The sequence below is a fragment of the Modestobacter altitudinis genome, from assembly GCF_005930475.1.
In the GTDB taxonomy this organism is placed as follows: Bacteria; Actinomycetota; Actinomycetes; order Mycobacteriales; family Geodermatophilaceae; genus Modestobacter; species Modestobacter altitudinis.
Window position 1 is genome coordinate 1 of sequence record NZ_SJEW01000036.1, and the last position, 47,249, is coordinate 47,249.

The 47,249-nt window shown below is 72.6% G+C and carries 38 protein-coding genes; 27 read left to right on the forward strand and 11 right to left on the reverse strand.

Going from position 1 to position 47,249, the window contains the following annotated elements; genetic code table 11:
- Positions 1-76: 76 nt before the first annotated feature.
- The gene (gene aceA / locus FHL79_RS14260; protein ID WP_138759252.1) at positions 77-1,384 is read right to left on the reverse strand and encodes an isocitrate lyase; all 1,308 of its coding nucleotides are present in this window, start codon (positions 1,382-1,384) and stop codon (positions 77-79) included.
- 124 nt (positions 1,385-1,508) lie between these two features.
- On the opposite strand from aceA, the gene FHL79_RS14265 reads away from it, so the two are divergent.
- On the forward strand, positions 1,509-2,996 hold the full coding sequence (locus FHL79_RS14265) for a helix-turn-helix transcriptional regulator (protein ID WP_138759253.1): 1,488 nt from the start codon (positions 1,509-1,511) through the stop codon (positions 2,994-2,996).
- 37 nt (positions 2,997-3,033) lie between these two features.
- Here the strand turns inward: FHL79_RS14265 and FHL79_RS14270 are convergent, their stop codons facing one another.
- A complete protein-coding gene (locus FHL79_RS14270) occupies positions 3,034-4,878 on the reverse strand; it encodes a phosphoenolpyruvate carboxykinase (GTP) (RefSeq protein WP_138759254.1) in 1,845 nt (614 codons plus the stop codon).
- A gap of 309 nt (positions 4,879-5,187) precedes the next feature.
- Here FHL79_RS14270 and FHL79_RS14275 point away from each other — a divergent pair, with 309 nt between their 5' ends.
- Complete coding sequence (locus tag FHL79_RS14275) at positions 5,188-5,733, forward strand: HU family DNA-binding protein (protein WP_138759255.1); 546 nt, start codon at positions 5,188-5,190, stop codon at positions 5,731-5,733.
- Between the two features lie 44 nt (positions 5,734-5,777).
- Here the strand turns inward: FHL79_RS14275 and FHL79_RS14280 are convergent, their stop codons facing one another.
- Positions 5,778-6,506, reverse strand: a complete 729-nt coding sequence (locus FHL79_RS14280) for an enoyl-CoA hydratase/isomerase family protein (protein ID WP_138759256.1) — start codon at positions 6,504-6,506, stop codon at positions 5,778-5,780.
- Positions 6,507-6,698: 192 nt separating this feature from the next.
- Between FHL79_RS14280 and FHL79_RS14285 the strand changes: the two genes are divergently transcribed.
- A complete protein-coding gene (locus FHL79_RS14285) occupies positions 6,699-8,171 on the forward strand; it encodes an MFS transporter (protein ID WP_218938470.1) in 1,473 nt (490 codons plus the stop codon).
- Positions 8,172-8,208: 37 nt separating this feature from the next.
- On the opposite strand, the gene FHL79_RS14290 is transcribed toward FHL79_RS14285, so the two are convergent.
- Positions 8,209-9,030 (reverse strand): IclR family transcriptional regulator domain-containing protein, encoded by an 822-nt coding sequence (locus FHL79_RS14290; RefSeq protein ID WP_138759257.1) that lies wholly within the window; start codon positions 9,028-9,030, stop codon positions 8,209-8,211.
- 92 nt (positions 9,031-9,122) lie between these two features.
- On the opposite strand from FHL79_RS14290, the gene FHL79_RS14295 reads away from it, so the two are divergent.
- From FHL79_RS14295 to FHL79_RS14355, 13 genes are all read left to right on the forward strand, one after another.
- Positions 9,123-11,147 carry an acetoacetate--CoA ligase gene (locus tag FHL79_RS14295; RefSeq protein WP_138759258.1) on the forward strand — a complete coding sequence of 675 codons (2,025 nt, stop codon included), beginning with the start codon at positions 9,123-9,125 and terminating at the stop codon, positions 11,145-11,147.
- Positions 11,148-11,173: 26 nt separating this feature from the next.
- A complete protein-coding gene (locus FHL79_RS14300) occupies positions 11,174-12,982 on the forward strand; it encodes a PEP-utilizing enzyme (RefSeq protein WP_138759259.1) in 1,809 nt (602 codons plus the stop codon).
- A 16-nt stretch (positions 12,983-12,998) separates the two neighbouring features.
- Positions 12,999-14,069: a PEP/pyruvate-binding domain-containing protein gene (locus FHL79_RS14305; protein ID WP_246080792.1), complete on the forward strand. Its 1,071-nt coding sequence runs from the start codon at positions 12,999-13,001 to the stop codon at positions 14,067-14,069.
- A 1-nt stretch (position 14,070) separates the two neighbouring features.
- A complete protein-coding gene (locus tag FHL79_RS14310) occupies positions 14,071-14,556 on the forward strand; it encodes an acetyl-CoA carboxylase biotin carboxyl carrier protein (protein ID WP_138759261.1) in 486 nt (161 codons plus the stop codon).
- Positions 14,553-15,920 carry an acetyl-CoA carboxylase biotin carboxylase subunit gene (locus FHL79_RS14315; protein ID WP_138759262.1) on the forward strand — a complete coding sequence of 456 codons (1,368 nt, stop codon included), beginning with the start codon at positions 14,553-14,555 and terminating at the stop codon, positions 15,918-15,920. Before FHL79_RS14310 ends, FHL79_RS14315 begins: the two co-directional genes overlap by 4 nt.
- A complete protein-coding gene (locus tag FHL79_RS14320; RefSeq protein WP_138759263.1) occupies positions 15,920-17,401 on the forward strand; it encodes a biotin carboxyl carrier protein in 1,482 nt (493 codons plus the stop codon). Before FHL79_RS14315 ends, FHL79_RS14320 begins: the two co-directional genes overlap by 1 nt.
- Positions 17,394-18,242, forward strand: coding sequence for an HAD-IIA family hydrolase (locus FHL79_RS14325; protein WP_246080794.1), 849 nt, complete (start codon positions 17,394-17,396; stop codon positions 18,240-18,242). The genes FHL79_RS14320 and FHL79_RS14325 overlap by 8 nt, the downstream gene beginning before the upstream one ends.
- Before the next feature lie 141 nt (positions 18,243-18,383).
- Complete coding sequence (locus FHL79_RS14330) at positions 18,384-19,046, forward strand: GntR family transcriptional regulator (RefSeq protein ID WP_171058168.1); 663 nt, start codon at positions 18,384-18,386, stop codon at positions 19,044-19,046.
- 239 nt (positions 19,047-19,285) lie between these two features.
- Positions 19,286-20,719 (forward strand): MFS transporter, encoded by a 1,434-nt coding sequence (locus FHL79_RS14335; protein ID WP_138759264.1) that lies wholly within the window; start codon positions 19,286-19,288, stop codon positions 20,717-20,719.
- A gap of 25 nt (positions 20,720-20,744) precedes the next feature.
- A complete protein-coding gene (locus FHL79_RS14340; RefSeq protein ID WP_138759265.1) occupies positions 20,745-21,620 on the forward strand; it encodes a transketolase in 876 nt (291 codons plus the stop codon).
- Positions 21,617-22,669, forward strand: a complete 1,053-nt coding sequence (locus FHL79_RS14345) for a transketolase family protein (RefSeq protein ID WP_138759266.1) — start codon at positions 21,617-21,619, stop codon at positions 22,667-22,669. The genes FHL79_RS14340 and FHL79_RS14345 overlap by 4 nt, the downstream gene beginning before the upstream one ends.
- Positions 22,670-22,718: 49 nt before the next feature.
- Complete coding sequence (locus FHL79_RS14350; RefSeq protein ID WP_138759267.1) at positions 22,719-23,480, forward strand: SDR family NAD(P)-dependent oxidoreductase; 762 nt, start codon at positions 22,719-22,721, stop codon at positions 23,478-23,480.
- Positions 23,481-23,814: 334 nt separating this feature from the next.
- A complete protein-coding gene (locus tag FHL79_RS14355) occupies positions 23,815-25,209 on the forward strand; it encodes an aspartate aminotransferase family protein (protein WP_138759268.1) in 1,395 nt (464 codons plus the stop codon).
- A 63-nt stretch (positions 25,210-25,272) separates the two neighbouring features.
- On the opposite strand, the gene FHL79_RS14360 is transcribed toward FHL79_RS14355, so the two are convergent.
- Both FHL79_RS14360 and FHL79_RS14365 read right to left on the reverse strand, forming a co-directional pair.
- A complete protein-coding gene (locus tag FHL79_RS14360; RefSeq protein WP_138759269.1) occupies positions 25,273-26,163 on the reverse strand; it encodes a universal stress protein in 891 nt (296 codons plus the stop codon).
- Between the two features lie 30 nt (positions 26,164-26,193).
- The gene (locus FHL79_RS14365) at positions 26,194-28,014 is read right to left on the reverse strand and encodes an amino acid permease (protein ID WP_138759270.1); all 1,821 of its coding nucleotides are present in this window, start codon (positions 28,012-28,014) and stop codon (positions 26,194-26,196) included.
- A 232-nt stretch (positions 28,015-28,246) separates the two neighbouring features.
- Here FHL79_RS14365 and FHL79_RS14370 point away from each other — a divergent pair, with 232 nt between their 5' ends.
- A complete protein-coding gene (locus FHL79_RS14370) occupies positions 28,247-29,530 on the forward strand; it encodes a hypothetical protein (protein ID WP_218938471.1) in 1,284 nt (427 codons plus the stop codon).
- Positions 29,531-29,545: 15 nt separating this feature from the next.
- Here FHL79_RS14370 and FHL79_RS14375 read toward each other — a convergent pair whose 3' ends face one another.
- Positions 29,546-30,391: a CmcJ/NvfI family oxidoreductase gene (locus FHL79_RS14375; RefSeq protein ID WP_138759271.1), complete on the reverse strand. Its 846-nt coding sequence runs from the start codon at positions 30,389-30,391 to the stop codon at positions 29,546-29,548.
- A 352-nt stretch (positions 30,392-30,743) separates the two neighbouring features.
- Here FHL79_RS14375 and FHL79_RS14380 point away from each other — a divergent pair, with 352 nt between their 5' ends.
- The 6 genes from FHL79_RS14380 (at position 30,744) to FHL79_RS14405 (ending at position 40,215) form a co-directional block, all read left to right on the forward strand.
- Positions 30,744-32,552: a BCCT family transporter gene (locus tag FHL79_RS14380; RefSeq protein WP_246080796.1), complete on the forward strand. Its 1,809-nt coding sequence runs from the start codon at positions 30,744-30,746 to the stop codon at positions 32,550-32,552.
- Between the two features lie 219 nt (positions 32,553-32,771).
- A complete protein-coding gene (locus FHL79_RS14385; protein WP_138759273.1) occupies positions 32,772-34,004 on the forward strand; it encodes a sarcosine oxidase subunit beta family protein in 1,233 nt (410 codons plus the stop codon).
- A gap of 14 nt (positions 34,005-34,018) precedes the next feature.
- Positions 34,019-34,297: a sarcosine oxidase subunit delta gene (locus FHL79_RS14390; protein WP_138759274.1), complete on the forward strand. Its 279-nt coding sequence runs from the start codon at positions 34,019-34,021 to the stop codon at positions 34,295-34,297.
- Positions 34,294-37,164 carry a 2Fe-2S iron-sulfur cluster-binding protein gene (locus FHL79_RS14395; RefSeq protein WP_138759275.1) on the forward strand — a complete coding sequence of 957 codons (2,871 nt, stop codon included), beginning with the start codon at positions 34,294-34,296 and terminating at the stop codon, positions 37,162-37,164. The genes FHL79_RS14390 and FHL79_RS14395 overlap by 4 nt, the downstream gene beginning before the upstream one ends.
- Positions 37,157-37,738: a sarcosine oxidase subunit gamma gene (locus tag FHL79_RS14400; protein WP_138759276.1), complete on the forward strand. Its 582-nt coding sequence runs from the start codon at positions 37,157-37,159 to the stop codon at positions 37,736-37,738. The genes FHL79_RS14395 and FHL79_RS14400 overlap by 8 nt, the downstream gene beginning before the upstream one ends.
- A gap of 11 nt (positions 37,739-37,749) precedes the next feature.
- Entirely contained in the window at positions 37,750-40,215 is a 2,466-nt protein-coding gene (locus FHL79_RS14405; protein WP_138759277.1) for a GcvT family protein, read from the forward strand.
- A gap of 5 nt (positions 40,216-40,220) precedes the next feature.
- Here the strand turns inward: FHL79_RS14405 and FHL79_RS14410 are convergent, their stop codons facing one another.
- On the reverse strand, positions 40,221-40,889 hold the full coding sequence (locus tag FHL79_RS14410) for a GntR family transcriptional regulator (RefSeq protein WP_138759278.1): 669 nt from the start codon (positions 40,887-40,889) through the stop codon (positions 40,221-40,223).
- A 123-nt stretch (positions 40,890-41,012) separates the two neighbouring features.
- Between FHL79_RS14410 and FHL79_RS14415 the strand changes: the two genes are divergently transcribed.
- Both FHL79_RS14415 and purU read left to right on the forward strand, forming a co-directional pair.
- The gene (locus tag FHL79_RS14415) at positions 41,013-42,386 is read left to right on the forward strand and encodes an L-serine ammonia-lyase (protein WP_138759279.1); all 1,374 of its coding nucleotides are present in this window, start codon (positions 41,013-41,015) and stop codon (positions 42,384-42,386) included.
- Positions 42,387-42,396: 10 nt separating this feature from the next.
- On the forward strand, positions 42,397-43,245 hold the full coding sequence (gene purU / locus FHL79_RS14420) for a formyltetrahydrofolate deformylase (protein WP_138759280.1): 849 nt from the start codon (positions 42,397-42,399) through the stop codon (positions 43,243-43,245).
- A 50-nt stretch (positions 43,246-43,295) separates the two neighbouring features.
- Here the strand turns inward: purU and FHL79_RS14425 are convergent, their stop codons facing one another.
- Positions 43,296-44,465, reverse strand: coding sequence for an NAD(P)/FAD-dependent oxidoreductase (locus FHL79_RS14425; RefSeq protein ID WP_138759281.1), 1,170 nt, complete (start codon positions 44,463-44,465; stop codon positions 43,296-43,298).
- On the reverse strand, positions 44,462-44,782 hold the full coding sequence (locus FHL79_RS14430) for a bifunctional 3-phenylpropionate/cinnamic acid dioxygenase ferredoxin subunit (protein ID WP_138759282.1): 321 nt from the start codon (positions 44,780-44,782) through the stop codon (positions 44,462-44,464). The genes FHL79_RS14425 and FHL79_RS14430 overlap by 4 nt, the downstream gene beginning before the upstream one ends.
- A 131-nt stretch (positions 44,783-44,913) precedes the next feature.
- Here FHL79_RS14430 and FHL79_RS14435 point away from each other — a divergent pair, with 131 nt between their 5' ends.
- Entirely contained in the window at positions 44,914-45,705 is a 792-nt protein-coding gene (locus tag FHL79_RS14435; RefSeq protein ID WP_138759283.1) for an IclR family transcriptional regulator, read from the forward strand.
- A 152-nt stretch (positions 45,706-45,857) separates the two neighbouring features.
- The gene (locus tag FHL79_RS14440) at positions 45,858-46,979 is read left to right on the forward strand and encodes an aromatic ring-hydroxylating oxygenase subunit alpha (RefSeq protein ID WP_138759284.1); all 1,122 of its coding nucleotides are present in this window, start codon (positions 45,858-45,860) and stop codon (positions 46,977-46,979) included.
- Positions 46,980-47,006: 27 nt separating this feature from the next.
- Here FHL79_RS14440 and FHL79_RS25540 read toward each other — a convergent pair.
- The coding region (locus tag FHL79_RS25540; protein ID WP_218938472.1) for a hypothetical protein at positions 47,007-47,249 on the reverse strand (243 nt) is incomplete at its 5' end.

The following is a 47,249-nucleotide window of genomic DNA, read 5'->3' on the forward strand; positions in this document are numbered from 1 at the left end:
CGGTGGTGGACGGGCGGGGCCGGGGCGTGCAGTGCGGTCATCGCGGTTCTCCTGGGCGAGGCGTGGGGCGAGCGGGTCAGTGGAACTGCTCGGACTCGGTGGACCCGATGAGGGCGAGGGTCGAGCTGGCCGGGTTCAGGGCGGTGGCGATCCGGTCGAAGTAGCCGGTGCCGACCTCCCGCTGGTGGCGGGTGGCGGTGTAGCCGGTGGCCTCGGAGGCGAACTCGGCCTCCTGCAACTCGACGTAGGCGCTCATCTGCCGCTCGGCGTAGCCCTGGGCGAGGGTGAACATCGAGTGGTTGAGGGAGTGGAAGCCGGCCAGGGTGATGAACTGGAAGGCATAGCCCATGGCGGCCAGCTCGCGCTGGAAGGAGGCGATCTGGTCGTCGTCCAGGTGGCTCTTCCAGTTGAACGACGGCGAGCAGTTGTAGGCCAGCTTCTGGTCGGGGAACTCGGCGTGCACCGCCTCGGCGAAGCGCCGGGCGAGCTCCAGGTCGGGTGTGGCGGACTCGACCCAGATCAGGTCGGCGTAGGGGGCGTACGCCAGGCCGCGGGCGATGACGGGGTCCAGGCCGTTGCGGACGGTGTAGAAGCCCTCCGCAGTCCGCTCCCCGGTGAGGAAGGGGCGGTCCCGCTCGTCGTGGTCGCTGGTCAGCAGCGTCGCGGCGAGGGCGTCGGTGCGGGCGATGACCATCGAGGGGACCCCGGCAACGTCGGCGGCGAGCCGGGCGGCGTTCAGCGTCCGGATGTGCTGGCCGGTCGGCACCAGGACCTTGCCGCCCATGTGGCCGCACTTCTTCTCCGAGGCCAGCTGGTCCTCCCAGTGCACACCGGCTGCGCCGGCCGTGATCATCGAGCGCATGAGCTCGTAGGCGTTCAGCGGTCCGCCGAAGCCGGCCTCGGCGTCGGCGACGATGGGCACCATCCAGTTCCGCCGGTCGCCGCCCTCGGACGCCTCGACCTGCCCGGCGCGCAGCAGTGCGTTGTTGATCCGGCGGACGACCGAGGGCACGGAGTCGACCGGGTAGAGGCTCTGGTCGGGGTAGGTCTGCCCGGCCGTGTTGGCGTCCGCGGCGACCTGCCAGCCGGACAGGTAGATGGCCTTCAGGCCGGCCCGGACCTGCTGCACGGCCTGGTTGCCGGTGAGCGCACCGAGCGCGGACACCCACTCGTGGCCGTCGCTGGCCTGGACCAGCTCGAACAGCCGCTCGGCACCGCGGCGGGCCAGCGTGTGCTCCTCCACCACCGGACCCCGCAGGGCCACGACGTCCTCTGCGGTGTGGTCGCGGCGGATGCCGGCCCAGCGGGGGTCGGTCTGCCAGGCGAACGCGAGGTCGGTGGCGGTCTCGACGGCGTCGCCGGAGCGGGTGGGGTGCTGGCTCATCTCGGGGCTCCTCGTTCTGTGGGATCGACGTGCTGGGACGAGCCTGCGGGCCGACCGACCCTCCCGAGAAGGCCCTGTCGGGGAGAAGTTGACGTGTTCTTCCCGATCGAGGAACATCCGGCGGATGACGGAGGAGTACGACCCGCTGGTGGTCGGACGGCGGATCCGCGAGCTGCGCGCCGCGGCGGGACTGACCCTGGGGGAGCTCGCCGCCCGGCTGGGGCGGGCACCCTCGCACCTGTCGATGGTCGAGAACGGCAAGCGCGAGCTCCGGGTGGGCGAGCTGCACGCGCTGGCCGCGGCGCTCGGCACCGACCTCGCCGACCTGCTGTCCCAGGCGCCGCGGTCGCGGCGCGCCCAGCTGGAGATCGCTCTGGAACGGGCGCAGCGCAGCCCGCTGTTCAGCTCCCTCGGGCTGGCTCCGCTGGCGGTGCGCAAGGCGCTGCCCGACCAGGCCATCGAGACGGTCCTCGCCCTGCTCAGCGAGCTGGAGAAGGTCCACGAGCAGCGCGCGGCGACGCCCGAGCAGGCGCGCCGGGCGAACACCGCGCTGCGGGCGCAGATGCGGCGGCACGGCAACCACCTGGTCGAGCTGGAGGCGACCGCCGCCACCCTGCTCGAGGCGGTCGGGCACACCGGCGGCCCGCTGTCCCAGCGGGTCGTGGCCGACCTCGCGGGACACCTCGGGTTCACCATCCACCACGTCGGCGACCTGCCCGCCTCCACGCGCAGCCTGACCGACCTGGAAGGCCGGCGCATCTACCTGCCGCGTCAGTCAGAAGCCGGGCGCGACCCCCGGTCGACCCTCCTGCAGGCGCTGGCGGGCGCCGTTCTGGAGCACAGCCCGCCGGAAGACTACGAGTCCTTCCTCCGTCAGCGGGTGGAGAGCAACTACCTCGCCGGCGCCCTGCTCGTGCCGCAGGCGAGCGCGGTGCCGCTGTTGAAGGCCGCCAAGGAACGCCGGGAGCTGTCGGTGGAGGACCTGCGCGACGCCTACGCCGTCACCTACGAGACCGCGGCCCACCGGTTCACCAACCTGGCCACCGAGCACCTGGGCATCCCGGTGCACTTCCTGAAGGTGCACGAGTCCGGCACCATCGCCAAGGCCTACGAGAACGACGACGTGCAGTTCCCCAGCGACCCCCTCGGCACCGTCGAGGGTCAGGTGGTGTGCCGCTGGTGGGCCGCCCGGCGGGTGTTCGCCGTGGAGGACCGGTTCAGCCCGTACCACCAGCTCACCGACAAGCCCGGCGGCACCTTCTGGTGCACCTCCAGCATCCAGACCACCGGGCGCGGTGCGTTCTCCCTGTCGGTGGGCACGTCCTTCGCGCACGCCAAGTGGTTCCGCGGCATGGACGCCGACCAGCGGTTCACCTCGACCTGCCCCGACGAGAGCTGCTGCCGCACGCCCCCGCCGGCGCTCGCCCAGCGCTGGGCCGGCCGGGCCCTGCCGACACCGCGGCTGAACGCCTCGCTGTTCGCCACGCTGCCGACCGCGTCCAGCCTGACCGCCACCGGGTCGTCGACCTCCCCGGGCGTCGACACCACCGAGGCGTACCGCTTCCTCGAACGGCACTCGCGGGTCGACCGGGATCGGGCGGCCTCCCGCTGACGCCGTGCGCGGAGGCCGCCTGCGCCGACCCCACGACTCACTGCGGCCGGGGCGGGAGGGCCTCCGTGACGCGGCGGTGTGCTGCCCAGATCTCCTCCGGCAGCCCCTCGAAGAGGTCGAGGTGCTCCTCCCGGTGGGTCATCTCCTGCTGCCAGCGGGCCGTGTCGATCGTCAGCAGCCGCTCGAGGTCGCCCGGAGGGAGGTCCATCCCGCGCAGGTCCAGCTCGTCGGGGGCGGGCACGATGCCGACCGGGGTGCTGGTGCCGGTCACCTCGCCCGCCTTCAGCTGCATGAGCCAGAGCAGGGCCCGCAGGTTGTCCCGGTAGCCGGGCCACAGGAAGTGCCCGTCCTCGGGGTCGCGCTGGAACCAGTTGACGTGGGCGAACAGCGGCTGCTGGGCGGCGGAGCCGATGATCTTCAGCCAGAGGGCGGCGTAGCGACCCTCGGGGACGGCCATGAACGGCCGCATGGACATCGGGTCGTAGCGCAGCACGCCCTCGGTGCCCTCGGCGGCGAAGGTGGCCTCGGCGCCCAGGGTCAGGCCGTCGTAGACGCCCTCCGCGAGGTCGGTGATGGCGCGGACCAGCGGCTCGCGGTCACGCGTGCGCCCGCCGAAGATGATCGCGTCGATCGGCACGCCCTCGGGCCGCTCGTAGTCCGACGCGATGTTGGGCACGTTGGCCAGGGTCGTGGTGAACCGGCTGTTCGGGTGGGCCCACGGGGAGTTCTCGGTGCCGTCGGCGCGATCGGAGACCAGCGCACCGGTCCAGTCCCGCCAGCCGGTGACGTCGGCCGGTGGCTCCGGCGTCTTCCCCTCCCACCACACGTCCTGGGTGTCGGCGTTGTAGGCGACGTTGGTGAAGATCGTGCCGGTACCGGCGGCGATCGCCGCGACCGCGGTGGGGTTGGTGTCCTCGTTGGTGTCCTTGGCGACCCCGAACACGCCGAACTCGGGGTTGATCGCGTAGATGCGGCCGTCGGCCGGGTCGACCCGGAGCCAGGCGATGTCGTCGCCGTAGAAGTCGACGCGGTACCGGTCGCCGAGGGCGTCAGGGGCCAGCGTCATCGCCAGGTTCGTCTTGCCCGAAGCACTCGGCATCCCGCCGCAGACGTGGTACGTGCGGCCGGTCTGCTTGTCGGTGATGCCCAGCAGCAGGAACTGCTCGGCGAGGAACTGCCCCGAACGCCAGCCGTCGTAGGCCGCCTGGCGCAGGCCGTGCGCGATCTTGCCCAGCAGCGCGTTGCCGCCGTAGGAGGAGCCGTAGTGCAAGATCGTCCGCTCGTCGGCGACGGTGACGAAGTAGCGCTGGTCCGCCGGCGTCCCCTGGCCCAGCTTCTCCAGGTCCCCGGTGACGTGGACGCCGCGGACGAAGCTGTCCGGGTCGGCGAGGTCGTTGACGTGCTCCACGCCGACCCGGCCCATCCGGATCATGTGCAGCACGACGGTCCGGGCGTCGGTGAGCTCCACGCCGGTGGCGAAGCCCGCCAGCGGCGAGCCGGGCGGCGCCATCAGGTAGGGGACGACGTACATGGTCTTGCCGGCCGAGGCGCCCCGCATCCGCTCCTCGAGCAGCGGCTTCATCTCCGAGGACGGGCGCCAGTTGTTGTAGACGCCGGCGTCGGCCGGGTCGGCGGTGGCGACCACGGTGCGCTCCTCCGAGCGCGCGGTGTCCTTCGGGTGGCTGCGGGAGTAGTAGCGGCCCTCGCCGGCGGGGAAGAGCTCGCCCGCGGCCAGGGCCTCCTCGATGAGCCGTCCGTCATCGGCGGCGTTGACCACCTCGAGCCGCTCGGCGCCGGTCAGCTCGAACCAGTACCGCACGTGCTCCCGGACCTTGCTGTTGGTCAGTCCCGCTTGATCGAGAACGGCGTCCACGGCGATCACGACCTCACCTGCTTCTCTCGGAGGAGATGGAACGTCGGGCGGCGCACGGTACGGCCCGTCGAACGGAACGTATCGGTGCGGCGCCGTCCATGCCGTGTCGACGTACCCATGGGGCAGGTCGGTGTCGGCGTCGCGTCGAGGCGGTGAAGGGCTCGAGGGTCATCGGGAGGGGGCGGAGGCGGCGACGTCGTGGCCGACGGCCGCAATGGTGTCGGCTCTGGTTGTGCCCGGCGGGCGCAGCCGGTTGGGTGTCACGGTGTTCACTCCTCGCGGGGTGATCGGTCGCCGGTGACACGGAGGAGCGCCCCTGTGAACAAGTCCGAACTGATCACCAGGATGGCCGAGCGGCTCGACGGGGACCGCGCGGCGGCCGCGGCCGCGGTCAACGGTGTCCTGGACGAGATCGAGGGCAGCGTCGCGCGGGGTGAGCGGGTGTCGCTGACCGGGTTCGGGACCTTCGACCGCCGCGAGCGGGCGTCCCGCGCCCGCCGCAACCCGCGGACCGGTGAGGCGATCCAGGTGGGCCCGTCCGTGGTCGCGGTCTTCCGCCCCGGGACCGGGTTCAAGAACCTGCTCGCCTCGGCCGACGGCGTCGCGGTGACGACGCCGTCCGCCGCCGCCGGGAACGGCGTTCCGCGGGTCGAGGGCGGGAAGCCGACAGCCGCCGTGGCGGACGCCGCTGCCGGCGAGGTGGAGGCGGCCAGCCCTGGCAAGGAGGCCGGCAAGAAGGCGAGCAAGAAGGGGAGCAAGAAGGCCGGCGGGAAGGCCGGCGGCAAGGCGGGCAAGAAGGCCGGCGGGAAGGCGAGCCGGGTGTCCGGGGAGAAGCGGGGGAAGAAGGCGGCGGGCGCCCGCTGACCTCGACGCAGCCGGCCGTGCCGATCGGTGCGAGCCGGACCCGGCTACCGCCGCTTCAGCGCCGCGAGCGCAGTCTCGATCCGCCCGCGGGTGTCGTCGGAGGTCCAGCCGGCGAGGACGGCTGCGTCGCCTTCCTGGGTCGCCTCGATGGCCGCGTTCGCCGGTCGGTGCAGCTGGACCTTCGCCATCCGGTAGGACTCCGGCGACCATGCGGCCAGCTGCCCGGCCAGCGCGACCGCCCGCGGGAGCAGCTCGCCGGGTTCGGTGAGCTCGTCGACCATGCCCAGGGCCAGCGCTCGCTCGCGGTCCACGGACTGGGCGCCGAGCAGCACCTGGCCGGCACGTGGGCCGAGTGCGTGCCGGACGACCTCCAGGGCGGCCGTCGGGAAGGGCACGCCGACCGTCAGCTCGGCCAGCCCCATCCGTCCGCCCGACATCAACCGCAGGTCGCACGCCAGAGCCAGCACGCAGCCACCGGCGATCGCGTGCCCGTTGACCGCCGCCACCGTCGGCCGCGGGTGGTCGAAGACCACGCGGAACAGCCGCGACAGCGCGGCCAGGAGCTGCTCGGTGTACGGGCGGCCCCCGTCGAGGACCTGGCGCAGGTCCACACCGGCGGAGAACGCCGAGCCGCTGCCGGTGATGACCAGCGCCCGGTCGGACGCGCTGACGGCCTCGGCCAGAGCGGTCAGCAGCTCCACGTCGAGGGCGCCGACACGGCCGTGCTCGATGCGCAGGACAGCGACGTCATCCCGGTGCTCCGTGGTCAGCATCGGGTCATCCTCCCCGCACCTCGGCAGGCTCGGGACGACCGGAGTCCCGGCGGGGGAGCCAGGTCCGTCGCCGGCGTCGGTCAGCGGGGACGTCGGCGGACCCGGACCCCGTCCGGTGCGGGGTGGACAGGGAGTCCCGGCCGCCCTGGCAGGGTGGGTCCGATCAGCGGCCGGGAGCGGGGGGAGGTCGGCATGGGTGCGGAGCGGGAGGCGGAGGAGACCGTGGCCGAGCGCCCGGGCGAGCTCCGCCGTGGGCTGGCGCTGCTCGTGGCCGGCGCGTCGTTCATGGAGTTCCTGGACGGCACCGTCATCGCCCCGGCCGCGCCGCACATCGCCGACGACCTCGGTGTGCCCGCGGTCGCGGTCAACGTGGCGATCACCGCGTACGTGCTGACCCTCGCCGTGCTGATCCCGATCAGCGGCTGGCTCGCCGACCGGTTCGGCACCCGGCGGGTGTTCACGGCCGCGATCGCGGGCTTCACGATCGCCTCGCTCGGCTGCGCCGCGGCCACCAGCCTGCCGCTGCTCGTCGCCGCCCGGGTCGTGCAGGGGGCGGCCGGGGCGATGATGGTGCCCGTCGGGCGGCTGGTCGTGCTGCGCACCACGGCGAAGTCCGACCTGGTCCGGGCGATCGCCTACCTGACCTGGCCGGCGCTGGCGGCGCCGGTCGTCGCACCGGCGCTGGGCGGGGTGCTGGCCACCTACGCCTCCTGGCGCTGGATCTTCCTGGTCAACCTGCCGCTGGGCGTGGCCGCTCTGGTGCTGGCCCGCCGGCTGGTCCCCGACGACCGGGCGGCGCAGCCCGCGGGGTTGGACTGGCGCGGTTTCCTGCTCACCGCCGGAGGCGTCGCGGCGCTGGTGGTCGGCATGGAGGCCCTCGGGTCCGCCCGGCCGGACGCCGCCGTCGTCGCCCTCGGCCTGGGTGGCGGCGCGGTCGGACTCACCGCGGCCGTCCGCCACCTGCGGCGTGCCCGCCGGCCGCTGCTGGACCTGCAGGCGCTGTGGATCGAGACCTTCCGGGTCGCGGCGCTCGGCGGGTCCGGCTTCCGGGCGGTGATGACCGCCGTCCCGTTCCTGCTGGCGCTGTTCTTCCAGCTCGGTCTGGGCTGGACCGCCGCCCGCGCGGGTGCGGTCGTGATCGCGCTGTTCGTGGGCAACGTGGCCGTCAAGCCCGTGACCACCCGGCTCATGCGGTGGCTGGGCATCCGGTCGGTGATGCTGGTGGCGATCGCCGGCTCGGCGGTCTGCCTGCTCGCGATGGTCCTGCTCCAGGCGTCGACCCCGCTGCCACTGCTCCTCGGCCTGCTGGTCGCCAGCGGGGTGTTCCGCTCGATCGGCCTCACCGCGTACAACAGCACGGCGTTCGCTGATGTTGCACCGGACCGGATGAGCGCGGCCAACCCGCTGATGTCCACCCTGACCGAACTCGGCGCCGGGCTCGGGGTGGCCGTGGGTGCGCTGCTGGTCCGCCTCGGCGGGTCCGTGGCCACCGGTGAGGGGCCCGACGACGCCTTCCGCATCGCGTTCGTCCTGCTCACCGTCCTGCTGGTGCTGCCCCTCGTCGAGGCGCTGCTGCTCTCCCGGACGGCGGGGGACGCCGTCACCGGGCACCGGCCGCGGGCAGCAGGGCGGCGACGGCTGCCGGCCGGGACCCCCTCCGGGTGAGGGGAGGGCGTCCCCTCGCGCACCCGGGCGGCCTGCGTCAGCTCGTGCGGTCGAACCCGGCCGCCCCGGCGCGCTCCTCGACCGCGTGCACGGCGGCCTTCAGGTCCCCGAGGTGGCGCTGCACCATCCCGGTCAGGGACAGCACCTGACGCCGCCAGGTCAGGTTGATCGCCGCGACGACGCGGCCGTCCAGCCGCACCGGCATCGCGATGGACGACCGGCCGTCGTCGGTCTCCGCACGCGGGCGGTGGTAGTCGCCACCGAAGTCGGGCGCGCGCACGCCGTAGCCTCGCTCGCGCGTCGTCGCCACCAGCGTGCGCAGTGCGTCGTCGTCGGAGGCGAGCCGGTGGGCCGGGACGTCCTTCTGCCGGAGCCGGGCGATCACCGCGTCGAACTCCTGGTCGCTGCAGAACGCGAGGTAGGCGCGACCCGACGCCGAGCCGAGCATGTTGACCCGGAAGCCGCGGGGCCGGCGGGGCAGCTCGTCGAAGTAGGTGCGCGAGCTGTTGGTCTCCAGGGTCTCCATGTGGTCCAGCCGCGGGACCGACAGCACCGAGGGCCACTGCAGCCGCTGCGACAGCTCCTCCAGTACGGGGGAGGCGATCTCGACGAGCCACTCGTCGTTGTCCGGCTCGCCCCGGCGCTGGGTGTGGCTGGGCAGGAACGCGCCGTCGACCATCCGCTGCCAGACCAGCCCGTGCAGGTGGGCGGTGTAGAGGATGCGCGTCAGCGTCGGCTTCGGGATGCCGGTGGCCAGGTGCAGGTCGTGCAGGCTGGCCGCCCGCATCCCCTGCAGGACCGCGAGCACCTGCAGGCCCCGGCCGAGCGACTCGATCGGCTTGACCCGGTACTCCCGCACGTCGACCCTCCCGCCCGGCTGCTGCGTTTCGCACGGTGAAAAGCAGCCGGATCAGTGTTGCCCGTCACACCGGCCTGCGCCACTGTCTGGCCATGCCGGTTCCCCCCGCACCGACCGAGGTCCCGCGGAGCGACCTGCCGCCGGCCCCGCCGCAGGAGGGGGACCTCCTCTGGGCGCCGTCGGCCGCGCGGGTCGAGGACGCCCGCCTCACCGGGTTCACCCGTTTCGCCGAGGCTCGCACCGGTCGCCGGTTCACCGACTACGCGGCCCTGTACGAGTGGTCGACCACCGAGCTCGAGGAGTTCTGGCAGGCGATCTGGGACTTCTTCGACATCCGGTCCTCGGCGCCGCACACCGCCGTCCTGGAGGACCGCTCCATGCCCGGCGCCCGCTGGTTCCCCGGGGCTCGGCTGAACTTCGCCGAGCACGTGCTCCGGTCGGAGCGCCCCGGCGAGGCGGCCCTGCTGTACGCCGACGAGACGCACCCCCCGCGCGAGCTGCCGTGGGAGGAGTTCACCCGGCAGGTGCACGCGGTCGCCACCCATCTGCGTGCCCGGGGGATCGGGGAGGGCGACCGGGTGGTCGCCTACCTCCCCAACGTCCCGCAGGCGATGGTCGCGATGTTGGCGACGGCGAGCATCGGCGCGATCTGGGCGAGCGTCTCACCCGACTTCGGCGCGCGGGGCGCGCTCGACCGGCTCGGCCAGCTCGACCCCGCCGTGCTGTTCTGCTCCGACGGCTACCGCTACGGCGGCCGGGACTTCGACCGGCGTGCCGAGGTCGCCGAGCTCGTCGGCGGGCTGCCGGGGCTGCGCGAGGTCGTGCAGGTGCCCGTCCTCGGGCTCGACCAGCCCGGCACTCCCTGGGACGACGCCGTCTCCGGTCCGGCCCCGACCGAGACGTTCGAGTTCGCCCAGGTGCCGTTCGACCAGCCGCTGTGGGTGCTCTTCTCCTCCGGCACCACCGGGCTGCCCAAGGCGATCGTGCACGGGCACGGCGGCATCCTGGTCGAGCACCTCAAGCTGCACGTGCTGCACCACGACATGCGGCCCGGCGACCGGGCGTTCTTCTTCACGACCACCGGCTGGATGATGTGGAACTTCCTGGTCAGCATGCCGCTGGCCGGGGTGGTGCCGGTGCTCTACGACGGCAACCCGAGCCATCCCGACGTCGACGTGCTCTGGCGGGTCGCGCAGGACAGCCGGGCCCGTCTCTTCGGCGCCAGCCCGACGTTCGTCGAGCTCATGCAGAAGGCCGGCGTGGTCCCGCGGGAGCGCTTCGACCTCGCGGCGCTCGACGTCGTGATGCCGGCCGGCTCCCCGGTCGCCCCGGCGATCACCGCGTGGTTCTACCGCGACGTCAAGGACGACCTCTCGATCGCCACCGGCAGCGGCGGCACGGACTGCTGCACCGGCTTCGTCGGCGGCGTGCCCACGCTGCCCGTGTACGCGGGCGAGATCCAGGCGCGCTCGCTCGGCGTCGCCGCCCAGGCGTGGGACGACGAGGGGCGCAGCGTCGTCGGCCGGGTCGGCGAGCTCGTCATCACCGAGCCGATGCCGTCGATGCCGCTGTTCTTCTGGGGTGACGACGACGGCGCCCGGTACCGCGCCAGCTACTTCGACACCTTCCCCGGCGTCTGGCGGCACGGTGACTTCTTCGAGGTCAACGAGCGCGGCGGCTGCTTCGTGCGCGGTCGGTCCGACGCCGTCCTCAACCGGCAGGGCGTGCGGATCGGGACCGCCGAGATCTACCGCGTGGTCGAGGACGACCCCGCCGTCCGCACCTCCCTCGTGGTCAACCTCGACCTCCCGGGCGGCGGCTTCTTCATGCCCCTGTTCGTGGTGCTGTCCCCCGGCCAGGAGCTGGACGCCGACCTGCGCGACCGGCTGCGCCGCAGCCTGCGGGCCGAGTACACGCCGCGGCACGTGCCCGACGCGATCATCGCGGTCGACGCCATCCCGCTGACCCGCAGCGGCAAGAAGATGGAGATCCCGGTGCGCCGGCTGCTCCTGGGCGCCGCCGCGGCCGACGTCGCCGACCCGAACGCGATGGCCGACCCGAACGGGTTCGCCGGCATCGCCGAGTACGTCCGCACCCAGTCCGACTACACCCTCTGACCCCCACCTCACCGCCGAGGAGCCCCATGACCGAGCGCTCGTTCCCCCTGCCCTCACAGCTCGAGGCCGTGCCCGGAGCCGAGGGGTGGGAGGCGATGTACCCGTACTTCTCGCGCTTTCAGCCCGAGGACGACCAGCGCTTCTGGTTCTACAACTCGATGCACTTCCCCGAGGTGGTCCCGGCGTTCGACGGCATCACCTCGGAGATCCCCTACACCGCGATCGGCGCGAACACCGCCCGGCTGTTCTCCTTCCCGACGACCATGGGCATCGAGTACCGGATCGTCAACGGGCGGGTCTACATCACCGCCAACCCGGTGCTCGACGAGGCGGAGCAGGGCCGGCGGCTGGCCGACTTCCAGGAGCGGGCCGGCCACTACTACGCGAACTGGGACCGGCTCTACGTCGGGTGGCAGCAGCGGATCGAGGCGCTGATCGCCGACATCGAGGCCGTCGAGGTGCCCGAGCTCGGCGAGCTGGACCCGATCGAGGTGGTCACCAGCGGCCGCGGCTTCGCCTCCAACCACCTCCTCCGCGAGGAGTTCCACCGCTGCATCGACCTGTACTCGAAGATGTGGCACCACCACACCGAGTTCCTGATGCTCGGCTACGGGGCCTACGTCGTCTTCTTCGAGTTCTGCAAGCAGGTCTTCCCGGAGATGGGCGACCAGATGGTCGCCCGGATGGTCGCCGGCATGGACGTCACCATGTACCGCCCGGACGACGAGCTGAAGAAGCTGGCCGCGCTGGCCGTCGACCTCGACCTGGCCGACCTGTTCGTCGAGGGCTCAGACCCGGCGAAGGTGCTCGCGGCGCTGGGCGAGCGCGGCGACGCAGGGGCCCGCTGGCTGGCCGCGCTCGAGGCCGCCAAGGACCCGTGGTTCAACGTCTCGGTCGGTGACGGCTTCTACCACCACCACCTCTCCTGGGCCGACGACCTGACCGTGCCGTTCGCCGCCCTGCCGCGCTACGTCGAGCAGATCGCCGCCGGGCAGGACCTCACCCGCCCGACCGAGCGGCTGGCGCAGGAGCGGGACCGGATCGCGGCCGAGTACCGGGAGCTGCTCGACTCGGCCGACGAGCAGACGGCCTTCGACCAGATGCTGGGCCTGTGCCGGCAGGTGTTCCCCTACATCGAGAGCCACAAGTTCTACTGCGAGCACTGGTTCACCACCCGCTTCTTCCAGAAGGTCCGGGCCTTCGGGCAGCTGCTCGCCGACCGTGGGGTGCTGCTCGCCGCCGACGACGTCTTCCACCTGCGGCACGTCGAGGTGGAGGACGCCCTGGCCGACGTCATGCTCGCCTGGGCATCGGGCGGCACCGAGCTCGGCGGCCGCCACTGGCAGCCGATCGTGGCCGAGCGCAAGCGCATCGTCGAGGCGCTGTCCACCTGGTCGGCACCGCCGGCGCTGGGTGCGGTCCCCGAGGCGCTCAACGACCCGGCCGTGAAGATGCTCTGGGGCATCACCCAGGAGACGGTGGAGGCCTGGCTCGGCGCGGAGGACGACGACGGCTCGACCGTCCGCGGCTACGCAGCCTCGCCCGGCGTCGTCGAGGGCGTGGCCCGGGTGCTCCTCAACGTCAACGACATCGGTCAGATCCGCGAGGGCGAGATCCTGGTCTGCCCGGTCACCGCGCCCAGCTGGGGCCCGGTGTTCGGCAAGATCGCGGCGGCCGTGTCCGACATCGGCGGCACCATGTCGCACGCTGCGATCGTCGCCCGCGAGTACGGGATGCCCGCCGTCGTCGGCACCGGCACCGCCACCGCCCGCATCTCGACCGGCGACCGGTTGCGGGTCGACGGCGACCGCGGCGTCGTCACCGTCCTCGCCTGACCCGATGGGACTCCTGATGACCTCGATCGCACCCGTGCTCCACCTCCGCGAGGTGGGGCTGGGCGACGTCCCGACCGTGGGCGGCAAGGGCGCCAGCCTCGGCGAGCTGCTGCGCGCCGGGATCCGGGTGCCGACCGGCTTCGCGGTGACGACGGCGGCCTTCGGCCGGGCCGTCGAGCAGCTGACCGTGGACGGCGTCCCGATCCCGGCCCGGGTGGCCGGGCTCGACCCGGCCGACGCACCCGCCCTGGCCGCCGCGTGTGCGCAGCTGCGGGCCGCCGTCGAGGCCGCGCCACTTCCGGGCGAGGTGGCCGCGGCGGTGTCCACCGCGTACGCGGCGATGTGCGAGGAGGGCGCGGACGCCTCGCTGCCGGTCGCCGTCCGGTCCAGCGCCACCAGCGAGGACAGCGCGGAGGCGAGCTTCGCCGGCCTGCAGGACACCTACCTGTGGGTGCGCGGCGCCGACCCGGTCCTCGAGCACGTACGCCGCTGCTGGGCCAGCCTCTACAGCGTCGAGTCGGTGACCTACCGGCTGCGCCGCGGCATCCCCGAGACCGACCTGGGCATGGCCGTCGTCGTCCAGCGGATGGTCGGCGCCCGCAGCTCCGGTGTCCTGTTCACCCGCAGCCCGCTGTCGGGCGACAGGTCCGTCGTCGCCATCGACGCCAGCTGGGGCCTCGGCTCGGCCGTGGTCAGCGGCGACGTCACGCCCGACTCGTTCGTCGTCAGCAAGGTGACCGGTGAGGTCAAGCGGAACGTGGCCACCAAGACCCGCTGGCACCGGCCCGACCCGTCCGGCTCCGGCGTGGTGGAGACCGACGTGCCCGCCGACCTGCAGGACCGGCCGTCGCTGTCGGACGAGGAGATCGCCGAGCTGGTCGCGATCGCCCGGCGGGTCGAGGCGCACTACGGCCGCCCGCAGGACATCGAGTGGGCCGTCGCCGAGGGCGGCGACGTCTTCCTGCTGCAGAGCCGGCCGGAGACGGTGTGGGCGGCCAAGGACGCCGCCCGCAAGGCCGCGCCCACGGCGCGCCCGTTCGACCACGTGTTCAACCTGCTGGGCGGCAAGCGCCCGTCGGAGGGATGACGTGGACCTGGGACCCGACGACGTCCGCGACGTCGTGGCGGCGCTGGACTCCAGCGGGCTGGACGAGCTGCACCTGGAGCTCGCCGACCTCACCCTGACCGTGCGCCGCGAGGGCGCGACCGGCTGGACGGCAGAGCAGCAGGTGCTGCGCCGACCCCGGGTGGAGGGCAGCGGCGACCCCGCTGTCGCGACGACTCCCGACGCGCCGCTGGCCGCGGTTGCGGAGGGGCTGGTGGCGGTGCACCCGCCGCTGCTGGGCACCTTCTACCGGGCCCCGAAGCCGGGTGCGCCGCCGTACGTCGACGTAGGTGACCAGGTCCAGGAGGAGACCGTGGTCGGCGTCATCGAGACCATGAAGATGATGACCCCCGTGCACGCCGGGGTGCGCGGCACGGTGCTGGAGATCCGGGCGGCCAACGGTGAGTTCGCCGAGGCCGACGCCGTCCTCCTCGTCGTGGACCCAGGACCGGGCGAGGGCGCACCGTGAGGATCCACCGGCTGCTGATCGCCAACCGGGGGGAGATCGCCGCCCGGGTGGTCCGCACCTGCGCGAGGCTGGGCATCGAGTCGGTGCTGGCCGCCTCCGACGCGGACTTGGACTCCCTGCCGGCCCGGCTGGCCGACCGGGTGGTGCGACTCGGCCCGGCGCCGGCGGCGGCGTCCTACCTGGACCCGGCCGCGGTGGTGCGGGCCGCACGGGCGGTGGGCGCCGACGCCGTGCACCCCGGCTACGGGTTCCTCTCCGAGAACCCCGCGCTGGCGCTGGCCTGCGAGGCGGCCGGGATCATCTTCGTGGGGCCGTCGGTCGAGTCGCTGCACGCGGTCGGCGACAAGCTGACCGCCCGCTCGCACGCGCTGACCGCCGGGCTCCCGGTGGTGCCGGGGGGTGAGGCGGTGGACCTCGCGGGCGCGCGGGCCGTCGCCGCCGAGGTCGGCTACCCGCTGCTGGTGAAGGCCGTGGGGGGCGGTGGAGGCCGCGGCATGAAGCGAGTGGACTCCGCGGACCAGCTAGCGCACACCCTCGACCTCGCCACCTCGGAGGCCGCTGCCGCCTTCGGTGACCCGCGGGTCTACCTGGAGCGGTATGTGTCCTCAGGTCGACATGTCGAGGTGCAAGTGCTCGGCGACGGCACCCGTGCGGTGGCGCTCGGTGACCGTGACTGCTCGGTGCAGCGGCGCTACCAGAAGTTGTTCGAAGAGGCGCCGGCCCCGCTGCTCCCCGACTCGGTCCGCGCGGAGATGGCGGCCGCAGCCCTGGCCCTGGCGCTGCACCTGCAGTACCGGGGACTGGGCACGGTCGAGCTCCTCTACGACCGGGAGCGGGAGACCTTCTACTTCCTCGAGATGAACGCCCGCATCCAGGTGGAGCACCCGGTCACCGAGATGGTCACCGGACTGGACCTGGTCGCCGAGCAGCTCGCCGTCGCCGAGGGGCTGCCGCTGCGCATCCGGCAGCAGGACGTGGTGCTCACCGGGCACGCGGTGGAGTGCCGCATCAACGCCGAGGACTGGGCGCACGGCTTCCGGCCGTCACCCGGCCGGATCGACCGGGTGGTGCTGCCGGTCGGCGAGGGGCTGCGGGTGGACACCCATGTGCAGGGCGGCTCGGTGGTGCCGCCGTACTACGACTCGCTGCTGGGCAAGCTCATCGTGCACGGCGTGGACCGTGCCGACGCCCTGACTCGCGCGCGGGCGGCGCTGGACCTGCTGCGGATCGAGGGAGTGACCACCACGGTGCCGGTGCACCAGGCACTGCTGGCCGATGCCGAGTTCGCCGCCGGGGGAGTGGACACCGCCTTCTTCGAGCGGTTCCTGCAGACGCACCAGCCGCATCTGGGAGAGGTGGCCTGATGGCCGACGTGGGGATGGTGGACGTCTCGCTGCGGGACGGGAACCAGAGCCTGTGGGGCGCCACCGGTCTGCGGAGTGCGCACGTGCTGCAGGTCGCGCCCCTCCTGGAGCGGGTCGGCTTCCGGGCGCTGGACTACTCCTCGAGCACCGCGATGGGGATGCTGGTACGCACCCACCGGGAGGACCCGTGGGAGCTCACCCGGCGCACCCGGGCGCTGATGCCCCGGACGAAGCTGCAGTTCATCGGCACCGGGTTCCGCTTCATCAGCTGGCAGAACGCGCATCCCGAGACCATGCAGCTGGTCTACGACCGGCTCGCCGTGAACGGCATCGACCGCGTCGTCGTGCTGGACCCGATGCACGACATGGACGCCGCCCGGGAGACCGCCCGCCGGCTGAAGCAGGCCGGCATCGACGAGGTCGTCGGCGCGCTGACCTTCACCATCAGCGCCGTGCACGACGACGCCTTCTACGCCGACCTGGCCCGGCAGATGGCCGCGTGCCCGGACGTCGACCGGGTGTACGTCAAGGACCCGGCGGGCATCCTGTCCGCCGAGCGGGCCCGCACGCTGCTGCCGGCGGTCAAGGCGGCGCTGGGGTCGACCGCCCTGGAGCTGCACTCGCACGCCACCATCGGGTTCTCCCCGCAGACCTACGCGATCGCGCCGGAGCTGGGCGTCGAGGTCGTGCAGACCGGCTGCGGACCGCTGGGCAACGGTTCGTCGCTGCCCGAGGCCCGGCGCACGGTGGCCAACCTGCGCGAGATGGGCCACCGCGTCGACATCGACGACCGCGCGCTCGGCCTGGCGTGCGACTTCCTCGACCGGCTGGCCGCCGTGGAGGAGCTCCCGGCCGGCCGGCCGCAGGACTTCGACGCCGCGTTCCTGCACCACCAGATCGCCGGCGGCGTGATGACGACGACCCGGCGGCAGCTGCGCGAGATCGGCATGGAGGACCGCTTCGAGAGCCTGGTCGAGGAGGTGGGCCAGGTCCGCGCCGAGCTGGGCCACCCGATCATGGTGACGCCGTTCCCGCAGATGGTCGTCTCGCAGGCACTGTTCAACGTGCTGGGCGAGCGGTACGCGAACGTCTCCGACCAGGTGATCCGGTACGCGCTGGGTGCCTTCGGCCGGCCCACGGCACCGATCGCCCCCGAGGTGCTGGACCGGGTCCTCGACCGGCCCCGGGCCCGCGAGCTGCAGGCCGAACCGCCGCCACCCTCCCCGGAGCAGCTGCGCCGCCAGTTCGGCCGCGGGATCAGCGACGAGGAACTGCTGCTGCGCGCGCACATGCCCGGTGAGCAGGTCGACGCCATGGTGGCCGCCGGTCCGGCGCCGCAGCACTTCAACCCGGGCCTGGCGCCGGTGCTGACCCTGCTGCGCGAGCTGGGGCAGCGAGAGACCGTCCAGGACCTGGCGGTCGGCAAGGCCGACCTGCGGCTGTCGGTGCACCGCCGCCGGGAGAGCACCGCCGGTGTCTGAGCCCCCTGCCGGGGAGGACCGGTTGCGACGGGTGCGCGGCTTCGTGCTGGACATGGACGGCACGCTGGTGCTCGGTGACCGCGACAACCGGGGCATCCGACCGCTGCCCGGAGCCGTCGAGTTCGTGCGCCTCCTGACCGAACTCGGCCTGCGGTTCTGCGTGTTCACCAACGGCACGGTGAAGACGCCGCACCAGTGCGCCGACGCGCTGGAGCAGGCCGGCTTCCCGCTGCCCGACGACGTCGTGCTGACCCCCGCCACCTCGGCCGTCGAGGTCTTCCGGCGGCGCGGTCACCGGCGGGTCATGGTGCTCGGCGGCACGGGGATCACCGAGCCGCTCCGGGCCGCCGGGATCGAGACGCTCCCGCCGTTCCCCGGGACCGCCGCGGACGCCGTCCTGGCCGGTTGGTACCGGCAGGAGCTCACCTTCGCGTCGCTGGAGGCGGCCGTCGAGGCGGTGTCGGCCGGCGCGGCCTTCTACAGCGCCTCCCAGTCGCCGTACTTCGCCACCGCCGAGGGGCGGGCGCTGGGCTCGTCCCGCGCGATCAGCGCCGTCGTCCGCGACGTGACCGGTTGCCTGGTGACCGTCGTGGGCAAGCCCTCCGTGCACGCCCTGGACGTGGCCGCACGACACCTCGGGGTGGCCGCCGACGAGCTCGCCGTGGTCGGCGACGACCCGGAGCTCGAGGTGCCGATGGCCCTGGCGGGCGGTGCGCTGGCCGTCGCCGTCCACACCGGCATCGGGGACGCCCGCTCCTTCGCCGACCGGCCCGAACACGAGCGCCCGCACCTGGACCTGGCGGACGTGGGTGTCCTCGCGGAGCTCCTGAGGACTGGCTGACGCGATCTCGACCGGGCAGGTGAGGGGCGAGTGCCTCGGCGCGGCTGGGCACCTCGCCCGTCTGAGTGGGGACTGTCGTGAGTCGACACCCGCCCGTCGACACATGTCCCCTAGGCTGGCGGGCACTTGAGGAGGTCGGTGATGACCGTCGAGCCACTGGCGAGCCTGGACCCACGCACGCTGCGGGAGCGGGCTCTCGAGGCGCTGCGCGCGGCTGTGCTGTCCGGTCAGTACCGCCCCGGTGACCATCTCAGCGAGGTGGACCTGGCCACTGCCCTGGGTGTCAGTCGGGGCACGGTCCGTGAAGCGCTCCGCCACCTCCAGCAGGAGGGTCTGGCGACGACCGGCAACAGGGGGATGCTGCGGGTCAGCAGCCTCACTGCCGTCGAGGTGCGGGAACTGTTCCAGGTGCGGGCCGCCCTCGAGTCGCTGGCCGTCCGGGAGCTCATCTCCTCCCCGCGACGGGAGTCCGCGGTCGGCGCACTGCGGAAGGCGCTGGACGACCTCGCCGACGAGCACGAGAGCGTGAGCGCACGGATCCAGGCCGATCTCGCCTTCCACCTGCTGATGTGTCGACTGGCCGGCAACTCGATGCTCGTGGAGGCGTGGGAACGGCTGGAGGGCCGGATGCGGGTGGCCATCCTCAACGGCGCAGCCTGGCAGGCGCCCATGATGGCCCGGGACCGGCACGCGCCCATCGTCGACGCGATCGAGCGCGGCGACGTGGCAGCTGCTGTGGCCGTCGTCGAAGAGCACATGGCTGCAGCGGCAGAGCACTTCGCCTCGTCGCCCTCGTCGGACTGAGCTCGCGGCCGCGGGCCCGGTACGGCGTGCGGTCGGCCTGGTGACCACCGGTGCAGGGCAGCCGCTCTGACCTGGCGGGACGGGACTGCGTCTGTTCCCGAGGGAGCGTGCGCCCGGAGCAAACGGCTCGTGACCCTTGACAGTGTGACGTGCGCCTCGCACACTCGTTGCCAGTTGACTGTTAACAGTCGACACCAGCGGCCACTGGCAACCACGTCCAGCGCTCACCGGAGGTCACCATGACCGAACGGCACGTTCCCGACCGGGACTCCCATCTCGAAGAGGTGGCCGAGTGGCACCCGATCGACGGCACCCCGACCAAGAAGAAGGTCGCTGTCGGCTGCTCGATCGGAGCGACGATCGAGACCTACGACTTCATCGGCTTCGGCACTGCCGCGGCTCTGTACTTCAACGACGCCTTCTTCCCGGCGAACGACCCGCTGTCGGGCACGCTGCTGTCCTTCGCGACCCTCGGCGTCGGCTTCGCCGTGCGTCCGCTGGGCGGCATCATCGGCGGCTACCTCGGCGACCGCATCGGCCGCAAGCCGGTCCTCGTCGGGTCACTGCTGCTCATGGGCATCGCGACCGTGCTCATCGGCCTCCTGCCCACGTACCAGCAGGTCGGTGTCTGGGCGCCGATCCTGCTGGTCGCGGTCCGGGTCGTGCAGGGACTCGCGTTCGGCGCCGAATGGGGCGGCGCGATCCTGATGTGCTTCGAGCACGCCCCGTGGCGCAAGAAGGGCCTCTACACCGGCATCACGCAGGCCGGCTTCCCGGTCGGGCTGCTCCTGGCGAACCTGGCCTTCCTGGTCAGTGTGCCGCTGGGGGGCTCGTGGGCGTGGCGGGTGCCGTTCCTGCTCAGCGCCGTGCTGATCGTCGTGGGCATCCTCATCCGGCTCAAGCTCGAGGAGTCCCCGGAGTTCGAGGAGCTCAAGGAGGAGGGGGAGATCTCGAAGAACCCGCTCCTCGAGGTGCTCCGCGACGACTGGCGCAACGTGCTGCGGGCCTTCTGCCTGCGGATCGCCGAGACCGCCGGCTACGCCGTGGCCGTCACCTTCATGCTGTCCTACCTGGTCACCGAAGACCTCGCCGAGCGGGCGACCACGCTGACCGCGCTGATGGTCGCCGCGGGGATCGGCATCTTCGCCACGGTCTTCTGGGGCGCGCTCACCGACCGGATCGGGCGGCGCCCGGTGTACCTGCTGGGCACCGCGCTGATGGTGCTGTGGGGGATCCCGCTCTTCCTGGTGGTCAACGGCGGTGTGGGGACCGCGATCGTGCTGGCCTTCGTCGTCAGCTATGCGGTCTGCCAGAACTCCCTGGCCGGCGTACAGGGGGCGTGGTTCCCCGAGCTGTTCGCGGCCAAGACCCGTACCACCGGTGCCTCCCTGTCCTACCAGCTCTCCGCCGTGGTCTCCGGTTTCACCCCGCTCGTCGCCACCGCTCTGTACGCCGGCTTCGGGTGGGTCGGCCCCGCGGTGCTCTTCAGCGGCTACGGCCTGCTCGGGCTCGTCGCTGCCCTGACGACGCCGGAGACCTGGGGTCGGACCGAGCGCGAGGAGGTCGCGGCTCTGCAGCGGGACTTCGCGGCCCCGACCACACCGGGCATGACCCCCGAGCCGCGGGTCGCATCGGGCCAGCGGCAGCTGATCGCCGACTCGGCGACGGACTGACCCCACTGACGACGAGGAGCACGCCATGACCGCACTCTCATCACCGCAGGCCCCGGCCGGCACGGCCCACCGGCCGGAGCGGGTCGAGCGGATCCGCCAGGCCGCCCACCGCATCCGGCGCAACGCCCTGGTCATGGGGGAGGTGCAGGGGCAGGGGTACATCGGCCAGGCGCTCGGCGTGGCCGACGTCCTCGCCGTGGTCTACACCGACCAGCTGCGCCACCGGCCGGAGGACCCGCACTGGCCCGACCGGGACCGGTTCCTGCTCTCCATCGGGCACTACGCGATCGCCGCGTACGCCGCGATGGCCGAGGCCGGGATCATCCCGATCGAGGAGCTGGAGACCTACGGCTCCGACGACTCCCGGCTGCCCATGTCGGCGATGGCGTCCTACACGCCGGGCATGGAGATCTCCGGGGGTTCGCTCGGCCACGGGCTGGGGGTGGCCACCGGCATGGCCCTGGGACTGCGGCACCTCGGCAATGAGGCGCGGGTGTTCGACCTGCTCTCCGACGGCGAGTTGGACGAGGGTGCCACCTGGGAGGCGGCGATGGCCTGCGCCCACCACGGCCTGGACAGCGTCACCGCGATCGTCGACGTCAACGCGCTGCAGGCCGACGGCCCCACCGCCGGTGTGCTGCGCACCGAACCGCTCGTCGACAAGTGGCAGGCCTTCGGCTGGCACGCCCTCCGCGTCGACGGCAACGACGTCACCGCGCTCGTCGCCGCCTTCGACGAGATCCGCGGGCACCGCGGCTCGCCGTCGGTGCTGATCTGCGACACCCGCATCGGCTGCGGTGTGCCGCTGCTCGAGAACCGGGAGAAGGCCCACTTCATGCGGGTCGACGAGGCCGAATGGCAGATCGCCCGCAATCAGCTCCAGGAAGGACTGGCCCGATGACCAGCACCGCACCCCGCAAGAAGCTCACCACCTCGGCGATGATCGCCTCCTTCGCCGACCCGGGGCAACGCACCACCAGCGCTCCCTTCGGACATGCGCTCAACCGCCTGGCCGAGGAACGTCCCGAGATCGTCGGGCTGTCGGCCGACCTGGCCAAGTACACCGACATGCACGTCTTCCGCGACGCCCACCCCGACCGCTTCTTCCAGATGGGGATGGCCGAACAGGTCATGCTGGGCGCCGCCGCGGGGATGGCGGAGGTGGGCCTGGTGCCCTTCGCCTCCACGTACTCGGTGTTCGCCACCCGACGGGCCTACGACTTCCTCTGCCTCGACATCGCCGAGCCGGGGCTCAACGTCAACGTCGTGGGCGCCCTGCCCGGGCTCACGACCGGGTACGGGCCGAGTCACCAGGCCACCGAGGACCTGGCGATCCTCCGCGGCTGCCCGAACCTCACCATCGTCGACCCGTGCGACTCGGTGGACATCGAGCAGGCCGTGCCGGCACTCGCGGCCGCACCCGGGCCCACCTACCTCCGGTTGCTGCGCGGAGCGGTGCCCACCGTGCTGGACGAGTACGACTACCGCTTCGAGCTGGGCAAGGCCGCCGAGCTGCGCACCGGTCGGGACGTCGTGCTCATCTCCACCGGCTTGATGACCATGCGCGCGCTTCAGGCCGCGGAGCGGCTCGCCGCCGACCACGTCGACGTCGCCGTCCTCCACGTGCCGACCATCAAGCCGTTGGACACCGCCGCGATCCTGCGCGCGGCGCGCACCGATCGGCTGGTCGTCACGTGCGAGAACCACAGCGTCATCGGTGGACTGGCCGAGTCCGTTGCCTCGACGCTCGCCTTCGCCGGTGCCGGGACCCGCGTGGTCCCCATCGCGCTGCCCGACGAGTTCCTCGCCGCCGGCGCCCTGCCCACCCTGCACGACCGGTACGGGCTGTCCACCGACGCGATCGTCGCCAAGGTGCGGGCCGAACTGGGCCGGACCGGCGAGGAGCAGCCCAGCGCGTGGGCCGCCGACCCGGTCCCCGCCACCGCCTGACCGGCCACCTCACCCTGCACCCATCCGAACCACATCCTGGAGGACCACCATGTCCGTGTCCGACCTCACCGCCGTCGTCACCGGCGCCGGCTCCACTCGCGGCATCGGCCGCGCCACCGCCCACGCGCTCGCTGCCGCGGGCTGGAACATCGCCGTCCTCGACCTGGACGAGCCCAGCGCCAAGGACGCCGCCCACGAGGTGGCCGAGCGGCACGGCGTCGCGACCGTCGGAGTCGGGTGCGACGTCACCGACGAACAGTCCGTCGAGGACGCCCTGACCGTGCTGGACGGCGCGGTGCCACCGGTCGGCGCCCTGGTCAACAACGCCGGCATCACCTCGCCGACCCCGTTCCTGGAGGTCAGCGGCGAGGAGTGGGACCGCATCTTCGCGGTGAACCTGCGGGGCGCCTTCAACGTCACCCGGCGCACGGCCGCGGGGATGACCGAGCGCGGCTTCGGCCGGATCGTCTTCCTCTCCTCGGTGTCGGCCGAGCGGGGCGGCGGGGTCTTCGGTGGGGTGGCCTACTCAGCGGCCAAGGCCGGACAGCTCGGGTTCACCCGGGCGCTGGCCCGCGAGCTCGGCCCGCGCGGGGTGACCGTCAACGCCGTCGCCCCTGGCTTGATCGACACCGACATCACCGGCGGTGCCCTGGAGGGCGACCGCAAGGCGGAGCTCATCGCCGGGGTCCCTGTCGGCCGCAACGGCACCGTCGCCGACGTGGCCGACCTGATCACCTACCTCTGCCGCGAGGAGTCCGGCTACATCACCGGGGCGACCTACGACGTCAACGGCGGATCCCACATGCACTGAGCACCGGGAGGGAGTCGCGCGCTCGGGTCCTCCGGGCACGGCACATCGGCGGACGCCCGCGGACGGGGGCTCGTGCCGGGGGGCGCCGGGTCGCAGGTCCACCTCCGCTCAGCCCGACGGAACAGCTCAGCGGCGGGTCGCTCGGCAACGGGCGGCTCGCCTCCTGTGCGAAGCCGACAGCCGGTGGCACCCGAGGGGTGGGAACGGAGCCGGCACCGGCACCGGAACCGGCACCGGCGAGGGCGGACGACGCAGACCGTCGGGTGACAACGAGGGCAGGGGTCCGCAGACTCGTGGCACAGCTCATCCGATCCGACGCCACGAGGAGCACCGCATGACCACCTCGATCGAGCAGCCCCCGGCCGGGGTCCCGGATGCGACCGCGGCCCGGGCAGCGGACCACCTGTGGATGCACTTCGCCCGTCAGGGCCGCCACCCGGACACCCCCGTCCCGGTGATCACCCGCGGGGAGGGGGCCTACATCTGGGACAACCAGGGCCGCAAGGTCCTCGACGGCCTGTCCGGGCTGTTCGTCGTCCAGGTCGGGCACGGCCGCCGGGAGCTGGCCGAGGCGGCTGCCAAGCAGGCCGCGGAGCTGGCGTACTTCCCGGTGTGGGGGTACACCACGCCGGTGCAGGCCGAGCTGGCCGAGCGGATCGCCGACCTCGCGCCCGGCGACCTGGACCGCGTCTTCTTCACCACCGGCGGGGGAGAGGCCGTCGAGTCGGCGTGGAAGGCCGCGAAGCAGTACTTCAAGCTGATCGGCAAGCCGGGCAAGCACAAGGTGATCAGCCGGGCGGTGGCCTACCACGGCACCCCGCACGGCGCCCTGGCCATCACCGGGCTGCCGGCCATGAAGAAGGACTTCGAGCCGCTCACGCCGGGCGGCTTCCGGGTGCCCAACACCAACCTCTACCGCCACCCGGAGTTCGCCGAGGACCCGAAGGCCTTCGGGTTGTGGGCTGCCGACCGGATCGAGGAGGCGATCGTCTTCGAGGGCGCCGACACCGTCGCCGCGGTGTTCCTGGAGCCGGTGCAGAACTCCGGTGGCTGCCTGGTCCCGCCACCGGGCTACTTCGAGCGGGTCCGGGAGATCTGCGACCGGCACGACGTGCTGCTGGTCTCCGACGAGGTCATCTGCGCCTTCGGCCGGCACGGTGCGACCTTCGCCTGCGAGAAGTTCGGCTACACCCCGGACCTGATCACCTGCGCCAAGGGGATGAGCTCGGGGTACGGCCCGATCGGGGCGATGATCGCCTCGGAGCGGGTGGTGGAGCCGTTCCTGCGCCCCGGCGTCGCGTTCCCGCACGGCTACACCTTCGGCGGCCACCCGGTGTCCGCGGCCGTCGCGCTGGCGAACCTGGACCTCATGGAGGCCGAGGGGCTCAACCAGCGCGTGCTGGACAACGAGGCCGCCCTGGGCGCGACGCTGGGCAAGCTGCTGGACCTGCCGATCGTGGGCGACGTCCGCGGCGACGGCTACTTCTGGGCCGTCGAGCTGGTCAAGGACAAGGCGACCCGGGAGACCTTCGACGCCGCCGAGCGGGAGCGGCTGGTCCGCGGCTTCCTGCCCGGGGCGCTGTTCGACAACGGCCTGTACTGCCGCCCCGACGACCGCGGGGACGTCGTGGTCCAGGTCGCCCCGCCGCTGATCTGCGGTCAGCCGGAGTTCGACGAGATCGAGCAGGTCCTGCGGCACACCCTGACCCAGGCCCAGGACCTGCTGTGAGGACGGGGGAGCCGCTCCTCCCCGCCGACCTGCTCGCGGCGCGCTGAGCCGGCGCGACGCCGGTCATGCCCGGGGCATCGCGCGGGGCCACAGGAACACCGGCACGGGGGAGTTCCGGACGATCTTGGAGGCGTGCGACCCCAGGAAGAACCGGCTGACCGCCGAGCTGCTGGTCCCGACGGCGAGCACCTCACCGCGGCCCCAGGGGACGCCGCTGAGGGCGGCGGCCCACGTCCCTCCCCGGCCCACCACGACGTCCACCCCGGCTCCCGCCCCGCCGGCATCGGCACGCAGTGCCTGCCGGACGTCGCTCTCCAACCGGGTGGCCCACTCGCCGACCACCAGGTCCTCCGCCGAGGGCTCGATGCTCCCGGCGGCCGCGGTCAACGGCCGGACGGCGAAGCACGCCACCCGCAGGGTCGCCCCGATGTCCGCGGCCACCCGGGCGGCGGTCACCAGCAGGTCGCTGTCCTTGTCCGCCCGCCCGAACGCCACCGTGATCCGGGAGATCCGGGCGTTGGTCCGGCCGGTGTCGAAGCCGCGGGGCGCCAGCGTCACCGGGATGTCGGCGCTGTGCAGGACCCGCTCGGCGACCCCGCCGAGCGAGACCACCCCCCGCAGGCCCGTCGAGGACGAGCCCAGCGCCACCACGGTGGCGCGCCGGTCCCGGGCCACGTCGAGCAGCCCGGAGGAGACCGAGCGGGCGGAGTGGCTGACCAGCTCGACGGAGAGGTCGGGACCGATCTGGGTGCGCGCCACGGCCAGCGCCTCCTGGGCCGCCTCCTCCCGGTGGGCCAGGTACTCAGCGTCCATCCGGTGGGGGTTCGGTGGCCACGGGGCCGGGACGATGGTGGCCACGACCACGTCATCGGCGAGCGAGCGGGCCAGCATCGACCCCAGGTGCACGGCCGCAGCGCCCCGCTGGTTGGGCGCGAGACCGATCACCGTGGTCATCGGGCCGGTCCGCCGGGGCGGGCTCCGCCGTCAGACACCGACGTGCACGGACTCGACGACCACGTGGGTGACCGGGATGTCGTAGGCCTCCCGGGCGCGGTCGACGACGTCGTAGCGCAGCCAGGCCGAGCGGTCCTCGGGCAGCGTGCAGATGACCAGCCGGTCGGGGTGGAACTCGGCGACCGCATCAGCCAGCGCCTTCAAAGGCTTGTAGTTGCCCAGGGCACCGTCGGCGTGCCGGCCCTCCGAGCGGAGGATCTCCAGCGTCCGGTCCAGCCGCGCCTGGGCCGCCTCGGTGGTGGCCTCCCAGAGGTAGACCGGACCCCGGTGCATCGCCTGACCGGTGTCGATCGGGTTGGCCGGCACGCAGACGAAGTACTGCGCGTTGCGATCGCGGTCGATCGACCGCAGCTCGTCGAGCAGCTCCTCGCCGTTGACCGTCTCGTTGGCCAGGACCAGCACCCGCTCGGCGACCGTGTCTGCCTGCACCGGGGCCACCACGTTCGGCGCCCGGTGCAACCGCTTGGTCGCGAAGTACAGGACCACCACGACCGCCCAGGAACCCAGGCTCAGCGCCAGCTGGGTGCGGGCGGTCTCGTCGAACGCCATCTGGACCAGCACGGCGAGGATCGCGACGACGACGAGGACGGACAGGACCGGGAAGGCCCACATCCGCACGGTCAGCTTCTCCGGCGCCGTGCGCCTGCGCAGGATGATCTGCGAGACCGCGATCAGCAGGTAGACGAAGAGGATCACGGCGCCGGAGGAGTTGAGCAGGAAGGAGAACACCGTGTCCGGCGACACCGCGGCCGCGATCACGCAGAGGAAGCCGACCACGGTGGAGGTGAGGATCGCCGCCATCGGCACGCCGCGCCGGTTGACCGACATCAGCCCGAGCGGGGCCTCGCGCCGGGCCGCCAGCACGAACAGCATCCGGGACGCCGTGTAGAGGCCGGAGTTCAGGCAGGACAGGACGGCGGTCAGCACCACCGCGTTCATGATGTGGTCGGCGCCGGGGATGCCCATCACCTTGAACGCGGCGACGTAGGGCGAGGCGGCGAGCTCGGCGGAGTTCCACGGCAGGATCACGGCCAGCAGGAAGATCGACCCGACGAAGAAGACGGCGATCCGCATGATCACCGAGTTGGTGGCCCGGGCGATGGCCCGGCCCGGGTCGGGGGACTCCGCGGCCGCGATGGTGGCCACCTCGGCGCCGACCATCGAGAAGATCACCACCACGATGGCGGAGAAGATGGCGCCGACGCCGAGCGGGAAGAAGCCGTCGTGGCTGGTCAGGTTGCTGAAGTCGAGGGGCTGGTCGGGCCACGCGCCGAGCACGAACAGCGTGCCCAGCGCGATGAACACGATGATGGCAGCGACCTTGATGCCGGCGAACCAGAACTCGAACTCCCCGAACGAGGACACCGAGAACAGGTTGGTCGCCGTCATCAAGGTCATCAGGACCAGCGACATCAACCACAGCGGGGCGTCGATCCAGTACTGCAGCACCTTCGCCCCGGCGACGGCCTCGAAGCCGATGACGATCACCCAGAAGTACCAGTAGAGCCAGGCGACGGAGAAGCCTGCCCAGCCCCCCAGCGCGTTGCGCGAGTAGTCGGCGAAGGAGCCGGTGGAGGGGTTCGCGGTCGCCATCTCGCCGAGCATCCGCATCACCAGGATGATCAGCACCCCGGTGATGGCGTAGGTCAGGAAGGCCGAGGGGCCGGCGCCGGCGATCACCGTGCCCGAGCCGACGAACAGCCCCGCACCGATCACGCCACCCATGGCGATCATGGTGAGGTGCCGCTGCTTGAGGCCCTTCTTGAGCTCGGTGGGGGGTGCTGCTCCCATTGCGTCACCTCGTGGAGGTCGAGCCGGGTGCTCCGGCATCGGCATGGTGGGGCATGACAACCGCTGCGGCGAAGGCTACTGCGGGGGTCCGCGAACGGCATTCCGTCGGCAGGACGCGGGCAGCGGCCCGATCCGGCGGTCCGGCAGCGGCCCGCGTGAGACGGTCAGCCGGGACCGCCGACCTGCTGGCGGTGGCTGACCCAGCAGCGATCGCACGGAAGGTGGACCGACGATGGAGTTCACGGTCGAGGAGATGCGGCGGCCGCCGCAGGTGTACGCGTGGAGCCGGTTCGGCCACCCCGAGTACACCGACTGGCTGGACGAGAGCCTGTCCTGGAAGCAGACCTGCTCGTTCGGGGACTGGTCGTTCCTCTGGCAGCACCGGTTCACCGGCCCCGATGCCGTCCGGCTGATCGCCGACTTCTCCGTCAACAGCGTCGAGCAGTGGGAGACCGGCCGGTCCAAGCACGCGATCCACACCAACCGCGACGGCAAGGTCGTCCACGAGGGCGTCGTGACCAAGTTCGGCGACGAGGACTACGTGGTCCACGGCCGGGGTGGGTTCTGGCTGGACCACCAGTTGGCCCGCGGCGACTACGAAGCGCAGTGCCAGCAGGAGGACTGGTTCGTCTTCCAGGTCGCCGGGCCGAACGCGCTCGCCGTCCTCGACGCGGTCACCGACACGCGCGACCTGCTGACCACGAGGTTCATGCGCATCTCGCAGATCGAGATCGGCGGGCACCCCGTCTGGGCGCTGCGCCAGGGGATGTCCGGGGAGGTCGGGTTCGAGCTCCAGGGTCCTCGTGAGTGGGGCGAGGAGATCCGCCAGCTGGTGATGGAGGCGGGCAGGCCGTTCGGCATCCGCCGCATCGGCGCCCGGGTCACCCCGATCAACCACCTGGAGGCCAGCTACCCGACCATCGCCACGGACTACATCCCGGCCATCTTCGACGCCGAACTGGCCGACTACCTCGCCGAGTTCCGGTCCTCCATGCCCGACTTCGCGCAGCCGGCCTACATCGCCGGCAGCTACGACGGCCAGCAGGTGAGCGAGTACTACCGCAGCCCCATCGAGCTCGGCTGGGGTCGCAACGTCAGGTTCGACCACGACTTCCTCGGCCGCGAGGCCCTGGAGGTCGAGAAGGCGTTCCCGCGCCGGGTGCTCCGGACGCTGGTCTGGGACGCCGAGGACGTGCAGGACGTGTACGCCTCGCTGTTCCGGCCGGGCGAGAACTACGAGTACATGGACATGCCGCGCGACCAGCGGGGGTTCATGTGGGCGGACCGGGTGTCGCTGGACGGGGCGACGGTGGGCGTGGCGACCTCCCGCGGGTACAGCTACTGGTTCCGGCAGATGCTCTCGCTGAGCACCATCGACGTCGCCGCGAGCGAGCTCGGGACCGAGCTCGTCGTGCACTGGGGCAAGCCAGGTGGGCGCCAGAAGGAGATCCGCGCGGTGGTGGCCCCCGCGCCGTACAAGGAGGACCGCAGCCGGGGCCACCTCGGCGCGCGCTGACCGTCGGACCCCGACTCAGTGGAAGTAGGCGAAGGTGCGCAGCTCGATGCTGTGCCGGGGCACCGCGCCCTGGGCGGCCGGGTCCGGGAACGCGGTGTGCGGCGCGGCCCACGCTCCACCGCGACCGGTGTCGCCCAGCTTGATCAGCAGCACCTCGTCCCGGGTCATCGCGGGGAACCACCACCACTCGTGCGCGGGGTCGTGGCGGACCTTCCAGCTGCTGCCGACCGGCTTCAGGTGGTCCACCGGCCCGAACGGGTCCGCCGGCAGCTCGTCGACGAAGTAGGTGGTGATCGGCGCGCCGTCGTCCGGGGCGATCGTGCGGGACTCGCACAGCGCCAGCGGCCAGTCCTGCGGCGGTGGGCTGAAGACCCGCCAGGTGCTGGTGACGACCGCCCGCCGGAAGTCGGGGCCGTCCGGGAAGTGCCGGGCGTGGGCCCGCGCCACCATGCCGGGGATGTGGCCGGGGGCGTAGTCGACGTGCACCCCGGCGGCCGGCGGCTGGGCGCCGTGCTCGGCCGGGGCGACCGAGCGGCGCAGCTCCCACCCGCGGGAGAGGACCTGGTCGGCGCCGAGCTGCTCCTGCACGAACCGGCAGACCTCGGCGACGTAGACCTGCTCCAGCTGGACCGGGTCGGTGAAGTCGGGAACCGCGCTGCGGTGGTCGACGAGTGCGAACCCCTGGACGTCGAGGGCGAAGGAGTCCCGGACCGGCCGGCCGTCGCGGATGTCCACGGGGCGCTTCTCGGTGAGCTCGGTGGCGACCCGCGCGCCGGGGGCGATGAACTGCCGGCCGTGGGTGGTCCGCGGGTCCAGGTAGGTCAGCTCCGCCCTGAGCGCCGGCCGCGCGTCCTCGGTCACGGGTCCGTCCTCCGTCCGGGGCCGTCGACCAGCTCCTACAGCGGGACCGTAGCGCGGTCTCCACGGTCGTCGCCCCGGGACGGCAGGCAGATCGCACGCCGGATCCCGCGTTCCGGACTTGTTACATGTGTGGAAACCCACGGACGCCCCTTGTCGCCCACCCCTCGCGGATGGTTCCCTCTTGCGAAACCCACTGCGACACACGCAACAGGTTGGGGATGTCATGAACGAACCGAGCCAGGAGCCAGGTCCCACCCCCAGCCCGCTGGGTGCGCCGCCGGGGGAGTCCGCTCGAGCGCCGGACGGTCCCGCGGGCAGAGCGCACCCGGCGATCGCCGAGCCCCCACCCTGCATGGCGGACCGGCACTGGGACGTGGACCGGGTGCTGTTCGCCGTCGCGGCGGCCATGGCGGTGGGCTTCGTGGCCTGGGGCTTCTTCAGCCCCACCGGCCTGGGGTCCGCCAGCGGTACCGCGCTGGGGTGGATCACCGGCAACCTCGGCTGGTTCTTCGTGCTGCTGGCCACGGCGTTCGTGGTGTTCGTCATCTGGCTGGCAGCCAGCAGGTACGGCCGCATCCCGCTGGGCCGGGACGGCGAGCGGCCGGAGTTCCGCACCATCTCCTGGATCGCGATGATGTTCAGCGCCGGCATGGGCATCGGGCTCATGTTCTACGGCGTCGCGGAGCCCCTGGCCCACTACGTCTCCCCGCCGCCGCTCACGAACGAGCCCGAGACCTCGGCGGCCATCGAGACGGCGATGGCCACGACGCTGTTCCACTGGACGCTGCACCCGTGGGCCCTGTACGCCGTGGTCGGGCTGGCCATCGCCTACGGCACCTTCCGCCGGGGACGGCGTCAGCTGATCAGTTCCGCCTTCATCCCGCTCTTCGGTGAGCGCCGGGTCGCCGGGCCGGCCGGCCGGGTCATCGACGTCCTGGCGATCTTCGCCACGCTGTTCGGTTCGGCCGCCTCGCTCGGTCTGGGCGCCCTGCAGATCGGCAGCGGCATGGAGATCCTCGGCTGGGCCGGCAGCGTCGGCAACGGCGTGCTCGTCGCCATCATCGCCGTCCTGACGGCGGCCTTCGTCGTCTCGGCCGTCTCCGGCGTCGCCAAGGGGATCCAGTGGCTGTCGAACACGAACATGGTCCTGGCCCTGGTGCTGGCCGTGTTCGTCTTCGTCGCCGGACCGACGGTGTTCATCCTCAACCTGATCCCCGACGCGGTCGGCAGCTACTTCTCCGACCTGGGGGCCATGGCAGCCCGGACCGAGGCGACCGGCGGTGACGCGATGGCGACCTGGCTGCGTGGCTGGACCGTCTTCTACTGGGCCTGGTGGATCAGCTGGACGCCGTTCGTCGGGCTGTTCATCGCCCGGATCAGCCGTGGACGCACCATCCGCCAGTTCGTCACCGGAGTCCTGCTGGTGCCGAGCGTGGTGAGCCTGCTGTGGTTCGCCGTCTTCGGCGGTGCCGGCATCGACCTCCAGCGCGGCGGTGTCGACGTCGCCGGGGAGGGCTCGTCGGAGGGGCAGCTCTTCGCCGTCCTGGAGCAGTACCCGCTGGCCACGGCCACGACCGTGCTCGTCATGGTCCTCGTGGGGATCTTCTTCGTCTCCGGCGCGGACGCGGCGTCCATCGTCATGGGCTCGCTCTCGCAGCGTGGCACGCTGGAGCCCAGCCGGTCCGTCGTCATCTTCTGGGGCGTGACCATGGGAGCCGTCGCGGCGATCATGCTGCTGATCGGCGACGAGGGGGAGGCCCTCACCGGGCTGCAGAACCTGACGATCATCGCCGCTCTGCCGTTCGCGGTGGTGATGGCCGGGATGGCGGTGAGCCTGGTCAAGGACCTCCGCACTGATCCACTCGTCCTGCGCGGCAACTACGCGAACGTGGCGATCGAACAGGCCGTCGTCGACGGCATCAGCCGGCACGGCGACGACTTCGTCCTGGTCGTGGAGCGCGGACCGGGTGGGGAGGTGGTGCGGGCCGAACCGGTCCGGACGACGCCGCCGTCGGCTGTCGACCCGCGTCGGGACGCCGACCCGTCGGTTCCCACGGTGGGTGGGCAGGACCCGCTCCGGCCGCGGGAGGGGTTCCCGGTCCAGGTGGGCAGCGACCGGGAGGCGCACGTGACCGGACGGCCACGGGACCCGCGTGACTGAGTCCTCGCCGGTGTCCTCCGCCCGCTGATCCGGCGGGCCCGACGGGCAGGCCTCCTGGCGGTGGACTCCCCACCGTCAGGGGGCCTGCGCTCGTCGGGCCGCCCCCTGGGCGTCGGGATGCCGCCAGCAGTCCGCCCCTTGACCGCCTCGACGAGCCCGCCTAGTCTTCTACACGACTGATATACCAGTTTGCCGCACCCGACCGACGGAGAGCGCCCGATGAGCCCCCGCACCCCCGGCGCGGACCTGCCGGAGCACCCGGACCTCCTGTGGCACGACCGCGAGCCGAAGCGCTCCTACGACGTCGTGATCGTCGGTGGTGGCGGCCACGGCCTGGCCACGGCCCACTACCTCGCGAAGGACCACGGCATCACGAACGTCGCGGTGCTGGAGAAGGGGTGGCTGGGCGGCGGCAACATGGCCCGCAACACCACCATCATCCGGTCCAACTACCTGTGGGACGAGAGCTCGGCGATCTACGAGCACTCGCTCAAGCTCTGGGAGGGGCTGGAGGAGGACCTCGGCTACCCGATCCTGTTCAGCCAGCGCGGCGTCCTGAACCTGGCGCACACGCTGCAGGACGTCCGGGACAGCGTCCGCCGGGTCGAGGCCAACAAGCTCAACGGCGTCGACGCGGAGTGGCTCGACCCGGACGAGGTCCGCAAGGTCTGCCCGATCGTCAACACCGCCGGCGACATCCGCTACCCGGTCCTGGGGGCCACGTACCAGCCACGCGCGGGCATCGCGAAGCACGACTACGTCGCCTGGGGCTTCGCCCGTCGGGCGGACGAGGCCGGGATCGACCTGATCCAGGACTGCGAGGTCACCGGGTTCACCACCGACGGCGACCGGGTCACCGGCGTGCGCACCACCCGCGGCGACATCGCCACCGGCAGCGTCGCCCTCTGCGCCGCCGGGCACACCTCGGTGCTCACCGACCTGCTCGGCATCCCCGTCCCGGTGCAGAGCCACCCGCTGCAGGCGCTGGTCTCCGAGCTGCTGGAGCCGGTGCACCCCACGGTGGTCATGTCCAACGCCGTCCACGTCTACGTGTCCCAGGCGCACAAGGGCGAGCTGGTCATGGGAGCCGGCGTCGACTCCTACAACGGCTACGGCCAGCGGGGCGCCTTCTCCATCATCGAGCGCCAGATGGCCGCCGCGGTGGAGCTGTTCCCGGTCTTCGCCCGCGCGCACCTGCTGCGGACCTGGGGCGGCATCGTGGACACCAGCCCGGACGCCTCGCCGATCGTGGGACGCACCCCCTACGAGAACGTCTGGCTCAACTGCGGCTGGGGCACCGGCGGCTTCAAGGCGACCCCCGGCATCGGTTCGACCCTCGCGCACACCATCGCCCACGGCGAGCCGCACCCGCTCGTGGCGCCGTTCACCCTGGAGCGCTTCGTCACCGGCGCCCTCGTCGACGAGCACGGCGCCGCCGCCGTGGCCCACTGAACCCAGGAGTCCCCGTGCAGCTCATCGCATGCCCGTGGTGCGGCCCCCGCGAGGAGGTCGAGTTCTCCTACGGCGGCCAGGCCCACGTGCCCCACCCCGCGGCCCCGGCCGACCTCAACGACGAGGAGTGGGCCCACTACGTCTTCTTCCGCGCCAACCCGAAGGGCCGCTTCGCCGAACGCTGGAACCACAGCGCCGGGTGTCGCCGCTGGTTCAACGCGGTCCGCGACACGGCCACGTACCGCTTCGAGGCCGTGTACCGCCTCGACGACCCCCGGCCGGTGACCCCGTGACGAGCACCCACCGCACCGTCGAGGGCGGGCGCATCGACCGCACCACCACCCTCGGGTTCACCTTCGACGGGGAGGCCCTGACCGGCCACCCCGGCGACACCCTGGCCTCGGCGCTGCTGGCCGCGGGGCGGCACTCGATCGCCACCAGCGTGAAGCTCGGGCGCCCCCGCGGCGTGGCGGGCGCCTGGGCCGAGGACCCGTGCGGCCTGGTGCAGATCGAGGAGCCGTTCCCCGAGCCGATGCTGCTGGCGACCACCGTCGAGCTCTACGACGGGCTGGCCGCCTCCGGCCTGCCCGGCCAGGGGCGCCTGGCCGACGTGCCCGACTCCGCGCGGTACGACGCCGTCCACCACCACGTCGACGTGCTGGTGGTCGGGGCCGGACCGGCCGGCCTGGCCGCCGCCCTCACCGCGGCCCGGGCCGGGGCCAGGGTCGCCCTGGTGGACGAGCAGTCCGAGGCCGGCGGGTCCCTGCTGTCGGGCACCGACCAGCTCGACGGGGTCCCCGCGACCGCCTGGGTCGAGGCCGCCGTGCAGGAACTGGCCGGTTCTCCGGAGGTCCTGCACCTGCAGCGCACCACGGCCTTCGGCAGCTACGACGACGGTTTCGTCCTCGCGCTCGAGCGGCGCACCGACCACCTCGGCGCCGCAGCACCCGAGCACCTGTCCCGCCAGCGGGTGTGGCGGCTGCGCGCCCGGTCGGTCGTGGTCGCCACCGGCGCCCACGAGCGCCCCGTCGTCTTCGCCGACAACGACCGCCCGGGGATCATGCTGGCCGGCGCGGCCCGGACGTTCCTGCACCGCTACGGAGTGCTGCCCGGCCGGGAGGCCGTCGTCTTCACCACCAACGACAGCGCCTACGACGCCGCCCTGGACCTGTCCCGGGCCGGCGTCCGGGTGCAGGCGGTGGTCGACGCCCGGCCGGACGGCGCACCGCACCGGCGGGCGGAGTGCGACGACGCCGGCATCCCGGTGCTCCCCGGGTCCGTGGTCACCGGCACCCGCGGCGTCGAGCGGGTGACGCACGCGCTCGTCGCCCCGCTGGCCGGGGGCGAGGTCGGCGCCAGTTCCGCGGTGGGGTGCGACCTGCTGCTGGTGAGCGGCGGCTGGAACCCGGCGGTCCACCTGTACAGCCAGGCCCGGGGACGCCTCCGCTACGACGAGGAGCTCGGCGCCTTCCTGCCCGGCGACGACGTCGACGGCCTGGCCGCCGCCGGCGCAGCCGCCGGGGTGACCGACCTGGCCGGGTGCCTGGCCGACGGGCAGCGGGTGGGCCGCGCCGCGTTGGCGTCGCTGCAGCTCGAGCCGGCCGCCGACGACCGGCTGCCCTCGGCACCGGAGTTCAGGACGCCGGCCGCGCCGATGGTCCTGTGGCGGGTGCCGGACACCTCGGGGGCGGAGGGCACCACCCAGTTCGTCGACCTGCAGCGCGACGCGACGGTCGCCGACATCGCCCGCGCCGTCGGGGCCGGCCTCCGGTCGATCGAGCACGTCAAGCGCTACACGACCATCGGCACCGCGCACGACCAGGGGAAGACCTCCGGCGTCCTCACCTCGGGGATCACCGCCGAGCTGCTCGGCGTCCCCGTCCGGGCGACCGGCACCACCACGTTCCGGCCGCCCTACACACCGGTGTCCTTCGCCGCGCTCGCCGGGCGGGACCGGGGCCGGCTCTTCGACCCGGAGCGGGTCACCGCGGTCCACGGGTGGCACGTCGCGCAGGGGGCCGTCTTCGAGGACGTCGGGCAGTGGGTGCGACCGCGGTACTACCCGCAGCCGGGGGAGGACATGAACGCCGCGGTGCTGCGCGAGTGCGCGGCGGTGCGCACCTCGGTCGGCATCCTCGACGGCTCCACGCTCGGCAAGATCGACGTCCAGGGTCCCGACGCCGCCGTCCTGCTCGACCGCATCTACACCAACCTGATGAGCAGCCTGAAGGTCGGCTCGGTGCGCTACGGCGTGCTGTGCGGCGTCGACGGCATGGTCATCGACGACGGCACCGTGCTGCGCCTGGCCGAGGACCGCTTCCTGGCCCTGACCACCACCGGCGGCGCGGCGAAGGTCCTGGACTGGATGGAGGAGTGGGTCCAGACGGAGTGGCCGGACCTGCGGGTGCACTGCACCTCGGTCACCGAGCAGTGGGTCACCTTCCCGGTGGTGGGTCCCCGCTCGCGGGACGTCATCGGCGCCGTGTTCCCCGGCGTGGACGTCGCCAACGAGGCGTTCCCGTTCATGACCTGGCGGGACACGACGCTGGACGGGGTGCCCGTCCGGCTGGCCCGGATCAGCTTCTCCGGGGAGCTCGCCTACGAGGTCCACCTCAACGCCTGGTACGCCATGGCCGTCTGGACCAGGCTGATCGAGGCCGGGCGCCGGTACGGCATCACGCCCTACGGCACGGAGACCATGCACGTGCTCCGGGCCGAGAAGGGCTACCCGATCATCGGCCAGGACACCGACGGCACCGTCACCCCGCACGACCTGGGCATGGCCTGGGCGGTGTCGAAGAAGAAGCCCGACTTCATCGGCAAGCGCTCCTTCGCCCGGCCCGCCAACACCGACCCGCGGCGCAAGCAGCTGGTCGGTCTGCTGCCCACCGACGGGAGCACCGTGCTGCCGGAGGGGTCCCAGGTCGTGGAGCTCCACCCGGACGGCGTCCTCCCGCCGCCGCCGGTGCCGATGCTGGGCCACGTGACCTCGAGCTACCGCAGCGCCGAGCTCGGTCGGCCCTTCGCCCTCGCCCTGGTCCGCGCCGGCCGGTCGAGGATCGGCGAGACCCTGCACGTCCCGCTGGACGGGTCCCTCGTGCCCGTGGAGGTCACCGCGTCGGTCCTGGTGGACCCGGAAGGAGCCCGCCGAGATGGCTGAGCTGCTGCGCACGCACCCGCTGGAGGCGTGGACGGACACCTTCGCGGCCCTGCCCGCCGCCGTCGGCATCACGGTGGAGCCGTTCGTCGCGATGGCCGACGTCCGGCTCGGCGCCCTCGCCCCCGACGAGTCGGCGCGGCTGGGGGTGGACCTGCCGAGGACGCCCAACACCTGGGTGCCGGCCGGGGACGGTCGGGCCGTCTGGCTCGGTCCCGACGAGTGGCTGCTGACCAGCACGGCGGAGACGCCCGAGGAGCTGGAGGACCGGCTGCGCGCCGTCCTGGTGCCGCACGGGGGCGCCGCGGTCGACGTGTCGGCCCAGCGGGTCAGCCTGCGCCTGACGGGGGAGCGGGTGCGCGACGTCCTGGCCCGGGGATGTGCCCTGGACCTGCACCCGCGGGTCTTCCGCCGGGGTGCCTGCGCCCAGACCACGCTCGGCCTCGCCGGCGTGGTGCTGCTGGCCCTGTCCGACGACGGCAGCGACCACGGCGTCCTCGTCCGGTCCTCCTTCGCCGGCTACCTCGCCGACTGGCTGCTGGACGCGGCCCTGGAGTTCACCACCACCGAGCAGTGAGGAACACAGCCATGTCCACCACCCCTCGCGTGGTCATCATCGGAGCGGGGATCGTCGGCGCGAACCTCGCCGACGAGCTCACCGTCCGCGGCTGGCACGACGTCACCGTGGTCGACCAGGGGCCCCTGCCGCTGACCGGTGGCTCGTCGTCCCACGCCCCGGGCCTGGTCTTCCAGACCAACGCCTCGAAGACGATGACGGAGTTCGCGCGCTACACCGTCGAGAAGCTCCGGGGCCTCGACGTGGACGGCGCCTGGTGCTTCAACCAGGTGGGGGGCCTGGAGGTCGCCACCACCCCGGAGCGGCTCACCGACCTGTACCGGAAGCGGGGCTGGGCCACCTCCTGGGGCGTGCAGGCCGAGGTGGTCGGGCCCGAGGAGTGCGTGCGGCTGCACCCGCTCATCGACGCCGACCGGGTCCTCGGCGGCCTGCACGTGCCCACGGACGGGCTGGCCAAGGCCTCCCGCGCCGTGGTGGCGCTGGCCCGGCGCGCGCAGGCGCGCGGTGCGCGCTTCCTGGGCTCGACCCGGGTGATCGGCGTCGAGCAGGCGGGCGGTCGGGTGACCGGCGTCCGCACCCCCGAGGGCGTCCTCCCCGCCGACGTCGTGGTCACCTGCGCCGGTTTCTGGGGCCGGGCCGTCGGCGCGATGGTCGGGATGGAGGTGCCGCTCCTGCCGCTGGCCCACCAGTTCGCCTGGACCGGTCAGGTGCCCGACCTCGTCGGTCGCAACGACGAGCTCACCGAGGCGAGCCTGCCGATCCTGCGCCACCAGGACCAGGACCTCTACTACCGCGAGCGGGGGGACACCCTGGGCATCGGCTCCTACGCGCACCGGCCGATGCCGGTCGACCTGCGCGACCTGGCTCCCGACGACGACGTCCGCGAGTCGTCGATGCCCTCCATGCTGCCCTTCACCGAGGAGGACTTCGCGCCGGTGTGGGAGCAGAGCCAGCTGCTGCTGCCCTCGCTGCGGTCGACCAAGGTCGACATCGGCTTCAACGGCGTCTTCTCCTTCACCCCGGACGGCGGACCGCTGATCGGCGAGTCCGCGGACGTCCGCGGGTTCTGGATCGCCGAGGCGGTGTGGGTGACGCACTCGGCGGGCGTGGGCCGGGCGGTGGCGCAGCTGCTGGTCGAGGGCCGCTCGGAGATCGACCTGCACGGCTGCGACGTGCACCGCTTCGAGGAGGTCCAGCTCGCGCCGGAGTACGTCAGCGAGACCTCTCAGCAGAACTTCGTGGAGATCTACGACGTGCTGCACCCGCTGCAGCCGCGCACGTCCCCGCGCGGCCTCCGGGTGAGCCCCTTCCACGCCCGACAAGAGTCCCTGGGAGCCGTCTTCCTCGAGGCCGGCGGCTGGGAGCGGCCGCACTGGTACGAGGCGAACGCCGGGCTGGTCGAGCAGCTCCCGGCGGAGTGGACACCCCCGGCCCGCGAGCCGTGGGCGGGACGGTTCTCCTCGCCGATCGCGGCGGCCGAGGCATGGCGCACCCGCACGGCGGTGGCGCTGTACGACATGACGCCGCTCAAGCGCCTGGAGGTCAGCGGTCCGGGAGCACTCGGGCTGCTGCAGCGGCTCACCACCGGTCGGCTGGACAAGTCGGTCGGCTCGGTCACCTACACGCTGGCCCTCGACGAGGCCGGTGGCATCCGCAGCGACCTCACCGTGGCCCGGCTGGGGGAGCACCTCTTCCAGGTCGGCGCCAACGGCAACCTCGACCACGACCTCCTCCGGCGTGCGGCGCCGGCAGACGGCAGCGTCGTCGTCCGCGACACCACCGGCGGCACGTGCTGCATCGGCCTCTGGGGACCACGGGCCCGCGACCTCGTCCAGCGGCTGACCTCCGACGACTTCTCCAACGAGGGGCTGAAGTACTTCCGGGCCAAGCGGGCCCGCATCGGCGGTGTCCCGGTGACCGCGATGCGGCTGTCCTACGTCGGCGAGCTCGGCTGGGAGCTCTACACCGATGCCGACACCGGGCAGCGGCTCTGGGACGTGCTGTGGTCGGCCGGGCAGGACCTCGGGGTGGTCGCCGCGGGCCGGGCCGCTTTCAACAGCCTGCGGCTGGAGAAGGGCTACCGGGCCTGGGGCTCGGACATGACCACCGAGCACGACCCCTACGAGGCCGGGCTGGGCTTCGCCGTCCGCACGCAGGACCAGGGCCACGTCGGCAGCGAGGCCATCGCCGGGCTGGGTGCGGACACGGTCACCCGCCGGCTGTCCTGCCTGACCGTGGACGACGGGCACAGCGTCGTCCTGGGCTCCGAGCCGGTGTTCCTCGACGGCCGACCCGCCGGGTACGTGACCAGCGCGGCGTTCGGGCACACGATCGGCCGCCCCATCGCCTACGCCTGGCTGCCGGCCTCGGCCGGGGTCGGCACGGCCGTCGAGATCGAGTACTTCGGCCGGCGCATCCCGGCCACCGTCTCCGCCGAGCCGCTCGTCGACCCGGAGATGGCCCGCATCCGCGGCTGAGCTCCTCAGATCACCGCGCGGACGGCGGTCTCGAAGCCGAGGACGTGCTGCCGGGCCAGTTCGTCGGCACGGTCGGCGTCCCCCGTGGCGATCGCCTGCAGCAGGTGCACGTGCTCCCCGACGTGCTCGTCCACCGTCGGCAGGCGGTCCAGGAACAGGCAGAAGATGCGCGTCGCCAGGTTGTCGTAGCGGATCAGCACGTCCTCGAGGTGGGGGTTCCCGGCCACCCGGTAGATCGCGCGGTGGACCGACAGGTCGCACCGCATGAGCTCGGCACGGTCCGCCTGGGCGACGTCCATCTCCTGGATCCGGACCGCGAGCTCGGCGAGCTCGGCACGCTCGCCGCGGGTGGCGCGCTCGGCGGCGCGTCGGGCGGCGAGTGGTTCCAGCTGCACCCGGATCTCGGAGATGTGCGCGAGGTCGGAGATGTCCATCCCCGTCGCGAACGTCCCGCGGCGGGGGAACGACACGACGAGGCGATCGACCTCCAGGCGCTTGAGCGCCTCCCGCACCGGGGTCCGGCCCACCCCCAGCGCCTTGGCCAGCCCGTCGTCGTCGATCGGCTCGCCGGGACGGATGTCGAGCATGATCAGCTGGTCCCGGATCGCGACGTACGCCCGCTCGGCCAGCGACGAGGCGGCAGCGGCGTCCGGGTCCAGCGGTGCAGCGGTCACCAGGTCATCCTAGGTGCTGATCGCCGCAGGGTCTTGCCCCCGGAGAGGGAAAGACATACCGTCAAGCAGCACACTGATATACCAGGCGGCGTAGTGCTGCACCGGGTCGGGCGGAGGAGCGGCATGACCATCAGTGCCTTCGACCTGTTCACGGTCGGCATCGGTCCGTCCAGCTCGCACACCGTCGGACCCATGCGAGCGGCGTTCCTCTTCGTCACCCGCCTGCAGGACGAGGGCCTCCTCGGCCAGGTCGCCGGCGTCCGGTGCGAGCTGTTCGGGTCCCTGGGCGCGACCGGCCACGGCCACGGCAGCGTGAAGGCCGTCGTCCTCGGGCTTGAGGGTGAGCAGCCCGACCTGGTCGACCCCCTGACCGCGGAGCCCCGGGTCGAGTCGATCCGCCGCGAGGGGAGGCTCCGGCTGGCCGGCGCGCACCCCGTCGCGTTCTCCGTGGCCGACGACGTCGTGCTGCACCGCCGGAAGCGGCTGGACTTCCACAGCAACGGCGTGGTGTTCCGGGCCCTCGGCGCCGACGGGCGGGAGCTGCGCCGGCGCGAGTACTACTCGGTGGGCGGCGGCTTCGTCCTCGACGAGGACGCGGCCGGCGCCCCGGTGCTCGTGGCGGACAGCACGCCGGTCCGCCACCCGTTCCGCACCGGCGAGGAGCTGCTGGCCCGCACCCGCGAGTCCGGGCTGCGGATCAGCGACGTGATGCTCGCCAACGAGCTCTCCTGGCGCAGCGAGGCCGAGGTCCGCGACGGCCTGCTGCACATCTGGTCGGTGATGCAGGAGTGCGTGGAGCGCGGCACCCGTACGGCCGGCGTGCTGCCTGGCGGACTGAAGGTGCGCCGGCGCGCGGCGGCGCTCCGGGCCCAGCTGGAGGCCCATCCGGAGGTGCCCGACCCGCTCCTGGCGATGGAGTGGGTGACCCTCTACGCGCTCGCGGTGAACGAGGAGAACGCCGCGGGCGGCCGGGTGGTGACCGCGCCGACCAACGGTGCCGCCGGGATCGTGCCCGCGGTGCTGCACCACCACCGCGACGTCGTCGGCAGCTCCTCGGAGGACGACGTCGTCCGCTTCCTGCTGACGGCCGCCGCGATCGGTCTGCTGTTCAAGGAGAACGCCTCCATCTCCGGAGCCGAGGTCGGCTGCCAGGGTGAGGTGGGCTCGGCCTGCTCGATGGCCGCCGCCGGCCTGGCCGAGCTGCTCGGGGGGACGCCGGAGCAGGTGGAGAACGCCGCAGAGATCGGCATCGAGCACAACCTGGGGCTGACCTGCGACCCCGTCGGGGGGCTGGTGCAGATCCCGTGCATCGAGCGCAACGCCGTCGGCGCGGTCAAGGCCATCACCGCTGCCCGGCTGGCCGTACGTGGTGACGGGCGGCACCACGTCTCCCTGGACAAGGCCATCAAGACGATGCGGGAGACCGGCGCCGACATGAAGGACAAGTACAAGGAGACCGCCCGTGGCGGCCTGGCGCTCAACGTCGTCGAGTGCTGAGGAGGCACCCGTGTCCCGACCCCTCACCCTCACGCTCAGCTGCGCCGAGCGCCCGGGCATCGTGCACGCCGTCAGCTCGTTCCTGTTCGAGCACGGCTGCGACATCGTCGAGCACCAGCAGTTCGACGACCCACTCCGCGGGCAGCTGTTCGCGCGCACCGCCTTCGTGTGCGCCGAGGACACCGACGCCGACCGGCTGTCCGCGGCCTTCCAGGTGGTGGCCGACCGGTTCGGCATGTCCTACCAGGTGGCCGGCGACCGGCCGGAGCGCGTCCTCGTGATGGTCTCCACGCTCGGGCACTGCCTCAACGACCTCGTCTTCCGGTGGCGCGCAGGCAACCTCGGCGGCGAGCTGGTCGTCGTGGTGTCCAACCACGAGGACCTGCGACCGATGGCGGAGGCTGCCGGGCTGCCGTTCGTGCACGTGCCCGTGACCCCCGGCGGCAAGCGCGGGGCCGAGGCCCGGCTGCTCGAGCTGGTCGACGAGTACCGCGTCGACCTCGTCGTGCTGGCCCGGTACATGCAGGTGCTCTCCGACGAGACGTGCTCAGCCCTGCACGGTCGGGCGATCAACATCCACCACTCGTTCCTGCCGGGCTTCAAGGGCGCCAAGCCCTACCACCAGGCCTTCGACCGCGGCGTCAAGCTCGTCGGGGCGACCGCCCACTACGTCACCGCCGACCTGGACGAGGGGCCGATCATCGAGCAGGAGGTCATCCGCATCGACCACACGTTCGACCCGCGCGCGCTGGCCACCGTCGGCCAGGACGCCGAGGCGCTCGCCCTGTCCCGCGCGGTGCGCTGGCACACCGAACAGCGGGTGCTGCTCAACGGCCACAGCACCGTCGTCTTCCGCTGAACCGGGCGCAGGGCACGGTGGTGACCGGTGTGCGGCGGGCTCGAGTCCGGTCAGGACGCCGGCACGGCCGGGCGGAGCTGGCGGCGCCAGCGGGTGAACAGCCGGGGCTGGTTCATGCCGAGCACGGCGACGGGAGCGCCGTCGCGCTCGTAGACGGCCAGGAAGCTCCGTTCGGCGACGTCGCCCTCCACCACCCGGGGCACGTCACCCTCCCGCCGGGACCCGGCGAACTGGATCCGGGCGCCGTACTGGTCGGACCAGAAGTAGGGCACCGGGCACGCCACCGGGGGTGCACCGCCCAGCAGGGTGGCGGCCGCGGTGGCGGGTTGCTCGAGCGCGTGGGTCCAGTGCTCGATGCGCACGTTCCGCCCGGCGGGCACCGACCACGCCGCCGCGCAGTCCCCGACGGCGACCACGCCGGGCACGTTCGTGGCACACCCCTCGTCGGTGAGGACCCCGTTGCCCAGGGCCACGCCGGAGTGGGCGAGCCACTCGACGTTGGGCAGGGCGCCGATGCCCACGACCACGACGTCGGCCGGCAGGCGGGTGCCGTCGGTGAGCTGCACCGCCTCGACGCGCTCGGTGCCGATCAGGCCGGCCACGCCGGTCCCGGTCAGCAGGCGGGTGCCGTGGTCGGCGTGCAGCTCCGCGCACACCGCGCCGAGCTCGCCTCCGAGCGGACCGGCGAGCGGCACGGGCTGCGTCTCGACGACCGTGACGTCGAGGCCGAGCTGTCGGGCGGTCGAGGCCACCTCCGCCCCGATGAAGCCGGCGCCGATGACCACCAGGCGCTCGGCGACGGCGAGGTCCGCCCGCAGCGCGACCGCGTCGTCCAGGGTCCGCAGCACGTGGACGCCGGACAGGCCGTCGCTGCCGGGCAGCCGCCGCGCGCGGGCGCCGGTGGCCAGCACGACGCCATCGGCCCGGACCTCGCTGCCGTCGGCCAGCTGCACCGACCGGCTCAGCCGCTCCAGGCCGACCGCCCGGGTGCCCAGCCGCCACTCGAGGTCGAGCGCGTCGTCCTCGGGTGAGCCGAGGGCGATGTCGTCGACCGTCGTCGTCCCGGCCAGGAACTCCTTGGACAGCGGCGGGCGGTCGTACGGTGCGTGCACCTCGTCGCCGATGACGACGATGCGGCCGTCGTGGCCCTGCTCGCGCAGCGCGCGGGCGGCCGACAGCCCAGCCAGGGAGGCCCCCACGACGGCGATGGTGCTCGTCATGCGGCGCCTTCCGCCGCTGCGCTCACCTGCACGTGGACCATGCCGTCGGCCACCACGACCCGGTGCGTGCGCACCGCGACCTTGGCCGGCGGGCCGGAGGGCTTGCCGGTCCGCAGGTCGAAGCACGAGGCGTGCAGGGGGCACTCGATCGTGGCGCCCTCCAGCCAGCCGTCGGCCAGCGACGCGTCCTGATGGGTGCACGTGTCGTCGATCGCGAAGAACTCGCCGTCGACGTTGAAGACCGCGATCGGCTCCTCGGCCGGCACGCGGATCGCCTCGCCCGGCGGCAACGAACTGGTGGGGCAGACCGTGATCATGTAGAGGCTCCAGATCCGTCGCCGTTGCGCGCAGCGCAACTCTTTGCTAGATGCGCAACAGCCTCCCCGTCCCGGAGTCCGCCGTCAAGAGGACGGGCGGCCGGTTCCCACCCGAGCCCTACCCTGGGGGCATGAGCGCGCCGGACGACCCGACGGGGGAGCGGGCCCCGGCTGCCCTGGTGCAGTCGGTCGACCGCGCCCTGACCATCCTCGAGATCCTGGCGGTCAAGGGCGAGGCCGGCGTCACGGAGGTGGCCGCGGAACTCGGCGTGCACAAGTCCACCGCCTTCCGCCTCGTCGCCGCCCTGGAGAGCAAGGACCTCGTGGAGCAGCTGGCCGACCGGGGGAAGTACCGGCTGGGCTTCGGGATCGTGCGGTTGGCCGGGGCGGCGACCGCCCAGCTCGACCTCGCCCAGGAGGGACGCCGGACCTGCGAGGAGCTGGCCGCCGATCTGGGTGAGACGGTCAACATCGCCATCCTCGACGGTGAGCGCGCGGTGAACATCAGCCAGGCGCGCGGCCCCGCGGCGCTCAGCTCGCACAACTGGGTGGGGCGCGCGACGCCCCTGCACGCCACCTCCAGCGGCAAGGTCCTCCTCGCGTTCGCGGCCGACGCGGTGCGCAAGGTCGCCTTGTCGCGCGACCTCCAGCAGTTCACCGCCGTCACGATCACCGATCCCGACGTGCTGCAGCGGCAACTGGACCTGACGGTGGAGCAGGGCTGGGCGTCGACGGTGGAGGAGTACGAGGTCGGGCTCAGCGCGCTCGCCGCCCCCGTCCGCGACGGCGACGGCGACGTGGTCGCCGCGGTGAGCGTCTCCGGGCCCGCGTTCCGGATGCCTGCGGAGAGCTTCCCGGACATCGCGCGGCGGGTCGTCGCCGGTGCGGACGACCTCAGCCGGAGGCTCGGCTTCTTCGGCTGACCGTTGTGCCAGACGCAACGGAGTGGGTAATGTGCAACACGTCGGTCGTCGCGTCCGTGCTCTGAGGACGGCGGCCGGGGTCCAGCCCTACTGCGTTGTCCGACGACCGGCGCGACCCCCCGGCGCGCCCGGCGCGACCTCTGAGGTGCCGCATGACGACCACTGACCTGCCCGCCAGCCTCATCCCCACGCTGCCCGGCCAGTACTACACCGATCCGACCGTCTTCTCCCTCGAGCAGGCCCGCGTCTTCGAGGACATGTGGTTCTGTGCCGTGCGCGCGCAGGACCTGCCGACACCCGGGTCGTTCAAGAAGGTCCAGGTCGGCAGGGAGAGCGTGCTGGTCGTCCGCAGCCGGGACGGGCAGCTGCGGTCGTTCCTCAACGTCTGCCGCCACCGCGGCGCCCAGATCTGCACCGAGGACTCCGGGCAGACCAGGCGCGCCTTCCAGTGCCCGTACCACGCCTGGACCTACGACCTCGAGGGCAAGCTCATCGCAGCTCCCAACCTCACCAAGATGCCGGACATCGACCGGGTCGAGTACGGACTGGTGCCGGTGCACCTGCGTGAGTGGCTGGGCTACGTCTGGTTGTGCCTGGCCGCGGACCCCCCGTCGTTCGAGGAGGACGTCGTGGGAGCGGTCGTGGAGCGGCTCGGCGGCCAGGACGCCATCGAGCGCTACGAGATCGACAGCCTGTCGGTCGGCCGTCGGATCACCTACGACGTCCAGGCCAACTGGAAGCTCATCATCGAGAACTTCATGGAGTGCTACCACTGCGCGACCATCCACCCGGAGCTCACCGAGGTGCTGCCGGAGTTCGCCGACGGCTACGCAGCACAGTTCTTCGTCGGCCACGGGGCGGAGTTCGGCGGTGAGGTGCAGGGCTTCACCGTCGACGGCAGCGAGGGCTTCGACAAGCTGCCCGGTGTGGCCGAGGACCAGGACCGCCGCTACTACGCCATCACGGTGAAGCCGACGGTCTTCATCAACCTCGTCCCCGACCACGTGATCGTCCACCGCATGTTCCCGGTCTCGGCGGACCGGACGATCGTGGAGTGCGACTGGCTGTACTCGCACGAGGTCGTCGAGTCGGGGAAGGACGTGTCGCGCTCGGTCGAGCTGTTCCACCGGGTCAACGAGCAGGACTTCGCCGCCTGCGAGCGCACCCAGCCGGCCATGTCCTCGCGCGCCTACGCCAACGGCGGTGTGCTCGTCCCGTCCGAACACCACATCGGGGCCTTCCACGACTGGCTGAAGCAGCGCCTGGCGACCTGACCGGCGAGCCCCCAGTGAGGTCCGTGATCACGGACGCGTCAGCAGGTCGGGCAGCACGTCCAGCGACGCGGGGTGGGTGACGACGTCCGGGTGGTCCAGCCCGGCCCGGATGGTGACCAGCGCGCCCCGGCCATGCCGGCCAGTGCGAACCGGTCGTGACCGAGGCGCGGGCGGCGACCACCGAGGGGCAGAAGTGGCCACATTGGCCCTCAGGCCGGCCGCACCACGCACCGGCACGGCCATCTGGTGGGTGGTCGGGCCGGTGCGTGG

Bases quoted from the DNA above. Each gene is read 5' to 3' on its own strand.
- aceA (WP_138759252.1), bottom strand. From the start codon at position 1,384: ATGAGCCAGCACCCCACCCGCTCCGGCGACGCCGTCGAGACCGCCACC.
- FHL79_RS14265 (WP_138759253.1), top strand. From the start codon at position 1,509: ATGACGGAGGAGTACGACCCGCTGGTGGTCGGACGGCGGATCCGCGAG.
- FHL79_RS14280 (WP_138759256.1), bottom strand. From the start codon at position 6,506: ATGCTGACCACGGAGCACCGGGATGACGTCGCTGTCCTGCGCATCGAG.
- FHL79_RS14285 (WP_218938470.1), top strand. From the start codon at position 6,699: ATGGGTGCGGAGCGGGAGGCGGAGGAGACCGTGGCCGAGCGCCCGGGC.
- FHL79_RS14295 (WP_138759258.1), top strand. From the start codon at position 9,123: ATGCCGGTTCCCCCCGCACCGACCGAGGTCCCGCGGAGCGACCTGCCG.
- FHL79_RS14300 (WP_138759259.1), top strand. From the start codon at position 11,174: ATGACCGAGCGCTCGTTCCCCCTGCCCTCACAGCTCGAGGCCGTGCCC.
- FHL79_RS14305 (WP_246080792.1), top strand. From the start codon at position 12,999: ATGACCTCGATCGCACCCGTGCTCCACCTCCGCGAGGTGGGGCTGGGC.
- FHL79_RS14320 (WP_138759263.1), top strand. From the start codon at position 15,920: ATGGCCGACGTGGGGATGGTGGACGTCTCGCTGCGGGACGGGAACCAG.
- FHL79_RS14330 (WP_171058168.1), top strand. From the start codon at position 18,384: ATGACCGTCGAGCCACTGGCGAGCCTGGACCCACGCACGCTGCGGGAG.
- FHL79_RS14335 (WP_138759264.1), top strand. From the start codon at position 19,286: ATGACCGAACGGCACGTTCCCGACCGGGACTCCCATCTCGAAGAGGTG.
- FHL79_RS14340 (WP_138759265.1), top strand. From the start codon at position 20,745: ATGACCGCACTCTCATCACCGCAGGCCCCGGCCGGCACGGCCCACCGG.
- FHL79_RS14345 (WP_138759266.1), top strand. From the start codon at position 21,617: ATGACCAGCACCGCACCCCGCAAGAAGCTCACCACCTCGGCGATGATC.
- FHL79_RS14350 (WP_138759267.1), top strand. From the start codon at position 22,719: ATGTCCGTGTCCGACCTCACCGCCGTCGTCACCGGCGCCGGCTCCACT.
- FHL79_RS14355 (WP_138759268.1), top strand. From the start codon at position 23,815: ATGACCACCTCGATCGAGCAGCCCCCGGCCGGGGTCCCGGATGCGACC.
- FHL79_RS14360 (WP_138759269.1), bottom strand. From the start codon at position 26,163: ATGACCACGGTGATCGGTCTCGCGCCCAACCAGCGGGGCGCTGCGGCC.
- FHL79_RS14365 (WP_138759270.1), bottom strand. From the start codon at position 28,014: ATGGGAGCAGCACCCCCCACCGAGCTCAAGAAGGGCCTCAAGCAGCGG.
- FHL79_RS14370 (WP_218938471.1), top strand. From the start codon at position 28,247: ATGGAGTTCACGGTCGAGGAGATGCGGCGGCCGCCGCAGGTGTACGCG.
- FHL79_RS14380 (WP_246080796.1), top strand. From the start codon at position 30,744: ATGGCGGACCGGCACTGGGACGTGGACCGGGTGCTGTTCGCCGTCGCG.
- FHL79_RS14385 (WP_138759273.1), top strand. From the start codon at position 32,772: ATGAGCCCCCGCACCCCCGGCGCGGACCTGCCGGAGCACCCGGACCTC.
- FHL79_RS14400 (WP_138759276.1), top strand. From the start codon at position 37,157: ATGGCTGAGCTGCTGCGCACGCACCCGCTGGAGGCGTGGACGGACACC.
- FHL79_RS14405 (WP_138759277.1), top strand. From the start codon at position 37,750: ATGTCCACCACCCCTCGCGTGGTCATCATCGGAGCGGGGATCGTCGGC.
- FHL79_RS14415 (WP_138759279.1), top strand. From the start codon at position 41,013: ATGACCATCAGTGCCTTCGACCTGTTCACGGTCGGCATCGGTCCGTCC.
- FHL79_RS14425 (WP_138759281.1), bottom strand. From the start codon at position 44,465: ATGACGAGCACCATCGCCGTCGTGGGGGCCTCCCTGGCTGGGCTGTCG.
- FHL79_RS14430 (WP_138759282.1), bottom strand. From the start codon at position 44,782: ATGATCACGGTCTGCCCCACCAGTTCGTTGCCGCCGGGCGAGGCGATC.
- FHL79_RS14435 (WP_138759283.1), top strand. From the start codon at position 44,914: ATGAGCGCGCCGGACGACCCGACGGGGGAGCGGGCCCCGGCTGCCCTG.
- FHL79_RS14440 (WP_138759284.1), top strand. From the start codon at position 45,858: ATGACGACCACTGACCTGCCCGCCAGCCTCATCCCCACGCTGCCCGGC.